Origin of the sequence: Streptomyces sp. NPDC002809 (genome assembly GCF_040295435.1) — a bacterium.
GTDB lineage: Bacteria > Actinomycetota > Actinomycetes > Streptomycetales > Streptomycetaceae > Streptomyces.
Genome location: NZ_JBEOVJ010000036.1, coordinates 1 through 55,013, shown reverse-complemented (window position 1 = coordinate 55,013; position 55,013 = coordinate 1). Strand labels below are relative to the sequence as shown.

Here is a 55,013-nt window from a genome sequence, read left to right as displayed (position 1 = left end):
CCACCTCCGGTGATTCAGCTCTTTTGTCATGGATGCGCCGGGCCTCGTGGTCCGTGAGCGGAACATTGGACAGGAGCTGGTCGGTCACCCGGAGCCCGCCGTCGTTCTGCCGCCTCCACTCGTGGACGAACCCGTGCTCCTTGAGCTGCCCCTTGGCCTTCTGGTAGGCGCGCCCTTTCAGTCCGAGCCTCTTGGCGTGCTCACCGAGCGGCCTGCCGGCCCACTTCTCGGGGAGACCCTGCACGTAGGTGATCAGAATCTTCGCGTCGCTGTTGAGCTTCGGATGCCGCACGATGTCGTGCGCGGCCTTCACGAAGCCGTAGGACGGCGAGATAGCATGGCAAAGCATTCTCGGTGGACCTCACTTGTCCATCGTGGGGTGAAGGCCCTCGGCATACGGTGTTGGTAGCACCGCCGGGGGCCGCCCCATGCGCAGAAGCGCACGGAGCGTAACGACGCGATCACCGTACAGCACGGATCTCGTCGTCGACCACCTCCCGCAGCAGCTCGAACAGCAGTTCCGCATCCACGAACGGGACTTGGGGTGTCGGCAGAGAACGCCAGTCCAGCGGGTACGTCAGCCCGTGCAAGGCGGGCACCCCGACGAAGGCCGCCCCCTCCCGCACCAACGCCTCGGCCCCGACCGGCCATCGGTACGCGCGGGCACTCCCGGGCGGCAGCAGGAAGTACATGCTCCGCTCGCCGATCCGCGAGCGGACGATGGGTCCGGCCTGAAAGTCCGTGAACTGCATGATCTCGTAAGCGACTTGCTCGCCCAGGATGCCGATGATCCGCACGGCGTCGAAGTGGATCCCGGCGTGGCGGAGCGCGTGGCCCGTCGCGGGGATCCAGGAAGGCATCAGGTCCGGTGAATTTCTCTGTTCCATACGGAAAGCGTCGGCACTCGCACGTACCGTGACCAGGGACACAAGGCGTCTGTGCACTGTTGTGCACTTGGGGGTCAGGGCTGTGCACACCAGTAACCACGGCGGCAGTAACGCCGAGATGTTCGGGGCGTTGTTGCGATTCTTCCGTGAGCGGTCGGGGCTCTCTCAGGAGGCGCTGGGCGCGAAGATCGGCTTCTCCAAGTCGCAGGTGGCGATGGTGGAGCGGGGCGCCCGTCCGCCGAAAGGGACGTTCGTCGCACGTGCGGACGAGGCGCTGGGTGCACAAGGTGCACTGATCGCGGCCGGAGCGACGCTCCGGACCAGCCATTTGGCCTCGTGGTTCGAGGAGTTCGCGGAGGTGGAGACCAGGTCCTGTGCTCGGCACGAGTACGAGACACATGCGGTGCCCGGCCTCCTCCAGACAGAGGAGCACGCGCGCGCGGTGTTCACCAATCACCACCCCTCCCTCGACGACGAACAGATCGAAGGAAGAGTGGCAGCCCGCTTGGAGCGGCAGGCGCTGCTGACGCGGAGACCTGCCCCTGACATCGGCTTCGTGCTGGAACTGCACCCCCTGGTCCGCCCCATCGGCGGCAGCCAGGTACGCAGGCGCCAACTGCTGCACATCCTCGACATCGCGCAGTTGCGGAACGTGCAGATCCAGGTCATGGCACCGGACCGCACCACCCACGCCGGACTCAACGGCCCCTTCGTCCTGTTGGAGACGGCGGACCGGAATCGCCTCGCCTACGTCGAGGGACAGAGCGGCAGCTTCTTCGTCAGCGAACAGCCCGACCTGGGTGACATGTTCGGGAAGTATGGGATTCTGCGGGCGCAGGCGCTCAGTCCTGAGGCGTCAATGAAACTGATCGAAGAGGTGGCGGAGAAGGAATGAGCACCGACCTCAACTGGTTCAAGAGCAGCTACAGCGGCGATCAGGGCGGCAACTGCGTCGAGGTGGCCACCCGCCCCCACGCCATCCACGTCCGCGACTCCAAGGACCTCACCGTCCCCGCGCTCACCCTCTCCCCCGACGCCTGGGCGGACTTTCTCAGGTACGCGGCTACCTAAGGGCTGTACGGGGCTGGGCCGTTGGGCACGGGAGATCCCCTTCTCGGCTGCCATGCGGCGATCGGGCGGCGCTGACACAGGCGTTCCTAGCGCCAGGGATCGAGGGCGAGCTTGCCCTGGGTCTCGCCCGCTTCGAGGTGCTGGAGCACCGCCGGTCCTTCGGCCAGCGGATGGACCTGCGGGTTGCCCGGCGGGTAGACGCCGTGGGCTATGAGAGCCTCGATCTCGACGAGCAACGACTGGTAGAGGGACGGGGCCGCGACCGCCAGCGCGCCGATGTGCAGGCCCTTGATCTGGACCTGATGGGTGAAGACCAGGTCGTGTGTGGTCAGAGTGGCGTCACCGGAAGCGGCGCCGAACACGACGATGCGTCCGGTGAAGGGCTTGGTGACCGAGAGGCTGGCCTCGAACGTGGCTCGGCCCACCGATTCCAGGACCAGGTCGACCCCGCCGGTCAGGCGGATGACCTCCTCAGCCAGATCGGGGCGTCGGCTGTCCAGCACTTCGTCAGCGCCGAGCTCTTTGACCACTGCGTGCTTCGCTGGTGACGCCGTTGCGATCACCCGCGCACCGTAGTGGCGGGCAAGGCGAACCGCGGCCTGCCCCACGCCGCCGGCCGCGGCATGGACGAGCACCACCTCACCCTTCTTGACCTCGCCCAACGGCTTCAGTGCCGCCAATGCGGTGGCCCAGTTCAACACCAGGCCGAGAGCCTGGGAGTCACTCCAGCCGGACGGTACGGGAAGCACACCCGCCGCCGGCATCGTCATGTACTGCGCGAAGGCGCCCGGTCCGGCTCCGACGACGTGGGTGCCGAGCGGCAGCGGATTCTCAACGTCCGGGCCGACCCCCGCGATCTCACCGGCGGCCTCGAAGCCCGCCACGTAGGGTGCCTGTGGTCCTCCGCCGTAGGTGCCACGGGTCTGCATGACATCGGCGAAGTTGACCCCGGCCGCACCGACACGGATCAAGTACTCGCCGGATCCCGGGGTGGGGCGGTGGTGATCCGTCGTGAGAGTCAAGTCCTCCGGCCCCCGGTGCGACTGCTGGACCAGGGCTCGAACGTTCCGCTCGATGGCGTTCTGCTGCTTGTCGGTCTCCATGCACCGACCGTAGGAACCTCACACTTACGTCAAGGTCAAGCGGCTGTCAGAGATCGGTACGGCGGGCCTCCCGCAGGTAGGCGTCGAGTGCCGCCTGCTGCTCGCCGAGCAGGGCGATGCGAGCAGCAAGCCGATCGCGATAGCCCTGCACCTCGTGCAGGAACTCCGAGCACACCGCCTCGGTGCCGGCGTCGGATCCGTCGGTGAGACCGGGCAGGACTTCCCTGATCAACCTCACGGGCAGCCCGGACTCCAGCAGCGAGCGGATGACGAGCACCAGGTCGATGGTGGACTGGCAGTAGTCACGGAACCCATTGCTGAATCGGCCGGGGACGATCAGGCCCACGTCCTCGTAGTGCCGCAACGATCGCGCACTCACGCCGCTGACTCTGGAAGCTTCGCCGATCTTCATACCTGTAGCCAACGTCCGGCCGCACCGCAGTCTTCCTGCACTCGCCACGAACGAGCTGACGACCTGCTCGGGCGTCAACTACCGCATGCCCCAAGGCACCTGGCGCTCCAACCGGACCGTGCGTGGCGGCCGCTTCTCCTCAGGCAGCGCTCTCACGGGTCTCCACGACGAACATCCGGGAGCGTGTCCGGTCCAGGAAGTTGGCCTCATCGGCCTCGATCGCGGCGCGGACTTCGGACTTGGCGTGCGTGGCAAGCATCTCGTCGTACCCGGACCGGTCGGCGAACCCGAATTCGGTGATCACGTCGAAGTCGGGATCGGCCGCGGTGTCGGCGCCTGCCATCGACTCGCGATCGATGTAGTTGCGCCGGTAGTCGCCGATCTGCGGGAGCAGGCTGCGGATCAGCTTCGCGTGGTTGTTCTCGTAGTGGGCAACGAACTCGGCGTGAGTGAGTCCGGGCTTGCGGGCGAGTAGCGCGATGGCCTTGAGCATGGCGGAACAGTAGGTCGTGGCCGGCCCTTCGGGAGGCGCCGGTCCCGTTCACCGGCAGGGCTTGTCGCCGCGTCACGGCCATGCGCCGCCGGGTCCTCCCGGCCGCCCGGCGTGGCCTCCGGTGCCCTCGACGCGATCACCGCTCGGGCCCTTTGTGCGATCGGCTGCCACCGCTCGGAGCCGGGCCGCCCGACCCGCAATACGGCGTCCTGCGGGGTCGTCGTGGGGTCCGGGCATCATTCGGTCACGGAGCCCCTCGCTACGTAGCATGTCCATGCTCACGCATGCGATCTTGGGGGGATTCCGCGATGACCGGTGAGATCTGGGCACCCGTTCTGTCGCTCGCCGGCGTCCTGCTCGGCGGCGGGCTGACCGCCTTTGCCCAGCGCGCCACGCAGCGGTCCGCCGAGCGTACCGAGCGGCACAGGCAGGTGACGGCTGTCGCGGAAAGCCGCCGGGCGGAACAACTCGCGGTGCTCAAGGAGTTCGTCGCGAGAGCGCAGCAGGCCGAGCAGGTCGCGTACCGCCGTCCTGACCCGTGGGGTGACGACGAGAACGGCTGGATGACCGGCGCGGGACCCGTCATGACCGCACTGTGGACCGCATCGGGCAACGTGATGCTGATGTGCGACCAGCGACTGCACGAGCCCGTCCGCGCCTACGGGCACGCGCTCAACCAGGCGGTGTGGCGGGAGATCGGCGACATCGAGGTGAACGATCACCTCGAGACGCACAAGGCCGCGTTCATGGCCGCAGCGCACAGCAGTCTGGCTTCCGGCTGAAGGGGCCGGCCGGCCACCGGCCTCGCCGAAAACCCGTTGGCGGGCCGCAGCGGCCGCTGCTAGCCTCCTGGAGGCCGTGCGAGAGAACGAGGAGGTGGTACCCGTGAACGCAGTATCGACATGGGTGCTCCCCTCTGGAGCCATGGTCGGGCGATAGGTCGTCCGGGAGCGCCCTCTGTGAGCACTCCCGAAAGGCACGACCATGCATTTCACCTCGGAACAACGCCTCGACGACAACGTCCTCGAACGCGAATTCACCCTCGGCGAGATCCCCGGCATCCTCTGGACTCCCGCGTCCGCCTCCGCATCCGCTCCGGCACCGCTGATCCTGCTCGGGCACCCTCCCCTCGGGCTGCGCAGGATGCACCCCAGGCTGGTGGGCCGGGCGCTGCACGCCGCGGCGGACGGCTTCGCCACCGCGACCATCGAGCTCCCCGGGAGCGGTGACCGGCCCCGCCGGCCCGCCGTCGAGCAGGCCCGCGCCGACATGCAGCGGGCGATGAAGGCCGACGAGCCGGTCAGCGACGAGATCATCGACGCCCTCGTCCTCCCGCTGGTCGACGAGGCGGTCCCCGAATGGCAGGCCGCCCTGGACGCCCTCCTCGCGATGCCCGGGATCGACGGCCCCGTCGGGTACTCGGGCGGTGTGATGTCCATCGGGATTCGGCTGGCGGTGGTCGAGCCGCGCATCTCGGCCGCCGTTCTGTTCGCCGGGAGCCTCGTGCCCCGCACCATGTTCGAGGAGGCCCGGCGGGTCACCATTCCGCTGCATGTCCTGCTGCAGTGGGACGACGAGGGGAACGACCGGCAGACGGCCCTGGACCTGTTCGACGCCTTCGGCTCCGAGGAGAAGACCCTGAACGCCAATATGGGTGGTCACACCGGTGTCCCGCAGTTCGCGGGGGAGGCAGCGGACCGGTTCTTCGTCCGGCATCTGAAGTGAGGCCGGGCTGCCCGGCGGGCAGCAGTCAGTAGGAGCCGCCCCGATCGCGGAGGTACCGGCCATCGGCGGTACCGGCCGGTCGGGGCGGCGCTCGGCCACCCGCGTTTCCGTCAACCGTCCCGCTCCGTGCAGATCCGGGGCTCAGGGCCCGGGACCCGGACCTGTCAGGGACTTCTCGGGGCCATACCTCCGGGCGGCGTCGGGGATCGTCCCGATAGCCCGCGAGCCGCCCGTCGGCGACCGTGGTCGTATGACCGAGACAACGCGCTCAACTCGCCTTTTCGTCATGCTCGTTCCGCTGTTCCTGCTCCTCTACGGCGTGTTCCGCCTCATCGACGGCAGGGACGGCGACCACGGTCCCGGGCTCGCCTGGAACATCGGCCACACCTTCTTCTTCGCCGCCTTCCTCCTGCTGGGCGCCCTGGTCGTGGAGCTGCGCAGCCTGGTCCCCGCCGGTACGGCGCGAAGAGGGGCGGCCGCCGGTGCGGCCATGGTCGCCGGGGTGTTCGGCGCCGCGTGCTTCCTCTGGGTCATCCTCGGCGACCTGTTCCCCCGCTTCGACGACGCCGCACCGCTGCCCGAACCGCTGGAGCTCGCGGGCCCCCTGGCCTTCCAGCTCGGCCTCCTGACCCTGCTGGCCCTGCTGGTCGCATCCCGGCCCCGGAGGCTTTCCGCATGGAGTCCCGTGCTCGTCTTCGTCGCCTTCCTCCTCATCGCCGTGAACCTCGATCTGATCCCGGTCGCCGCCCTCGTCCTCATGGCGGGCCTCGCGCCCCTGGCCCGTACCCGGAACCTGCGCGCGACCGCGAGCGCTGCCTGACGCCCCGGCCGCGCCGGGGCGAACGCCCGCCCTGAAATACCCGAGGCCCCCTTCATGGCCGCAGCGCGCAGCAGTCAGGCCTCCGGGTGAAGGCGAGCCCCCCTCAGCGGGAGGGCCCGAAATCGAAGAACACGGCGGACAGGGCTCGGGTGGGATGCCACCCGAGCCGTGCCCGCCGTGTTCTTCGGCCGTCAGGCCGCGGTTTCGGCGGCCTCGGCGCGTGCGGGCCGCCGCCGGCCGTGCAGGGCGGCGGACACGACGGCTACGACGAGTCCCGCGAAGGCCCACGCACCGAGGATCCACAGGGCGCCGGTGGTGGCGTTCCCGTCGAAGTAGACGGTGTTGCGCACCACGGTCGTGCCGGCCCCGGGCGGGAGAGCCTGTCCGATCGCGCGCCAGAACGGCGGCAGCAACGAGGCCGGGTACACCCCGCCCGAGCTGGGGTTGCCGAGAATGGTGAAGATGAGAATGGTCAGGCCCAGACCGATCGTGCCCGCCAGCGACTGAAGGGCCACACCCACGGCTCCTGAGGCGAACACCACCAGTGTGCCGATGCCGACGAGCTCCCAGAAGGCACCCGGCAGGCAGTTCAGCACGGGCCCGACGATGATCGCGCCCCCGATGCCGGACACGAAGGCGTAGGGCACCATGGCCGCCAGCCGTACGAGGACACGGCGGAGAGTGGGACGCTTGGAACCGGCCGCCATGTTCAGGGCCGATGCGGCGAGGTAACCGCCGATCGTCCAGCTGAGGACCAGGTAGAAGGACGAGAGGCCCCGCGAGTCGCCCGCCGCAGGCGGCCGGATGTCACGCACGACGATCGTGCGGCCCTGGGCGGTGTCCACCATCTGCAAGATCTTCGTGGCGGCGTCCCCCGCCGACGGCCCTCCCGCCGAGGCGACGAGCAGGGCGTCGGTGCGCCCCACCGCGGCGACGACGAGGGCGGCATCCGCCTGTCGGTCAAGGAGCCGGGCCCTCGCCTGGTCCACGTCCGCGACCGCACTGACGTGCAACGGGTCGCCCTCCAACGCGTTCAGCCGGGCCACCAGCGCCTTCTCCACCGATGCCGGCGCGACGACCACCATCGGAATCCGGTGGGCCTTCGGCGCGTGAAACGCACCCATGTAGGAAAGAGCAAATCCGAGTTGGAGCAGAAGCACACCCAGCATGACGAGCACGGCTCGCGTCGTGATCGCGTCGCGCAACTCCGCCAGGACGCCAACTCCCGGCTTTTCCGGACGACTCACTTCATGACTCATCTGTACACCGCACCCCACCGAAGTCGTCCATTTTGGTTTTCCCCGCAAACACCCCATCCTCGGCCGGAGCCCATTCCGGGCCGAAAGGCCACGCAACGCCGACACCTTCCATCCCCCGTTCGGCTCAATGCCGCCCCCGACCACCCAGGGGCACGCGATCGCCGACGGCCCGGCCGGCGGGGCACGCAATAACCGGTGGAACAGCACGGCTGCGCGCCCCTATCGTGCGGCCCGAGCCATGTCGTCCACGGAAGGGCGTTCCGTTGTACACCGCGTGAGACCTCCCCACTGCTGATCTGTCGCACGTCGCGCGCCTGCGCGACGCGCTGATTTCCGCTGCGGTCCTCTCACCTGAAATCGGTGTACCTCTGTGCTCAACAACTGGTTTGTCGCGCCCACTTGCCTGCCACTCGTCGTCCGCCGTTGCCATACGTGCGCGTCCGGGAGCTTCCGGGCGAACGGCAAGTTCCGCGTCAACGCGAACCACAAGCTGCTCGACGCCTGGCTCCTCGCGCTCTGCACCTCGTGCGGGGAGACCACCAGGCTCACGGTCCTGGAGCGGACGCATGTGCGCTCCGTGCGACCGGAGTTGCTGGACCGGATGCACGACAACGACCCCGGCCTGGCCGCCGAGCTGCTCCAGGATCCGGTCGTACGACGCCGCAACCGCATCGCCCTCGACTGGGACGGCGCCTGGCGCCTCGACACCGGCGGATCGGATCACCTGGATCGCGAGGTGATCGACATAGCGGTCCGCTTCGGGGCACAGATCCCGGTCAGGCCGGCCCGACTGATCGCTGAGGGCTGCGGGCTCTCGCGGGCCGAGGTCGAGCGGCTGATCAAGGAGGGGAAGCTCGTCTCGGCGGTACGGCTGAGCGGCAGGGTCTCCGGCGACTTCACCTTCACACTGAAGCGCTGAGCCGACCGCGGGGCGGGTGTGCCTGTCCGGGACGATCCGCCGGACAGGCACACCCGAACCTGCGGGAACTCCCCGCCCCGCCGCACCGACCCGGCGTCAGCGCCGGGCCAGCGCCAGCAGACTCAGGCCGAACATCAGTACACCCAGCGGGAGATGGACCGACGGAACGTGTGCGATCCCGAGCACGACCTGGACCGAGGCGAGGACGAGGAAGCCGGAGGCGTACCAGATGGGGCGGGGCGAACCGCCTCCCGGCTTCCACGCCAGCACCGCCGCGAGCACGTACAGCATCGAGGCCCCATACATGACGCGCGCTCCGGCGCTGTGCAGCGTCTCTCCGTACGAAGAGGTCAGCAGCAGTCCGGCGGAGACCGCCTGAAGGAAGATGGTCAGGGTCTGCAGGGCGATCGCGATCTGCAGGAATGAGAAGCGGCGCTGTGCCGCCGTTGCCTGGGTTGCCATGCCACGGTCCCCTTTTCCGCCCGGGGGGCAGTAGATCGATAGGGTCTTACCAGCCCGACGACGCGGGCCCGCGAAAGGTAAGGCGAGGGGGCGTTCGGGAGCATGGGGACGGCGGGGGCAGCAGGGGCGGGCAGCGATGAGATAGCCGGTGAGCGGCGCCAACTGCTCAATGTCGCCTATCGGTTGCTGGGTTCACTGGCCGAGGCCGAGGACGCCGTGCAGGAGGCCTACGCGCGCTGGTACGCGCTGCCGCGCAGCCGGCAGGCCGAGATCGTGTCCCCGGGCGCCTGGCTGTCGACGGTGACCGGCCGCATCTGCCTCGACGTGCTCGGCTCGGCGCGGGCCCGGCGTGAACGCTATGTCGGCGCGTGGCTGCCGGAACCGCTGCCCGACCGCACGGAGTGGCACCACGCCCGTGGCACCGACCACTCCGACCCCGCCGACCAGATGGTCCTGGACGAATCGGTGACCATGGCCTTCCTCGTCGTACTGGAGTCGATGACGCCCGCCGAGCGGGTGGCGTTCGTCCTGCACGACGTGTTCCGATACCCCTTCGCCGAGATCGCCGATGTCCTCGGCCGGACCTCCGCGGCGTGCAAGCAGCTCGCGGCCTCCGCCCGCCGACGGGTGCGCGTGGCGCATGCCCCGGTGGCGACGTCGGTTCAGGCCGAGGCGGTGCGGCATGTCAAAGAAGCGTGGGAGACCAAGAACGTCGCCGCCCTCGTCGACCTCCTCGACCCGGCCGCGGTGATGACCGCCGACGGCGGAGGCCTGGTCGGCACCGCTCTGCGCCCGATCGAGGGCGGGGCACTCATCGCCCAGTACATGGTCGCCATCGCCGACAGGGCCCCCGGGCTCGAACTCCTGGAGCGGTCGGTCAACGGTGTGCCGGGCCTGGTGGCCCAGCGGGCCGGCGCCGTCATGACCGTGGCCTCGTTCGAGATCGCCGACGGCCGCATCTCCCGGATCTGGGTGGTCCGCAATCCGGAGAAGCTGCGACCGTGGGCGGAGGAGGGCGACGAGCCGGCGGCGTGACGGCCCCCGCGCCCCTGGCAGCCGCTGCGGTCGGCCCGGCTCGGGAGCAGGTGATGGGGCAGCCCCGCAGCACGGACTGCTGGGCCGCGCGCAGAAACAGCGCGCCGTGGAGGGCCAGGCCGTATCCAGGTCCGCGCTCCGCGGTCCCGGCCGGTTCCTCCGCTGCTCCGTCCATGAACCACTTGTCAGTGACGATGTGCCCGATCCGGGTGTTGCCGTGGGACGCGGACCAGGCTCCGGACAGGTGCGGGGACCTGATGCCGAGTGGACCATCCGGTGGGGCATCCGGCACCCGCCGCCCCTTGCCCGGCCATCGTGCCGACGAGCGCACGTATCCGATCAGAAATAGAATTGGGTGCGTCCGATCAGCAAACGTTCCTTCCAGGGCACGCAGCTCTCCTCCGGTCCCTGACGGAGCCGGGGCAACGGGCAACTCGTACCGATCCGCGTCGCCGCGCCCGCCCTCCTCCCCGGCCGGCCTGGCACCCGTTACGTGAAGCGCTGCCGGACGGGCCGGAACGAATTCGATGCCCGACTCCTGCCGTACGGGCGCAGATCGGCCTCGCGGGACCCACTGCGTGCGGAGATGTCCGACGTCACACCCTCCGAGTCCGACGTCACCCTCCGAGCCCGACGTCACACCCTTCGAGAAGGCCTCGTCATGACCAACCCGCAGCAGAATCCCCGCGCTCCGGCAATTCGCCTCATCTTCGAGTACGAGGGTGATTCGGTGCGCCTCGTCTCCCAACAGCCGGTCGACATGGCCATCAGGGGCGTCGACACCGGCGTCGAGTCCCGTCCCGGCGACTTCGTGGAAACACGGGACGACGGCGGGCAGCGCCTTGCCCGCGTCCCCGCGCCCGGAGCCTTCCGGGAGAGCGCCGAGGTCTTCCCGGAGAACCACGCTGAGCCCATCACCCGGGTCGACGTGGAGGCACGCGGCGCCTTCACCGTGGTCGTTCCCGCACCGGCCGAGGCCGCCGAGGTCGCCGTGGTCCGTGTCGCGCCCCCGGGGCCCGGGGCACCGCCCGGAGGTCCCCCCGGTCCGCCTTCCGAAGCGGCGCAGGGCGTTGACGTCGCCACCTTCCGGCTCGATCGATAGGGGACCGTGATGACCACGTCCGACGGCTCCGTCCAGGGCCACACCCAGATATACGGAACAGCGCCCCGCAACCGGGCGTTCACCATCGTGCTGCTCGGCGACGGCTTCACCGCCGCTCAGCAGACGGCCTTCGACACCGCCTGCACCGACTTCGTCACCGCCCTGACCACCACCGCTCCGTACGACAGGATCGGGCGGGGCATCAACACCTGGCGGATCAACGTCACGTCCACCGACTCGGGCGCCGACGACCCGGCGGCCTCCGGCGGCACCGGCGCGACGGCCCGCACGTACTTCGACTCCAGGTTCGGCGCGAACGGCATCAGACGACTGCTGGTCTGCAACAACTCGACGGTGCTCCAGACAGCCACCGCCCGGGTTCCGGAGTTCTCCGTCGCGATCGTCGTGGTGAACTCCCCGGTCTACGGCGGGAGCGGCGGCTCCGTGGGCACGTACTCCCTCGCGGGCGGGGCGACCGAGATCGCCATTCACGAGCTCGGCCACACGGCGTACGGGCTGGCTGACGAGTACGCGTACTACGCAGGCGGCGGCGAGACCGGGCACGACCACCACCCGGCCGGTGAGCCGGCCGAGCCGAACGTCACGCTGAACACCGACCGCGCCACGCTGGAATGGGGCTGGGCGGTCGCCCCGACCACAGCCCTGCCCACGATGTCCAACCCGGACTGCGCGTCCGTGGATCTGCGGCCGAGCGTGGCTCCCGCCGGGACGGTCGGCTGCTTCGAGGGTGCGCACTACTACCACTGCCGGTCCTTCCGGCCCGAACACAATTGCAAGATGCGGGAGTTGAGCAACCCGTTCTGCCAGATATGCCGTCAGGTGATCCGGGCCCGGACGAAAGTGGCCAAGAACATCTGCGCCCTGACCCCGACCAGGGACGCCGTGTACCGGTACGACGGCTCGGGAACGTCCTGGACCAGGATCGGCGGCCCCGCAGGCCACCTCTACGCCGGCACCTGGGGACTCGTCGCCACGAACCCCGACACCGGCGACCTCTACCGCTACCTCGGCACCCCCGACAACTGGCAGCACATCGGAAGCGCCGGAGCCTCGTTCGCCGTCGCCACCGACACCGTCTACGGACTCACCCCGACCAGGGACGCCGTATACCGGTACGACAACTCGGGAACCTCCTGGACCAGGATCGGCGGCCCCGCAGGCCACCTCTACGCCGGCACCTGGGGACTCGTCGCCACGAACCCCGACACCGGCGACCTCTACCGCTACCTCGGCACCCCCGACAACTGGCAGCACATCGGAAGCGCCGGAGCCTCGTTCGCCGTCGCCACCGACACCGTCTACGGACTCACCCCGACCAGGGACGCCGTATACCGGTACGACAACTCGGGAACCTCCTGGACCAAGGTCCACGGCCCCGCGGACCGGCTCTACACCGGGGACTGGGGAAGGGGGCTCGTCGCCACGAAGCCCGGCTCCGGCGACCTGTACACCTACCTCGGCAGCCCCGACAGCTGGCGGCACACCGGAAGCGCAGGCGCCTCGTTCGCCGTCGCCACCGACACCGTCTACGGACTCACCCCGAGCAGAAACGCCGTATACCGCTACAACGGCTCCGGCCTCTCCTGGACCAAGGTCGGCGACGCCGCGGACTCCATCGTCGCCGGCGACATATGAGCGAGGCCCGCGCCCACCGGCATCAACCTCAAAGGAGAGGAAGACGCCAGAGGAGAGGGAGACGTCAGACGCCCGCGCGGTCGTCTCAGGCGTGCAGCGTGGGCCGGTAGACGAGCTCCTGGATGTGACCGTCGAGCGTCCGGTGCTCGATCAGTTCGAGGTCGAAGTCGGCCGCACCCTTGAAGATCGGGTCCACGCCGGTCTTCCCCGTGATCACGGGGAAGAGCGTGATCTGGACGCGGTCGACCAGACCTGCCGCCAGCAGCGCCCGGTTCATCGACAGGCTGCCGTGGGAGCGCAACGGCACTTCGGACTCCTCCTTGAGCCGGGCGACGACGTCGACGGCATCGCCGCCGGCGACGGTCGCGTCCGGCCAGTCGAGGGGGCCCTCCAGCGTGGTCGACACCACCGTCGCCGGGAGGTTCCTCATCCGGGTCACCCAGGGGTCGCGCACGTCGGACCCCTCGGTGCTCGCCGCCAGCATCTGCGTGAACAGCCTGTACGTGTGGGCCCCGAAGACCATCCGCTGCTCGTCCCGGTACAGGCCGAGGCGGTGGTCCAGGAGCTCGGGCCCCTGCTTGCCCCAGTAGCCGGTCCAGTCGCCGCCGGCGCCGCCGAAGCCGTCGAGGCTGGAGAAGACGTCGAAGGTGTAGGTGGCGGTCATGATGCTCTCCTCACGTGCGGCCGGTCGCGTTCCGCGGAACGCGTTCTGTACAGCGCGCCCCGCGGAACGCGCTGTACATACAGACTGGCCATCGCTTCGGAACTCATCGCCCGCCGCGCCGCCTCACCCCCGGATGCCGCGCAGGAGGTTGCCGATCAAGGCGTCGGCGAAGGCGGTGTCGAGGGACTCCTCCGGCATCATGAGCCGGTGGTAGCAGGCGCCCCAGAGCTGGTCCACGACCACCTGGGGATCGACGTCGGCGCGGATCTGGCCCGCACGCTGCGCCTGCGTGAGCCGGTCGCCCGCCAGGCGGCGGCGCGGGCGGACGTAGTGCTCCGCCAGGGCGTCGGCCAGTGCCGGGTCGGTCTGCGCCGCGCCGACGAGCTGGGCGATCACGGGACCCGCGGGCAGTCCCGTGAGCAGGCCCACGAAGGAGTGGAGCTGCGCGGTGAGGTCGCGCTCGATGTCGCCGGTGTCCGCGAACGCGAGGGTGTCCTCGACGGCCGTGAAGTAGGCCTCGAAGGCGAGTGCCCCGGGCGAGGGCCACCACTTGTAGAGCGTCATCTTGCTCGCCCCTGCGCGGGCGGCCACCTTCTCGAAGGTGATCCCGTTCAGCCCCGCCTCGAAGAGCATCGCCCCGGCGGTCTCCAGTACGGCCCGCCGCACTTCCGCGGCAGGGCGGCGGCCGCGGCCTCGTCTGCCGGGCTCCTTCGGCTCATCCATCTGTCCCCTGCCCCCTGTCGTGTGCCCTGTGTCCGGCGCCTTTCAGGCTTGCCGTATATGGACAATGAGTCTACATTTATTTTATGGACGACTCGTCCATAAAATATCCCAGGAGGCCGGCCCCATGGACGTTTCCGCAGAAACCGCACCCGCGCCCGCACCCCGTACAGCGATCGTCACCGGCGCCTCCGGTGGTATCGGCCGCGCCGTCGCCGAGCGCCTGGCGGCCGACGGCCTCGCCGTCGTGGTGCACTACGGCCGGGACAAGGCCCGCGCCGAGGAGGTCGTGGCCGCCGTCGAGGCTGCCGGCGGGGCCGCGACCGCGGCAGGCGGCGATATCGCCGACGAGCACGCGATGGCCGCTCTCTTCGCGACGGCCGAGCAGGCGTACGGCGGCGTCGACGTGGTCGTGAACACGGCCGGGATCATGCTCCTCTCGCCGATCGCCGAGCTCGACCTCGCCGACTTCGACCGCATGCACCGCACCAACGTGCGCGGCACGTTCGTCGTGTCGCAGCTCGCCGCCCGTACGCTCCGGCCCGGCGGGGCGCTGATCAACTTCTCGACCTCGGTGACCCGGCTGCAGCAGCCCACGTACGGGGCCTACGCCGCCACGAAGGGCGCCGTCGAGGCCATGACGCTGATCCTCGCCCGCGAGCTGAAGGGCCGCGACGTGACGGTGAACGCCGTCGCACCCGGCCCGACGGCCACACCCCTCTTCCTGGACGGCAAGCCGGAGGAGGTCATCGACGCGATCGCGTCCCGTACCCCGCTCGACCGCCTCGGCTCCCCCGCCGACATCGCCGAAGCCGTTGCGTTCCTCGCCGGCCCCGGCCGCTGGATCAACGGGCAGGTCCTGTACGCGAACGGCGGGATCGCCTGAACCGCTGGGGCGGATGCTGATCACCCACTGCGCTTCCAACTCCACGGTCACCCTTGGCCGTTGCGCCGGATCGGCGCCGTGGGGCATCTCGCGGTGCGGGTCCGTCGTGGTCGGTGACGTGCCGAGCCGAGGGGAGAGCGACGCGGGCCCGGTGCGGCGGCGAGCGGGGCGCCGTATCGTGTCGAGGTCGCGGGGCCCCGGCCCCCGACTCCGCGTCCGCTCCCCGAGAGGCACCCGTGAACGACCGTCCGCAACCAGCCGCAGAGTTCGGAATTCGCGCCGCCCGCACGGACGACACGGCGGAGACCGACCGGCTCTACGACATCTGCCTGCGCACCGCAGCGTCGGGCAAGGACGCCACGGACTCGTTCGAGGACCCACGCCTCCCCGGCGACATCTTCCTCGCCCCCTACCTTCGGTACGCCCCCGACCTCGCCTGGGTCCTCGCCCGCCCCGACCGGCCCGCCTCCGGGTACGTCCTCGGCGTGGCCGACACCGTCTCGTTCGAGCAGACCCTCGAACGGGAATGGTGGCCGTCGCTCCGCGCCCGGCGCAGCGGGGACCCGGTCCGCGAAGGCTCCGCCGACGCCTTCGCCCGTAGGTGGATCGACCGTCCCCCCACCGCTCCGGCCGAGGTGGCCGCCGCGTACCCCGCCCACCTGCACATCGACCTCCTGCCCGAGGCGCAGGGCGGCGGCAACGGCTCCCGCCTGATCCGCACGTTGCTCGGGGAGTTGAGCAGCCGCGGCGTCCGCGGCGTTCACCTCGGCGTGGGCAAGGCAAACGCGGACGCGGTCGGCTTCTACCGGCACATCGGATTCGAGGAACTCGTGGAGCAACCCGCCGCGTTCATCCTGGGCATGGACCTTCAGGGCACGGGCCGGGGCTGACCGCACGCACCACGGCGAGGACGGCGTGGGGGCGGCGATCCTCGTGCCGCTCACAGCCGGGTGGCGGTTCCGCACTTCTTGTCGCCTCCCTCCCCCAGGACCGGCCACTGCTGCGCGCATCCGCACACAGCCGAAGGCCCGGCCCCTTTCCTCAGCTCAGCGTGACGCGGGCGGTGACCGGAAGGTGGTCGCTGCCCGTGGCGGTCAGCGTGTGCATACGTCCGACGGTCGCCGAGCGGGCCATGACCTGATCGATCCGGGCCAGGGGGAAGGACGCGGGGAAGCTGAACGCGAAACCGCGCTCCGAAGCGTTCAGCTGCGAGGTCAGAGGGGAGAGTCCCCGGTCGTCGACCGTGCCGTTGAGGTCGCCCAGCACGATCACTCTGCCGACCGTCTCGGCTGCGACGGCCCTGCCCAGCAGGTGGGCGCTCTCGTCCCGCCAGGAGGAGGCGAACCCGCTCGCACCGACGCGGATCGAGGGCAGGTGGGCGACATAGGCGGCGACTTCGCCGTACGGGGTGTGGAGCACGGTACGCAGGCCGCGGCTCCAGCCCTCCGTGATCTCCTTGGGCTTGATGTCCACGACACGCGTGCCGGAGAGCGGATGCTTCGACCAGATCCCGACCGTGCCCCGGACCTCGTGGAACCGGAAGTCCGGGGCCAGGGCCTTCTCGTACGCCGGAAGGGCGGCCGGGACCAGTTCCTCCAGCGCGATGAGGTCCGGCCCGGCCCCGGCCAGGGTGCGGGCCGTGCCCGCCGGGTCCGTGTTCACGTCGCTCACGTTGTGCTGCACCACGACCAGGTCGCGCTCGCCGGGCTCCGGCGCGGCGAGGAACAGCCCGCCGAACGCGTACGCCCACGCCGCCACCGGCACGAGCAGGGACAGCAGTGCGGTGGCCGAGCGGCGCAGCAGGGCCAGGGCGAGCAGGGGAACGGCCGCCAGGCCGAGCCACGGCAGGAACGCCTCCAGCAGACTGCCCAGGTGGCCGGGCCGGTTGGGCAGTACCCGGGGGAACGCGATCAGGAGGGCCGTGAGCAGGGCGAACCCGGCGATCACCCGGCCTCGCGCCCAACACCCCGGACGCCCCCACGCCCACCAGGAGACGCCGGCTGCCTTCGCCGTCGTGGATACGCCGCTGTCCGTCCGCTCCGCCATGATGTTCCGTGATTCCCGTCTGCTCGGCCTTGCTGTCCAGGACGGGCTGCGGGGGTCGGGCAGTTCCGGACAGGTCCGGGTTCCGGTCCGGCGTCGCCACGTCCCGAAACCGAACCGGCAGCCGCCAGTGGAAGGAGTGACGGGGCTGTGCGGGTGACCTTGCGGCCTCGTCGTTCCCTATGGCCGACCATCACATTTACGTTCCCCGGCACGAAACGCACCGGCCTCGCCGCCGCAACCGTCTGCGTCCTGTGCCTGTCCTCCGCGGTCCACACGCATGACCGTCCCACCCCGCCGCCGGGCCACTCCGGCGGGCACCATCGTGGTGCCCGCGGGGCCACTCCGGCGGGCACCACGGTCCCGGCGACGGGCCCGGCGGCGGGCTCGCCGACACCGGTGCGTCCACGACCCTCTTCGCGGCGAGCGGAAGCCTGCTCCTGGCCGCCGCCGGCCTCTTCCTCCTGGGACGCCGCCACCGGTCGCGGCACTGACGCCCGCGGACGGACAGGCCCCGGGTCAGCGGCCCGGATCAGCGGCCCGGATCAGCGGCCCGGGAAGCGTTCCCCGCACTCGGAGCAGTACTTCGGTGCGGACTCCTGCGCCATGCGGCCGCACTCGGGGCAGACCCGGTCCAGTGCACAGGGCGCCTCGCCTCCCTCGTACGTCACCGCAGCCGCCGGCGCGCTCCTGATCGAGAGGCCCGGACGGCGGCGGTGCACCGTGAGGTAGGCGAGGCCGTCCGGGCCCGCGGCCAGGGAGCGGCGCGAGGTGCGCGGGAGCCAGGTGACCGTGGTGGGGGCGAGGACGAGGGGCTCGCCGCCGTCGCCCGGAGTGAGGCGGCCACCGCCTTCGAGAACCACGAGCAGGACGTCCAGTACGTCCTCCTGATGCTCCCCCACCTCGGCATCCGGTGGCAGGCGGATCAGGTTGGCATCCAACTCCCTGCCTTGCTCGGCCAGTTGCCAGAGAGCACCGCGGTCGTCGGGAGCTGCGGCGGCGAGCAGGTCGCCGAGAACGGCCAGTACCTCGGGAGTGGAGTTCACGATTCCCAGGCTACGCCGCGGGACGGTGCGTCATCCGGCACCCACCGGCCCCCGGAATTCCGGCAGTCGGAGAGCATGATCGCTGTACTCTCCGCGCATGACGCCCACGACGCCCCGGCCGCCCGGACCGCCGGCGACGCCGGGCACTTCCGGCCCGCACATACCCTGCTCGCCCACCGCAAGGGCGCCGCACCCTCGCCCCGCCTGGTGAGCCTGCCGCAGAACTGGGCCCGCGCGGTCGGCATCGTGAACGGCGTCGAGGTCGTGGCGATCTTCGCGGTGATCGCGGCGTCCAACGCCTCCGGGCATCCCGGGTTCATCCCGGCGGCCGTCGCCCTCGTGGTGGGCCTGCACTTCTTCCCGCTCGCGCGCTTCTACGACCAGTGGCAGTACAAGGGCACGGCCGTCCTGCTGAGCGTCGTCGGCGTCGCGGGCTTCGTGCTCCTCGCGGCCGGGCTGTCGGACGAGAGCGTGCGGGCCGCGGTGGGCCTGGCGTCCGCCGCGGTGTTGTGGGCCTCCGCGTACCACGTCGCGGTCAAGGGCTGGGCCGGGTCGGGACAGACCAGGCAGGCAGGGCAGTTCGGGGCCACAACCAAGGAGAGCCGGCACATGGAACGTCACCCCGCCGAGAAGTACCCGCCGATCGAACCGTACGAGCACGGCATGCTCGACGTGGGCGACGGCAACCTCGTGTACTGGGAGGCGTGCGGCAACCCGGCCGGCAAACCCGCCCTGGTCGTGCACGGAGGCCCCGGCTCCGGCTGCGCGCAGTGGCCCCGCCAGTACTTCGACCCCGACCGCTACCGCGTGATCCTCTTCGACCAGCGCAACTGCGGACGCTCCACCCCGCACGCGAGCGACCCGGCCGCCGACCTGCGGCACAACACGACGGACCGGCTGATCGCCGACATGGAGCGCCTGCGCGTCCGGCTGGGCATCGGCACATGGCTGCTGTACGGCTGGTCCTGGGGCTCCACACTGGCCCTCGCGTACGCCGAGCAGCACCCGGAGCGGGTGAGCGAGATGGTGATCCCGGCCGTCACCACGTCCCGTCGCTCCGAGATCGACTGGCTGTACCGCGGTGCGAGCCAGTTCTTCCCCGACGCGTGGGACGTCTTCCGGGCCGGTGTGCCGGAGGCCGCGAGCGACGCGACCCCGGACGTCCTCGCCGCGTACGCCCGGCGGACGGAGAGCCCCGACCCGGAGGTACGGGCCCGGGCCACGGCCGGCTGGTGCGCCTGGGAGGACGCGGTGCTCTCCCTGGAGGCGTACAGCGGACCGCCTCCGTTCAGCGGCCGCCCCGACCGCGCGAAGCAGGCGCTGGTACGGATCTGCGCGCACTACTTCTCCAACGCCGCCTGGCTGGAGGAGGGCCAACTGATCCGGGACGCGGGGCGGCTGACGGGCATTCCGGGTGTTCTGGTGCACGGCCGCCTCGACATGGGCGGTCCGCTGACCACCGCGTGGGAGCTGGCCAAGGCGTGGCCGGACGCGAAGCTGACGGTGATCGAGGACGCGGGGCACCTGGGCGGGAAGGCGACGAGCCGGGCGGTCCTGGCGGCGCTGGACGGGTTCGGCGGGGCGTAGGGCGCGGGGGCCGGCGCGCCCAACGCCCCCGAACCGGCACGCGGACGGGCCCGGACCCAGTGGGCCCGCACAGGGCCCGTGGGCCCATGTCCGACCGGCGTCGCCTCCCTAACATCTATGCGAGTAGACACGCTTGATGTGCCCACCTCACCATCCCGATCACGAGGTGCCCACGTCGACAACCCGTGCCCGATTCAGCGGACCTGAGGGAGCGAACATGTGCGATTCCTGCGCAGCGGCGGTCGAGGCGACGACGCATGAGGCCGAGCAGCGCGGCGGGCCGTCCCGCCGCGGACTGATCGCCGGGATGGGACTCGGACTCGGCCTTTCCGCGGCGGGCCTGCTGACCGGGGCCACGACGGCCTTCGCGGCCACGGCGAAGAACGGCAGGTGGGCCAACCCCGCTCTCGGCTACTTCCCCGCCGGCGGTCACTACGGCGCCTCCCGGGGCGGCGCCGCGCACGCCGGTCAGGACGTCTCCAACTCGACGGGTACCGGGGTGTACGCGGCGGCCGCCGGCACGGTCGTCCGCCGCTCGTGGGGAGGCGGCCTCACCGGCCGGACCGGCAACGCCCTGGTCATCTCGCACGGCAGCGGCCAGTACACCTACTACGGCCACCTCAGCGCCTACCGGGTCGCGCTCAACGCCACCGTCGCCGCCGGCCAGCGCATCGCCGACATGGGCGCCACCGGCAATGTGACGGGCCCCCACCTGCACTTCGAGACACATACGGGAGGGCTCGGCGTCACGAGCAACCCGGTCACCTTCATGACCGCCCGGGGCGTGGACCTGGGCGGCGGCTGGCCCAGGATCGACCCCGGCGCGAGCGGGCGGACGGTCGTCGTCATCCAGTACCTGATGACGCAGCGCGGCTACGGCCTGGTCGCCGACGGCCAGTACGGCTCGGTCTCCTCCGATGCCGTCAAGCGCTTCCAGAAGGCCAAGGGCCTGGTGGCCGACGGCCAGGTGGGACCGGCGACCTGGCCGCATCTCGTCCACACCCTGCGCCAAGGCGGCAGCGGCTCCCACGTCCGGGCCCTGCAGAACGCGCTGAACAAGCGCAGCGCCGGCCTGGCGGTCGACGGCACGTTCGGCACGGTCACCACGTCGGCCGTGCGCACCTACCAGGTGGTCAACCGGCTGGTCTCCGACGGCGAGGCGGGCCCGGTGACCTGGCGGGCACTGGTCGGCTGACCGCGCCCCGGGCCACCCGCGCGAAGCCGCTTGCGCGTGGGGTACCGGCCTGCGGCCCCTCACCGGCCGGTACCGAGACGTGCTGGGCCGCGTACCGTCTGTCAGGTCATCATGTACCGGGCAGACAGTACGAGTTGAGCGGGGGCAATCGATGCGTGGCGAGATTCTCGACGGACGGTACCGGCTGACGGAACCGGTGGGTTCCGGCGGCATGGGCCGGGTCTGGCTGGCCGAGGACGAACGCATCGGCCGCAAGGTCGCGGTCAAGGTCCTCCCCCGCATCGACGAGGACACCTCGGCCGCCCGGTTCACGCGCGAGGCCCGCGTCGTCGGCGGGCTGTCCAGCCCGCACATCGTCACCCTGCACGACTTCGGCGAGGCGGAGGTGGCGGGGGAGAACGTGCTCTACCTCGTCATGGAGCACCTCACGGGGCGTGATCTGGGCGCCGTACTGGAGAGCCGAAGCCCCGGACTCCCCTCGCCCGCCGAGGTGATGGGCTGGGCGGTCGACATCTGCGCGGGCCTGGAGGCGGCGCACCGCGCGGGCATCGTGCACCGGGACATCAAGCCGGCCAACATCCTGCTCACCGATGCGGGCACGATCAAGATCCTCGACTTCGGGATCGCCCGGATGCTGTCGACGGCGGCCTCGCTGACCCGCACCGACCTGACCGCCGTCGGCTTCGTCGTCGGCACCCCGCTCTACATGTCGCCGGAGCAGATCCGGACGCCCGACGCACTGGACAGCCGGAGCGACCTGTACTCCCTCGGCTGCCTCCTCCAGACGCTGCTCACGGGCGGCCCCCCGTTCAACGGTTCCGGTACGGCCGTACTGGCCCAGCACCTCGGCGACCTCCCCGAGCCGCCGAGCGCACGCCGTCCGGATCTCGCGGGCTTCGCCGGGCTCGACGCGCTGATCCTGCGGTTGCTGGCCAAGGAACCGGACGAGCGCCCGAAGGACGCCGCGGAGGTCGCGGCCCTGTTACGCACCGCGGCCGGAACCGCCGGACCGGCCGCACCCGCGCGCCCCGAGAGCACCCCCACCGCCCTGGGTTCGGTCCCGCACTCCGCCGCCCCGGCCGCACCCGCCCACCAACCGACGGTGCCGCCCACCAAGCTCTTCCCCCCGCAGATGCAGCCACAGCCCCAACCACCGATGCCGGTCCCGATGCCGGTGCCGATACCCTCGTACCCGTTCCCGCCCCCCGGGCCGCAGCCCACCGCGCCCGAGCGGCTGCGCATCTCCGGGCGGGCACCCGGCAGCAAGACCGTCTCCACCCGCACCGTGGCCGCCACCTGGCTGGCCGGAGCGGGTACGGCACTGGTGGCGGGGCTGCTGATCCTGCTCTGCACACCGGCCGAGGGACCAGGGGCGCTCGCCGGCGCCGTCCTAGCCGGTCTGGTGGGCATGGGCGCCGCCCAGGGGTTCACCAACGTGTTCGACCCGCAGGAGAAGTCACTCTTCAACCGGCTCGTCTCCGCGCTCCTGCTCGCCATCCCCCTCGGCGCGGGCGGGGCGGCCATCAACAACGCGGCCGCGGACGAGATCTCCGCGCGCTTCGTCGTCATCGCGTTCGCGGCCTGTGTCGCCGCGCTGACGGTGGGGGTACTGATCGCGGACCAGCTGATCGCCCGGCTGCGCCTCTCGCCGCGCGCGGCACTGATCCTCTCCATGAGCGGCTGGATCAACGGCCTCACCGTCTGGGGCGTGCTCGCCTACCGCTCCCCGCTGGAGGCCGTCGGCGCGCTGCCCGTCGGCTGCGCCGTCTGGCTCCTCACCGCCGCGCTGCTCGGGCAGATCCTGGCGCCCTCCGCGCGCCGGAGCGGCCGGACGGCCTGAGTGCGCACAGCACCCCGGGCCGCCCCGGCCGCCCGGCCCGCCGGGTCTACCAGGCGAAGGCCTCGGGCGACGGGCCCGGGCCCGGGAAGATCTCGTCGAGGCCGGCCAGCACCTCGCCCGAGAGCTCCAGGTCGACCGCGCGTACCGCGGACTCCAACTGCTCCAGCGTGCGCGGCCCGCTGATCGGGCCCGTGACACCGGGACGGGTCAGCAGCCAGGCCAGGCCCACCTCGCCCGGCTCCAGGCCGTGCTTGTCGAGCAGGTCCTCGTACGCCTGGATCCTCGCCCGCGCCACGGGGTCGGCGAGCACCTCGGCGGAGCGGCCGGTGGTCGAGCGGGCGGAGCCGCCCGCGCTCTCCTTGCGGATCGCGCCGCCGAGCAGTCCGCCGTGCAGCGGCGACCACGGGATGACGCCGAGGCCGTACTCCTGCGCGGCCGGGATGACCTCCATCGCCGCGCGGCGCTCCGCGAGGTTGTAGAGGCACTGCTCACTGACCAGGCCGAACGAGCCCCGGCGCTGCGCCGTCTCGTTGGTCTGGGCGATCTTCCAGCCGGCGAAGTTGGACGAGCCCGCATAAAGGATCTTGCCCTGCTGGATCAGGACGTCGACGGCCTGCCAGATCTCGTCGACCGGGGTGTCCCGGTCGATGTGGTGGAACTGGTACAGGTCGATGTGGTCCGTCTGGAGCCGCTTGAGGCTGGCGTCGACGGCACGCCGGATGTTCAGCGCGGAGAGCTTGTGGTGGTTGGGCCAGGCGTCGCCGTCGGCGGCCATGTTCCCGTACACCTTCGTGGCCAGGACCACCTTGTCCCGGCGCTCACCGCCCTTGGCGAACCAGGTGCCGAGGATCTCCTCGGTGCGGCCCTTGTCCGCCCCAGCCGTAGACGTTCGCGGTGTTCAAAGATTAATTTTGACGCCATGATCCGAACCACATATCGTCACCCCTTGTGTGCGATGCGTGACACAGGGGAGAGGGAGAACGAACATGGCGAGAGTTCTGGGTGTGATCCGTCTGTCGAGGGTGTCGGACGAGACCACATCGCCGGAGCGTCAGCGTCGGTCCATCCAGCGATGGGCCGATCAGGAGGGGCACGTCGTCGTGGGGTGGGTCGAGGACATCGACGTGTCCGGCGGGGTAGAGCCGTGGAAGCGTCCGGAGTTCGGCAAGTGGCTTCCCTCGACCATCGGGAAGGAGGTCAGCGCGATCGAGCACCGGATCGCGGTGGAGGAGTCGCGCGCCGACGAGTACGACATCATCTGCGCGCTGAAGATCGACCGTCTCTCGCGACGCGTGCTCCACGTGCACGCACTCCTGGAGTGGTGCGAGAAGAACGGCAAGGAGGTCGCCACCGTCGAGGACGGGATCAACCTCAACACGCAGATGGGGAAGCTCCTCCTCAGCCTGATCGCGTCCTTCGCGGAAGGGGAGCTCGAAGCCATCAAGGCGCGGGCCAAGTCCTCGTACAACCACCTGGTGAAGGAGGGGCGCTGGCGCGGCGGCCGCACTCCGTACGGTTACCGGGAGGAGAAACAGGAGACCGGCGACGGATGGAAGCTCGTCCCGGACGACTACGGGACCGACACGGCCGGGACGCTCCGTGAGATCGTCCGCCGTCTCATCGCGGGCGAGTCGGCGAACAGCATCGCGCAGTGGCTCAACGAGGACGTGTCGAAGACCCCGACGTCACTCGACGCCCAGATGATCCGTAACGGCAAGACCCCGAAGGGAAGCCGCTGGACCGCCGCGAACACGGCCAAGGTCGTACGTTCCCGCTGCATCCTCGGGCAGATGGAGGTGTCCGAGGAGGTGATGGTCGACAGGGAGAAGACGACACGACGCCGGGTCGTCCGGGACGCGGACGGCCAGCCCCTCCAGCGCGCGGAGCCTCTGATCACGCACGAGGAGTGGGAGCTGGCCAACAAGAAGCTGGACGAGAACACCAGCAAGCGCAACGGCAACCGCAAGGGTGGGTCGCCCTTGCTCCAGGTCGCGTTCTGCACATGTGGGGAGCCGGCGTATCTCGCCCCTGGCCGTAACTGGCCCTACTACCGCTGCGCCTCCCGTACCACGCACAAGCCGTGTCCGACCGGAAGCAAGGGCATCGCGGCGCACACGCTGGAGGACGCCGTGGGGAAAGCGTTCCTCCTCGCTGCCGGGGACGTCGAGATCGTCCGGAAGGTCTTCCGGCCGGGCGTGGACTACACGCGCGACATCGAGGAAGTGAACCGCGCCCTCTCGGACCTGAGGGAGGACCGCGAGGCGGGCCTCTACTCCAGTGAGCTGGGCAAGCAGGAGTACCGGGAGGCGTACAAGCGGTTGGACACGCGACGTGAACAGCTCATCGCGCAGCCCACGCGCCCGGACACCTGGGAGGAGATCCCGACAGGAGAGACCTACCGGGAACGGTGGAGCACGTTGTCGACCCAGCACGAAAAGGGCAGGGAGCTACGCGCCGCAGGGGTCAAGGCCGTCATCCATGCCGAGCCGATTCCCGGGATGACCGCCGCGCAGCTCATGGCTCCCGATGGCCATGACGGGATGTGGCAACACCCAGTCGGGAGGGTTCAGGTTCTGATCCCCATGGACTTCAAGCAGCGTCTGCGCAACATGGCGGCGGTCCACAGCGAAGGCTGACCGACAACTGCATGCGACGAGGAGGTCCCTGTGGTCGGGGCCCTCCTGCGCGTTTGTAGGCTGCCCGGCAGGTCGCCGCCGTCGCTCCCGACCGCAAGAGACCGAGTCCAGGCCCGATGCCCTGGGCGCCCAACCTGTGAAGCGCCGTGCCTCCCGCACGGCACCCCCCCGCGAAGAAGGGAGACACATGTCCCGCCGTCCGGCGGGGTCGCCGGCGCACCCTCGTGTGCCTCACAGGAAGGAGCCGCGAACCAGTGGCCATCAGCTTCGGTCATGACCGCCCGTGGGGCGGAGTCTCCCAGCGCGAATACCAGCGCAAGGCGCAGGACCCTCTACACCCGCCGGCCTACCGCGTCCACTTCGCCGCCATCGGATGGGCCGACCGTCACGGGCACGCAGCCTTCGCTGCTGGGAAGCCGGCCACCCTCCTCGGCAAGGACGGCAAACCCCTGTCTGACCAGAGCACGAACAACGCGATCGCACGCGCCAAGAGGCTCGACCTCGTATCGCCCCGGTCGGGAGCCGCTTGCCTTGTTCTTGGTTCTCACCTCTTCCAGAAGGGGAAGGGCGCTCCGGTGCCGTGCCGCGTCCATCAAGACCGGTGAACAACACACCGTACGTGTAGCCAGCACACGCCAGGCGTGTACCGGCATTGCCAGTGGCCTGCGGAAACGTTCGCTTCCTCTCTCTTCCTTGTCCTCACTTGAAGCTCGACCGCTTCGCCCGGTCGCTCATCGACCTTGTGACCATGGTCGACACGCTTCGGGAGCGTGGTATCGGGTTCAAGGTGCTCACGGGTGCACTGGCCAACATCGACCCCAGCACGGCCGATGGCCGTCTCATGGTCCAGGTGGTTGGGGCCATGGCGGAGTTCGAGCGCGGCCTCATCATGGAGCGCACCCGCGCCGGACTCGACGCAGCCAAGGCGCAGGGGCGTACCGGCGGACGGCCGTCCGTCGTGAACGAGGACGTGCTGACCGTGGCCCGCGCGAGGAAGGCGAAGGGAGAGAGCGTCAGTGCCATCGCCAAGGCTCTGGGCGTCTCCCGGGCCACGCTGTACCGGCACCTCGGAGACGACTCCTGACGGCGGAACCTGATGCCCTTGCCTGGAGCGGACTCGAAGCAGTTGGCTTGTGACCCATGAAGTACACCCAGCTCGGACACACCGGACTCAAGGTCAGCCGACTCGTTCTCGGCACGATGAACTTCGGTCCGCAGGCAGACGAATCAACCAGCCACGGCATCATGGACGCCGCTCTCGACGCGGGTCTGAACTTTCTGGATACGGCCAACGTCTATGGATGGGGTGAGAACAAGGGCCGCACCGAGGAGATCATCGGAACTTGGTTCGCCCAGGGTGGCGGGCGGCGCGACAAGGTCGTCCTCGCCACCAAGGTGTACGGGAACATGGCGGGCGACGGGGACGTCTGGCCCAACCACGACAAGCTCTCCGCGGTGAACATCCGACGGGCCGTCGACGCCTCCCTCAAGCGGCTGCAGACCGACTACATCGACATCTACCAGTTCCATCACATCGACCGGTCGACGCCGTTCGAGGAGATCTGGCAGGCGATCGACGTCCTGGTCCAGCAGGGCAAGATCCTCTACGCGGGGTCGTCCAACTTCCCCGGCTACAAGATCGCCCAGGCCAACGAGACCGCCGCCCGGCACGGCCGCATGGGCCTGGTCAGCGAGCAGTGCCTCTACAACCTCGCTGAGCGCCGCGCCGAGATGGAGGTCATCCCGGCCGCGCAGGACTACGGCCTCGGTGTCATCCCCTGGTCTCCGCTGCACGGAGGACTGCTCGGCGGCGTCCTCAAGAAGGGGGCCACACAGGGGCGCCGGGCGAGCGGCCGCGCTGCCGACGCGCTCAAGGACACCAAGACACGGGAGCAGATCCAGGCGTACGAGAACCTCCTCGACAAGCACGGCCTGGAGCCCGGTGAGGCGGCACTGGCCTGGCTGCTGACCCGCCCCGGCGTCACCGGCCCGATCGTCGGCCCTCGCACGCAGGAGCAGCTGGACTCGGCGCTGCGCGCCCTACAGCTGGAGCTGAGCGAGGAACTGCTGACGTCTCTGGACGAGATCTTCCCCGGTCCCGGACCGTCTCCCGAAGCCTTCGCATGGTGAGGTAGCGGGTCTGTGTCGGAGTCGTCGCCTTCTGCTTGCGTTCGAGGCGAGTGGGAGGCGGCGGCTTCGTCGTTTCCACTCGGGGTCCGCAGGAGCGGTGAGCGTCAGCGATGCGCTGCTGCGGAACCTGGAGTCAAAATTGCCGGTTGGCGGCGTGTCGAAGAAGTTGACTCCCGCGTCGAGTGCGGCGTCCATGATGGCGTGGCTGTCGGACTCGTCGGTCTGCGGACCGAAGTTCATGGTGCCGAGTACGAGGCGGCTGACTTCGAGTCCGGTGCGTCCCAGATGTGTGTACTTCATGAGGACCCAGCCAACGCCTTCGAGTCCGCTCGAAGGCGCACCCGTCCACCGGGCAGAGGCCGGCCCTCGTCGGCGCGCAGGTCAGTCCTGGAGTGCGGCAAGCGTCTCGGCCAGCCAGCCCAGCTCCGCCTCACCGGTAGCGCGGGCGATCCTCAGCAGACCCCTGCGGAACGGGTCGTCGAACGCCTCGGCGCCCAGCGGCCACTCCCCCTCGTAGAAGAAGCTGCTGGGCTCCTCCAGAAACGCGAGGCGCCGGCGCAGCACGGCCGCCTGCTCGGCCGGGTCCGTCAGGTGGCGCAGGAAGGCGAGGACGGTGAACCAGCGGTTCTCGTCGCTGATGTCCAGGTCACCGGCCTCGCGCAGCCGGCGGCGCAGCTCGTCGCGGCCCTCGTCGGTGAGGGTGAGGGTGTGCCGGGGGGCGGCCCTGCTGCCGGGTTCGGTGCGGCGGCCGAGCCAGCCGGCGCGCTCCAGCCGCTTGATCGCGGGGTACAGGGTGCCGTCGGCGATGGGGCGCACGTGGCCGGTGAGGTGGGCGACCCTCCGCTTCAGTTCGTACCCGTGCAGCGGCTGCTCGTACAGAAATCCCAGGATTGCCAGTTCCAGCATTCCCGTATCTTCCCCCATGACGTTATACATCGATGCCGATGTATAGTCTCACCGATGTTTGAGAGGGCACCGGGATCCGAGGAGGAGACATGCAGGACGCACAGGTGACGGCCGGCGGCGCGCGCATCCGGTGGGTGGAGATCGCGGGCCACGACGCCGCCGCTCCGCCCCGGCTCTATCTGCACGGACTCGGCGCCTCCAGCGGCCCCTACTTCACGGCGAGCGCCACCCACCCGCTGCTCGCCGGCGGCCGCGCCCTGCTGATGGACCTGCTCGGCTTCGGCATCAGCGACCGGCCGGAGGACTTCGGCTACACCCTGGAGGACCACGCGGACGCCGTCGCGGCCGCGCTGGAGACGGCCGGGGTCCGGGACGCGGAGGTCGTCGCGCACAGCATGGGCGGCGCGGTGGCGATCGTCCTCGCGGCCCGCCATCCACACCTGGTGGCAGGGCTGGTGCTGGTGGACGCCAATCTCGACCCGGTCGTCCCGTCGCCGGTGCCACCGGCCGGCAGCAGCGGCATCGCCGCGTACACGGAGAAGGAGTTCCTGGCCCACGGCCGGGACGAGGTGCGCGAGCGGGTGGACGCGCACTGGTGGTCGACCATGCGGCTCGCCGGGCCCGTGGCACTGCACCGCAGCGCGGTCCACCTGGCGCGCGGGACGGCGCCGACGATGCGCGCGCTCCTGCTGGACATGCCGATTCCGCGCACCTTCCTACGGCCGGAGGGCAACGGTCCGCTGCCCGGCGAGGAAACCCTCCGGGCGGGCGGGGTGCGCGTGGTCGCGGTCCCGGAGTGCGGGCACAACATCATGCTCGACAACCCCGAGGCGTTCGCGGAGGAGACGGCGCGGGGGTTCAGCTGACGGAGGCTGTCATCAGCCGACCGCGGCCGCCAGGGCGACGACGACGAACATCAGCACGAGCACGGCCGCCATGATGCGGTTTCTGGTCTTCGGGTCCACCCGACGAGCGTAACCGCCCCGCTCAGCGCCCCAGGCCCCAGGCCCGCACCACCTCGTACCGGGGCTGCTCCCCCGGCACCCCGTCCACCGGCAGACTGCTGTGTACGAGGCTGAGCTCACCGGCCTCCCAGTGCAGGCCCTCGAAGCCCTCCAGGGCCGCGGTGAACGGGGTCAGGTCCGCCGGGACCCGGCTGCGGGCGAGCGTGAGGTGCGGGGTGTAGCGGCGGTGCTCCTCCATCGGCACCCCGGCCCGGCGGGCGGCGGCGTGGGCGCGCTCGGCCAGCAGCCGCAGCGTGTCCAGCGCGCCCGCGGCCCCCGCCCACAGCGCCCGTCCGTCGAACCGGCCGCTGCCGTGTACGCGCATCCGAAACGCCTCGGTCCGGTGCGCGGCCCGCTCCATCCGGCTGTACAGGTCCGGCAGCAGCTCCTCGTCGACGTCCCCGAGGAAGGCCAGCGTGTAGTGCCAGCCCGGGGCCCCGGTCCAGCGCAGCGTGTCGGCGCCGGGCAGCGAGCGCAGCGGAACCACGGCCCGGCGCAGCTCCTCGACGGCGGGGGCCGGTGGCAGGACGGCGGCGAAGAGTCTCATACGGCGAGTCTGGCAGCCCCCGGGCGTCCCGGTCTCCGTGCGCGTCGTCGCCCTGCGCGGCTGCCCGCGCCCGTGCGGGAGCTTCGTCCTCGGCACCGGCCGGCCTCGCCGCGACCGTCGCCGGCCTCACGCCGGAGACCGGCGGCCCCCGCGCGACCAGACTCCCCCGCCCCACGCGTACGGCCCCGCCCGATTCCCCGGGCGGGGCCGTGTCGCATCCGTTTCGGCGGCTCTCAGGCCGCCGTCGCCAGCTGCTCGCGCGGGACGAACCGCACGTGCGGGCGGCCCGGGCGCAGGTCGACCTTGAGGCGCAGGCCGCCGACGCGGGCCAGCATGAAGCCGACGCCGAGCGCGGCCGCCAGGGAGAACGCTCCGCCGACCGCCATGCCGGTCCGGACGCCGTACACGTCGCTGATCCAGCCGACGATCGGGGCGCCCACCGGCGTACCCCCGGCGAAGACCATCATGTAGAGGCTCATCACCCGGCCGCGCATGGCCGGGTCGGAGGCCATCTGCACGCTGGTGTTCGCGCTGATGTTGGTCGTCAGGCCGATCATGCCGATCGGGACGAGCAGGATCGCGAAGATCCAGACGGACGGTGCCATCGACGCGATGATCTCCAGCGCGCCGAACACCGTACCGGCGGCCACCAGCATCCGCAGCCGCGAGGAGCGGCGGCGGGCGGCGAGCAGCGCCCCGACGAGGGAGCCGGCCGCCATGAGGATGTTGAAGAACGAGTACATCCCGGCGCCGCCGTGGAAGATCTCGTCCGCGAAGGCCGTCAGCCAGATCGGGAAGTTGAAGCCGAACGTGCCGACGAAGCCGACGAGGACGATCGGCCAGATCAGCTCGGGGCGCCCGGAGACGTAGCGCAGCCCCTCGCGGAGCTGCCCCTTGGCGCGCGGCACGACGACGGCCTTGTGCAGCTCGCTCGTACGCATCATCAGCAGGCCGACGAGCGGCGCGAGGAACGACAGTCCGTTGAGCATGAAGGCCCAGCCGCTGCCGACCGAGGTGATCAGCACACCCGCGACGGCGGGACCGATGAGCCGGGCGGACTGGAAGTTCGCCGAGTTCAGGCTGACCGCGTTCCGCAGCTGGGCGGGGCCGACCATCTCGGAGACGAACGCCTGGCGGGCCGGGTTGTCCACGACCGTGACCATGCCGAGCAGGAACGCGATCAGGTAGACGTGCCACACCTGGACCACGCCCGAGAGCGTGAGAACGGCGAGGGCGATCCCGCACAGGCCGAGTGCCGCCTGGCTGAAGAGAAGGAGCTTGCGCTTCGGGAGACGGTCGGCGATGACCCCGCCGTACAGGCCGAAGAGCAGCATCGGGAGGAACTGGAGTGCCGTGGTGATACCGACGGCGGCAGCGGACCCGGTGAGGCTCAGGACGAGCCAGTCCTGCGTGATGCGGGACATCCAGGTACCGGTGTTGGAGATCACGGCGCCGGTTGCGAACAGGCGGTAGTTACGGATCTTCAGCGACGAGAAGGTCCCGCCGGGCTTGCTCTCGTGGGTGGAAGTCGGTGCGGGGGCGGAGTCTGCTCCGGATCCCGTACTCAAAAGGGTTCATCTCCTCGGGCGTGGACATTGCGCTGACTGACGGGGATGCGGCGGTGGGGGCGGTGCGCCGGTGATGGTCCGGCGCGGCCCGCTCCGCTACAGGTGGGCGAGCTTCTCCAGCACGGGCGCCGCGTTGCGCAGCGTCTCCCACTCGTCCTCGTCCAGGCCTTCGGCAAGGGTGGTCAGCCAGGCGTTCCGCTTGTCGCGGCTCTCGGCGAGCATGGCCTCCGCCTGCTCGGTCTGGCTGACCATCTTCTGACGACGGTCATCGGGGTGCGGTTCCAGTCTGACCAGTCCCTTGGCTTCCAGCAGCGCGACGATGCGGGTCATCGACGGCGGCTGCACATGCTCCTTGCGGGCCAGCTCACCGGGGGTGGCCGATCCGCAACGCGCGAGTGTGCCGAGCACCGACATCTCTGTGGGGCTCAGCGACTCGTCGACGCGCTGGTGCTTGAGGCGCCGGCCGAGCAGCATGACGGCGGAACGAAGGGAGCTCACGGCGGCGGCACTGTCGCTGTCGTGGATCAGGTCAGGCATGTTTGTTAGCGTAACTCATTACCTACCCTAAAGACCACTCGGTGGTACACGCGCGAGGGCCAGATCACCAATCGATCACCCAAACGAGTGAGTCGATTCCGGAAAGTCACGCGCGTCGGGCCCGTGGGACGTAACCCTGCTCGCTATGGGATCGACAGTGCTCAGCCTGCGGATAGACGGTGAGCTGCTCGACCGGCTCAAGCAGCACGCCGCAAAACGCGGAATGAGCGTCCAGGACTATGTGGTCCGGACGCTCATTCGCGACGATTTCGACGAGCGCTTCCAGGCGGCCGTCGACGAGACGGAGAAGTTCTACGGGGCGGAGGGGGTCGCGGCCGAGGAGGTCACCTGACGGAGACCTCCCGGGCCGTGAGCCCGCTCCCGCATCCGCGCCCTTCCCGGGATCACGTGAGGCCGAGCGCCGGCATCGCGTAGTAGAAGACGAAGACCGCCGACACCACGTACATGGCCACCGGCACCTCGCGACCGCGACCGGCGGCCAGCCGCAGCACACAGAACGTGATGAAGCCGATCCCGATCCCGTTGGTGATCGAGTAGGTGAACGGCATCATCACCATGGCGAGGAACGCCGGGATCGCGAGCGTGTAGTCGCTCCAGTCGATGTCCCGTACCGAGCCCGCGATGATCAGGAAGCCGACCGCCAGCAGCGCCGGAGTGGCCGCCTGCGAGGGAACCATGGTCGCCAGCGGCGTCAGGAACAGCGCCGCCGTGAACAGCAGACCCGTCACGATGCTCGCGAAGCCGGTGCGGGCCCCCTCTCCGACGCCCGCCGTGGACTCCACGAAGCAGGTGCCCGCCGAGGCGGAGCTCGCACCGCCCGCGGCGACCGAGATGCCGTCGACGAACAGCACCTTGTTGATGCCGGGGAAGTTGCCGTCCTTGTCGGTCAGCTTGGCCTCGTCGCCGACGCCGAGGATGGTGCCCATCGCGTCGAAGAAGCAGGACAGCAGCACGGTGAAGACGAACAGGACGCCGGTGAGGACACCGACCTTGTCGAAGCCGCCGAACAGGCTGACCTCACCGATCAGCCCGAAGTCGGGCGAGGCGACCGGGTTGCCCGGCCACTGGGGCACGGTCAGGCCCCAGGCCTCGCCCGGCAGGTCGGCGACCGCGTCGATGATCAGCGCGACGACCGTCATCGCCACGATGGAGATCAGGATCGCGCCCGGCACCTTGCGGACGATCAGCGCGAGGGTGAGCAGCGCGCCGAGCACGAAGACGAGAACCGGCCAGCCGTTGAGGTGGCCGTCGTTGCCCAGCTGGAGCGGCACGGTGGTGTGCGCGAGGTCCGGGATGCGGGAGACGAAGCCCGAGTCGACCAGGCCGATCAGCAGGATGAACAGACCGATGCCGATCGCGATGCCCTTGCGGAGCGAGGTCGGTACGGCGTTCATCACGCGTTCCCGCAGCCCGGTCGCGACCAGCAGCATGACCACGATGCCCGCGAGGACGACCATGCCCATCGCGTCGGGCCAGCTCATCCGGGGGGCGAGCTGGAGGGCGACGACGGTGTTGACGCCGAGGCCCGCGGCAAGCGCGATCGGCACGTTGCCGATGACGCCCATGAGCAGGGTGGAGAACGCCGCGGTCAGCACCGTCGCGGTGACCAGCTGGCCACTGTCGAGCTGGTGACCGTACATGTCCTTCGCGCTGCCCAGGATGATCGGGTTCAGCACGATGATGTACGCCATCGCGAAGAAGGTCGCGAATCCGCCGCGGATCTCGCGCCCGATGGACGACCCCCGCTCGGAGATCTTGAAGAAACCGTCCAGACCGCCGGTGGACGGGGATGACGGAGGCGGTGTGGAGTCGACCGGAGCGGTGGCCGAGGGGGACATGTATGACCTCAGTCGTGCGTAGAGGGGGGTAAATTCGGTCAGCTTTGGACTTTCACACGAATAAATCGAGACAGTCGCAAGCAGATTCAGTATGAATACATAAGGCAAAGATCGCTATCTCCGCGCGTAGACCCTTGCGCCGACTGGCCAGGCAGCCTTTGCACACGCGCCGCATACACTGAACGCATGGCGAAGTGGACACCGAAACACGAGGCACCCGAGCCCCTGGAGGGGCCGGTCGTCGCGACCATCACCGGCGGCACGATCCTCTGGTTCGTCCTCTTCCTGGTCCAGATCCCCTTCTACGGCTGGTTCGACGACCACGGAAACCTGTGGTGGGTCTGGACCTGCCTGGCCGGCGCCGGGCTCGGGCTGATCGGCATCTGGTACGTGCGGGGCCGCGACGCGGCACTCAAGCGGGCCGCCGCGGCGGGCGACGACTCCACGGACACCCCGGGCGCCACCGCCTGAGCGCGCCGCTCCACGGGACACGTACCACCACAGGACCATTCGTCTCCTCCCCCGGTCTGATCTTCCGGACCCCCGTCGGGTGGACGTGATGTTCCGCCCGTAACGTCTGAACCATGACTCAGCGGGCACTCGACCCCTCAGGGGATGAGCCGAACAGTTCTCCCATGCCTTCCGGCACCGGCCGGCCGGTGAAGATCGACGCCGGTTCCGAACTCGACCCGGTCCACCCGGTGGACCTGCCCGCGCCGGCATCGGCCGCGCGCGGGCTCAGCGCGGCCGAGGTCGCCGAACGGATCGCCCGAGGCGAGGTCAACGACGTACCGGTGCGCTCCTCCCGGTCCGTGACCGAGATCGTCCGCGCCAACGTCTTCACCCGGTTCAACCTGATCATCGGCGTGCTCTGGCTGATCATGCTGTTCGTCGCGCCGATCCAGGACAGCCTCTTCGGCTTCGTGATCATCGCCAACACCGGCATCGGCATCGTGCAGGAGTGGCGGGCCAAGAAGACCCTGGACAGCCTCGCGGTCATCGGCGAGGCGAAACCCACGGTGCGCCGCGACGGCGTGGCGGCCGAGATCTCCACCTCCGAGATCGTCCTCGGCGACGTCGTCGAGCTCGGTCCCGGCGACAAGGTCGTCGTGGACGGCACCGTCGCCGAGGCCGACAGCCTGGAGATCGACGAGTCACTGCTCACCGGCGAGGCCGACCCGGTACTGAAACGGGCCGGCGACCCCGTCATGTCCGGCAGCTTCGTCGTCGCCGGCGGCGGAGCCTTCGCCGCCACCAAGGTCGGCCGCGAGGCCTACGCCGCGCAGCTCGCCGAGGAGGCCTCCCGCTTCACGCTCGTCCAGTCCGAGCTGCGCAGCGGCATCTCGACCATCCTCAAGTACGTCACCTGGATGATGATCCCGACCGCGATCGGCCTGATCATCAGCCAGCTCGTCGTCAAGGACAACAACTTCAAGGACTCGGTCGCCCGGACCGTCGGCGGCATCGTCCCGATGATCCCGGAGGGCCTGGTCCTGCTCACCTCGGTCGCCTTCGCGATCGGTGTCGTACGACTGGGGCGCAAGCAGTGCCTCGTCCAGGAGCTTCCCGCCATCGAGGGTCTGGCCCGGGTCGACGTCGTCTGCCTGGACAAGACCGGCACCCTCACCGAGGGCGGCATGGACGTCACCGAGGTCCGCGCGCTGAACGGGTCGGACGAGGCGTACCTGCACCGCGTCCTGGGCGCCCTCGGCGCCTCCGACCCGCGGCCCAACGCCAGCCTCCAGGCCATCATCGACGCCTACCCGTCCCCCGACGGGCAGGCGTGGCCCGTCACCCAGGCCCTGCCGTTCTCCTCGGCCCGCAAGTACAGCGGCGCCGCGTTCGACGAGGGACAGGGGGGTGAGTCGTCCTGGCTGCTCGGCGCCCCCGACGTGCTGCTGCCCGAGGGCGACCCGACGCTCACCGAGATCGAACTGCTCAACGAGCAGGGCCTGCGGGTCCTGCTGCTGGCCCGGGTGCGGGGCGAGCTCGACGCCCCGGACATCGCCGCCGGAGCCGTACCGAGCGCGCTGATCGTCCTGGAGCAGCGGCTGCGGCCCGACGCCGGGGAGACCCTCGCCTACTTCGCCGACCAGCGCGTCGCCACGAAGGTCATCTCCGGGGACAACGCCGTTTCAGTCGGTGCCGTCGCCGCGAAGCTCGGGCTGCCGGGCGCCGAGCACACGATGGACGCGCGCAAACTGCCCACGGACCCGGACGCCATGGCCACCGCCATGGAGGAGAACACGGTCTTCGGCCGCGTCACCCCGCAGCAGAAGCGGGAGATGGTCGCCGCCCTCCAGTCCCGCGGCCACACCGTCGCGATGACGGGCGACGGCGTCAACGACGTCCTCGCCCTCAAGGACGCCGACATCGGCGTCTCGATGGGTTCCGGCTCGGAGGCGACCCGGGCCGTCGCCCAGATCGTGCTGCTGAACAACAGCTTCGCGACCCTGCCGTCCGTCGTCGCCGAGGGCCGCCGCGTCATCGGCAACATCACCCGGGTCGCCACCCTGTTCCTGACGAAGACCGTCTACTCGGTGCTGCTGGCCGTCCTGGTCGTCTGCTTCCAGGTCGAGTACCCGTTCCTGCCCCGCCATCTGACACTGCTGTCGACGCTGACGATCGGCATCCCGGCGTTCTTCCTGGCCCTGGCCCCCAACAAGGAGAGGGCCCATCCGCACTTCGTGCGCCGCGTCATGCGGTACGCGATCCCGTCGGGCACCATCGCGGCGGTCGCCACCTTCACGATGTACCTGATCGCTCGGAGCCACTACTCCGGTACGGACGCGCTGGACGCGGAGACGAGCGCGGCCACGCTCACGCTGTTCCTCGTCTCGATGTGGGTCCTGGCCATCATCGCCCGCCCGTACACCTGGTGGCGGATCTGCCTGGTGGCGGCGATGGGGCTGGCGTTCCTGATCGTGCTCGTGGTGCCGTGGCTCCAGGACTTCTTCGCCCTGAAGCTGGTCGGGACGACGATGCCGTGGACGGCGGTGGGCATCGCCGTGGTGGCATCCGTCGCCCTGGAGTACGCCTGGCGCCTGGTGGGCCGCCGCTTCCCGGTGTAGCGGGGACGCGACGGCCCGGGCTCCGGGACTACTGCACGTCGACGAAGTCGCCCGTGGAGTTGACGGCCGGGGTGGAGGCCGTGCCGGCGAAGCTGTAGCGCCAGTAGCCGTCGACCGAGGCCGTGACCGTGGTCTTCAGGGTGCCGGTGCTGTTCGTCTTGAGGGTCTTCACCGTGGTGTAGGTCTTGCTGCCCTTCTTGAGGAACTGCAGCTTGACCGGCTGGTTGGTGTAGCCGTGGTACTTGAAGTCGTCCCAGTTGGCGCGCGCCAGCTTGCCGGTGACGGTGATGGCCTTGCCCTTCTTCACCGGCTCGGGGGCGGCGTTGACGGTCTGCGAAGCCGCCCGCTGGAACTTGAAGGTGCCGGACTTCTCCGCCCAGACGAAGTCGCCGTCCTTGGCGTCGACCCACGCGTCGACGTACCAGGTACCGGCGATGTCGTTGGAGTACGGCAGGTCGACCTTGGGGTCGATGGCGAACGACGCGGTGCAGGTGTTCCCGGAGCAGCGGGTGCTGTCGGCCGAGAAGGAACCGAACGAGGGACCCACCAGGTCTATCTCCATGCCCTTGATGCCGGAGTTGTCCTTGGCGGTCACCGAGACGGTGAACTTCTTGACGAGGCTGGTGCCGACCACCACGTTCTTGCCGCCGTTGACCGTCACCTTGGTGATGGCGGTGTCGCCGTAGTGGCCGTTGGCCTGGGCGGCCGGCACGGCCAGGGCCGTGAGGGCCAGAACGCCGACGGCGACGGTCACAGAGGTACGCATGCGCATATGTGTTTCCCCGTGGGAAAGGGCCCCGGTCAGCAAACGCACCGATGGGGCCGATCTGTCGATGGAGTCCGTTGACTCAACACACCAGACAGCTGATCGGTACGAACGGTTGTACGGGATCCGGAGATTCTGTGAAGATCCCCGATGCGGGGCGGTCAGCACGGGCCGAAGCCGCTGACCACCCCGCGCCGAAGGTTTCTTGCCTACTTCACGTCGACGAAGTCGCCCGTGGAGCTGGTGGCCGGGGTGGAGGCCGTACCGGCGAAGCTGTAGCGCCAGTAACCGTCGACCGAGGCCGTCACCGTGGCCTTCAGGGTGCCGAGGCTGCTCGTCGTGGCGGTCTTCACCGTCGACCAGGTCTTGCTGCCCTTCTTGAGGAACTGCAGCTTGACCGGCTGGGCGGTGTAGCCGTGGTACTGGTAGTCCTCCCAGTTGGCCCGCGACAGCTTGCCGGTGACCGTGATGGTCTTGCCCTTCTTCACCGGCTCGGGGGCGGCGTTGACCGTCACCTTCGAGGCGCGCTGGAGGCTGGAGGACCCCACCTTCTCCTGCAGGGCAAAGCCGATCTTGGTCAGGTCGGGGTCGGGGTCGGCCGGGTCCTCGCCGTTGTAGGCGACGGCGAAACCGCCCGCCGCCCACTTCGTCGCGTCGCTGTTACCGAGCAGGTCGATCCGGGGCCAGACGGAGATCTGGCCCTTGCAGGTGGCGACCGTGGCGGACGCGGCCTTGCACACGGGCGGCTCGTCGCCGTACAGCTCGTTCGTCGGGGTGTCGAACGAACCGCGGTAGAGCGAGACGTCGACCACGAAGTCCGGGGCGAAGATGTCCACGTCGGCGGCGTGCGTCAGGGTGAACGTGGTCGTCACGGTCTTCGTCAGCGTGGTGCCCACCACGATCGGCTTGCCGCCGTTGACGACGACCTTGGAGAAGGTGAGGTCGAGCTCGCCCGGTTCCGAGGCGGGCGAGACCGAGCGGGCGCCGAACTTCGCGGCGGAGTCCGTCGCGGGGGCGGACTGAGCCGCGCGCGCGACGTCGGCGACGCTCCCGGTCGAGCCCTGCGCGCCGTCGGCCTGGGCGGCCGTCGGGAGAGCGAGGGCGGAAAGGGCCAAGGCACCGCTGACAGCGGCAACGGTGGCACGAATGCGCATATGCGTTCCCCAAGTGGAGATGGAGTCCGCGGGTGATTGCCCGCTCGCGGACTCCATGTGTCTGTAGAGCCTGATGGCTCCGCACACAAGACCGTCGCCAGACGTGAACGGTTGTGCGGACTATGGAAAAGAGATTGGCTTGTTCTCCCCGCGATCCGCCCGCCGCCGTCCCGGCTGTCAGTCGAACCAGCGGTCCCGGGCCAGTTCCTCCGTACGCGACGGGTCCTCCAGCAGGGCCGCGACCTCGAAGCGGCGGGGCCACTGGCCCGCCGCCCAGGCCAGGCCCGCCGCGACGCCCTCCAGGGTCGAGGCGTGCACCACACCGTCCGGGGTGCGGCGCCAGTCCAGCTCGACGCCGCCCGCCCGCAGTTCGCCGTGCTCGACATACGTGTCCGGGGTGCCGGGGCCGAGCAGGATGCGTACCGGGTCCGGGACCTGGTGCTCCTCGCCCTCGGACGTCACCTCCGCCTCGACGCTCTCACCGAGCCGCCGCACCTGGAACAGTTCGGCCAGCTCCGCCGCGCTCGCCGGGGCGACGGGCAGGAGTGCCACGCCCTCGGCCAGCGGCAGCAGGTCCGGGGCGTCCGCGATCACCGCGTCCGCCGCGTCGACGACCCGCACCTCGCCGTCGACGACGGCCCGCAGCTCGTCCGGCAGCGTGACCTGCTCCGGGTCGAGGTCGGCGAGCGCCGTGTACAGGGAGTGCAGTTGTACGGGGCCGACCGGGCGGTCCTCGTCCGCGAGCCGGCCGAGGAGTTCCGCCGCACCGCCGGGCTCGTCCAGCAGGGCTGCGACCGAGGTCCGCACGCCGAGGGCGCGCAGCACCTGGGCGTCGTCGAAGCCGGTCGCGTCGGCGGAGTCGTACAGGCCCGCCAGCCGGGGATCGCCCCCGTGGGCGCGCAGACCGGCCGGGCGACGGCCGTCCAGGACCGGGTGGTCGCGGAGCCACCACGCGGTGTACGGGCGTACGGACTGCGTCGTGCCGTCCGGGAGCAGTACGCGCACCGGCTGGGTCAGCGCGTCACGCAGCGGCGGCCGGGCGAGGAGGGCGAGCGCCTGGGGCCAGGCGTCGTCGTCGACGAGGTCGAGATCGCGGACGGCGACGATCTCGGTGGCGACCGGCGGCACGGGAGTGTCCGGGAGCTGGTCGAGGATGTCCTCGCACCACACGTCGACGGCGTCGAGCAGCCCGGCGTCGTCGGGCTCGGCGAAGTCGCTGTCGCGGGGCTCCAGTTCGTCCGGGTCCAGGACCACGTCGGTGGCCCGGACGAGCGCGAACGTGGCGAGCACCCCGCAGGCGGTGAGCGGCTGCTCGCCCCAGCGGTCGGCCAGGTCCGCGTCGCAGAAGGCCAGTTCGCCCTCGCGCATGACGGCGGCGAACGGACTGCCGGGCAGCACCAGCTCACCGGCCGGCGCGAGCTCGCCCTCCTCGTCGGGCAGGGCGAGCGCCCCGAGCCAGGGCTCGTCGCCGGGTTCCAGACCGGCGTCCCGGACCAGGGTGAGGACGGTCTCCACGAGCTCGTCGCCGTCCAGCGCGTCCTCGTCCCAGATCTCGCCCGCGTCCAGCGAACCGGCGACGGCGGCCCGCACCTGCGGGGTCGTCAGCACGGCGCGCGGGGTGGCGGGCAGGGCGCCCAGCTTCTCCAGGAGCGGGTGCGCGGCGTCCGGGTGGGCGACCTTCAGCCCGAGCCGGCCGAGCCGGTCCAGGACCGGGCCGGTCAGCGCGTCGGGCAGCGGGAGCAGAATCTGCCGGGGTCCGATCGTCGTGCGCGGAACGGCCGGGGCCTCGGGGTCCGCGCCCTGGGACACCGTCCCGGCGAGCGGCACCGGAAGTCCGGACAGCCGGTCCGGTTCGACTCCGGCCAGGCTGTCGTACAGCCGTCGCCACCAGCCGGGGTCGCGCTCCAGGCCCGCGAGCCGGTCGATCGCCTCGGTCAGCGGGACGCGGGCCACCCCGAGCGTCCGAAGCTCGCTGCGGCGCTCAAGTCCCGCGGGAAGCAGGCACGGCAGCACCTCGGCCAGTACGGCGACCGTCTCGGCGCCGACGCCCTCCAGCACCTCGGCCTCGATGGGCCGCAGCGCGGTGGTGGCGGTGCGGGCGCTCGCCGTCCCCACGTCCCAGTCGTCCCAGCGGTCGGGTTCGGCGGCGGGGTCGCGGGGGGCGGCCGGTTCCAGGAACGCGACGCGCGGCAGCCGCTCCAGCACGGCGCCCCGCAGCGCACCGTCCAGTTCGCCCTTGCCGAGCCGGTCGGGCACCAGGCCGATGGTGGCGACGGACACCGGCTGCCAGTCGGCGAGCAGTTCCGCGTACGCATCGCCCGCGCGCTGCACCAGGAAGTCGGTGAGCGGGCCGGGAGCGGGGTGCCGGCGGGTGGTGTCCAGCGGCAGCGAGGCGATGAGCAGCGCGGGAAAGCCGAGCGGTTCGTCGGTGGGCGTCGGCGCGTGCACGACGGGGGCGGTACGGGGGCTGAGCGGGGCGCCCTCCGCGTCCACGGGGACGGCCCAGGTCACCGACCAGTGCGGGCGCAGCCGTTCCTCCAGCGGCCGGTCGGCGAGCAGCGCGGGCTCGACGGGGCCGTGGTGGGTGACGGTGCGCCAGCGGTTCGTGCCGTGCGCGGAGTCCTCGATGTACGTGTACGGACCGTGCTGCGAGCGGTGCAACGTCCGTACGGTGTCCGGGGTTTCGACGACGATCTCGTCGAGGCCTGCCAGCGTGAGGAGCAGGGCGTCGTCGACGGCGTCGAGCAGCCGGCCGACGAGGTCCTCGGCGACGCCGTCGCGCAGCGGCAGGACGACGACGGTGTCGTAGCCGTCGGGGGCGGAGCCCTCGGCGGGCAGCGGGAGGCGCAGCAGCGGTACGTGTCCGTCGCGGCGGCGGAGTTCGTCGCCGAGGCCGGGGCTGCCCACGGCCGCCTGGCGGGCGAGGTCGCGGGCCTCGGCGAGGGACCAGCGCACGCCGCCGTGCCGGCCGACGACGGCCGGCTCGTCGCTCACCGCGAGCACGGCGGCGAACCCGACGCCGAACCGCCCGACGGCCCCCGCGTGGCCCTCGCGCTTGGCGGAGGCCCGCAGGGTGGACAGCGACTCCACGCCGGTGGCGTCCAGGGGTGCGCCGGTGTTCGCGGCGGCGAGGACCGCCGGGGCGGTCGCGGTGCCCGGGTGCAGGGTCAGCCGGAGCCGGCCGGGCACCCCGGCGCGGGCTGCGGCGTCGGCGGCGTTCTGGGCCAGCTCGACGACGAGGCGGTCGCGGTAGCCGCCGAGCGCGAGGTCCTCCTCGGCGTTGGCGTCCTCACGGAAGCGGGCGGGACCCGCACCCCAGGCGTCGAGCACGCCGCGTCGCAGCCGCGCGGTTCCGAATGGGTCGGCCCCCTCGGTCGCAATGATGCTCACGCTGTGACTCCCTCTGCCGGTGACGCCTGTGCCGCCAAGTGTGCGCCCCGAAGCTACCGGGTCCTCGCGGGTGCGGCCTTGTCCTCAAGCGCCGGACGGGCTGGAAGGCACCATCTCCCCGGCCACCTGCAGCCGCACCGCCCACCACGGTCCCGGTTACGTCCTCAATCGCCGGACGGGCTGGAGATGCTGCCCGGTCCGCGAAATCCACCCGCCCCGAAGAAACCACGCCCCACCCGACGCGCGCCCACGGCCCGCCCGGCGCCCGCTCAAGCCCGTCCGGCGCCCGCTCAAGCCCGTCCGGCGATTGAGGACGGAACCGATGAGCCGGACAGCCCGCACAGAATCCAGCCCGTCCGGCGATTGAGGACGGAACCGGCCCGCCGGAGCAGCCCGCACCCCGCACCCCGCACCCCGCAGGGAACCCCGCGGCCACCGCCTCAGGAGTGGCCGAGGTCCTCCGACGGACCGTCCGTCTCCACCGGCACGGAGCCGGAATCACGCGCCGGACGCAGCGGGTACTCGTCCACCTGCATCGTGTCCAGCGCATGCGGCGCCGGCTTCGGCGGCTTCGGCATCACCGCGGCCTCCGAATGCCCACCGCACCCGTACGACAGGGACACCACGTGCCCGTCCGCCGGACCGAACTCGTTCGCGCACACCCCGAAGGCCTGCTTCAGCGAACCCGTGAGCGGCACCAGGAAGGCGCACGACACACAGGTGGCCGGGGCCGCCTGCGCCATGGGCGTCTTCGCGCCGAACTCCTCGTCCCAGCGGTCGGCCGCCGCATGGAGCCCGTACCGGGACAGCACCCGCGCACGCCTCATGCCCAGCTCGTCCGCGACCGCCGCGATCGAACCGCGGCGCGGCGGCTCCGGGCGCGTCGTCAGCTCCGCGTCCTCGGACTCGACGAGATCGGCCAGCTCACCCGAGACCGCGGCGACCGCGGAGTTCGGCGGCAGCTCGTCCTCGCCGGTGTAGCCCGGCTCCAGGCGCAGGTCGTCCGCCTCGGTGGGCAGCAGATCGCCCGGCCCCATGTCGCCCGGCCGCAGCCGCTCGCTCCACGGCACCCACTCCGGCGCGAGCAGCGCGTCGGTGCCCGGCAGCAGGACGGTCTCGTCCAGCGTGACGTTCTTCGCGCGGGAGGCCCTGGCGACCGTCACCGCCCAGCGCCAGCCCCGGTAGGCCGGGTCCTTGCACTCGAAGTAGTGAGTGACGACCCGGTCCCCCTCGGGGACCACGGCCACATGTTCACCCACCACCCCTGGCGCGGCCGCTTCCTCGGCCGCCGCGCGGGCGAGGTCTACCGCCTCGGCGCACAGACGGTCGGGAACGGGGGTACGGGCCGTACGGCTTCGCGTCGTCGCAGCACTCACAGGTCTCGCTTCTCTCCTACGCCAGTCTCACGAGCGCGCCAGCACATCCATCGATTTCGGCCATACGGTTGTGGGCGGAGCGGACCTGGGGGCCGCGTCGACGTCCACACCCGTTGTGCCTGCCTCGGGCGCACCTTCTTCAATCCATTCTGCGGGATCGCCGAGAGGCGCGCGGCCAAGAACAACCGCCGGTGGCGCGCTACGCACGCTACCCTCTCCGCCGCTCCCCGCCCACCTGCCCGTCCCAAACGACGCCGTATCCGACGCCGTGTCCCATGTGAAGAGCACACTCCGGCCATCCCGATCGGACCCCCCACACCCCCTGCGACCTGCCCGATCACTGACCCGACGGGGCGGTATGCCACGCGCCCCACTCCGATCTCGGTTCGTGATGCCGGGTACTGGGGCACTATGGCCAAGTGGCTTCTGCCAGGTCGCACGACGAATCCGGCCCGCTCCGCAGAACGGGCCGGTCGATCGGTCATGCCCTCCACACCCCGTTCACCGGAACCGCCAGAGGCATCCGGAAGGCGACACACGCCCACGGAGCCGGCGAGTCCGGTCTGGGCAAGCTGATCGAGCTGCACGCGGTGAACGGTGCGGGCGACGTGATGATCACCGTCGCGCTCGCGTCGACCGTGTTCTTCTCCGTACCGACGGACCAGGCCCGCGGCCGGGTCGCGCTCTACCTCGCCGTCACCATGGCACCGTTCATCCTCCTGGCCCCGGTCATCGGCCCGCTCCTGGACCGCCTGCCGCACGGCCGCCGCGCCGCCATGGCGGGCTCCATGCTGGCGCGGGCGCTGCTGGCGCTCACCATGTCGGGCGCGGTCGCCACGGGCGGCCTGGAGCTCTATCCGGCCGCCCTGGGCGTACTGGTCTGCTCGAAGGCGTACGGAGTGGTGCGCAGCGCCGTCGTGCCGCGTCTGCTGCCACCCCGCTTCTCGCTGGTGAAGGCGAATTCACGGGTCACCCTCGCCGGTCTCCTGGCGACCGGTGTCGCCGCGCCCATCGGGGCGGGGCTGCAGACCATCGGGCCGCCGTGGCCGCTGTACGGCGCGTGCGCGATCTTCGTCGGCGGCGCCGTCCTCGCCTTCACGCTGCCACCCAAGGTGGACTCGTCGAAGGGTGAGCGGAAGGCGCACCTGGTGCCGCCGCACGGCGAGGGCACCGTCCGGCCGGAGCCGCCGCGGAAGCCCGACGCGCCCAGGACCGGGAGCAGACCGGCCAGGTCCAGGGAGAAGAAGGAGAAGAACGGCGAGCGGCGGCCCGGACTGCGCTCCGTCGGCCCGTCCGTCCTGCACGGGCTCCAGGCCAACGCCTCGCACCGGGCGCTCTCCGGCTTCCTGATCTTCTTCCTGGCGTTCCTGCTGCGCGAGCACCCGCTGGCCGGGCAGAGCGCCGCGATCTCGCTCGGCATCGTCGGTGTGGCGGCCGGGGTGGGCAATGCGCTGGGCACCGCCGTCGGATCCTGGCTCAGGGCCCGCGGCCCCGAGATCATCATCGCCTCGGTCCTGGGCCTGGCCCTGGGCGTCGCCGTGCTGGCCGCCGTCTTCTTCAGCACGGTCATGGTCGCCGCGCTCGCGGCCATGGCGGGCTTCACGCAGGCCCTGTCGAAGCTGTCGCTGGACGCGATGATCCAGCGCGACGTGCCGGAGGAAGTGCGGACGTCCGCGTTCGCCCGCTCGGAGACGCTGCTCCAGATGGCCTGGGTGGCCGGCGGGGCGATCGGGATCGCCCTCCCCCTCAACGGAGTACTGGGCATGTCGGTCGCCGCCTGCATCCTCGCGCTCGGTGCCGCCACGTCCGTACGGGGTCTGCTGGGCGCCGCGCGGCGCGGCTCGCCGCACCCCCGCGTGGCGTGAGCCGGAGCGACCGATAGCCTTCGGCCCATGACCGTTGCGTTCTTCTCCGGTAAGGGCCGTCGAATCGGCGTCGCTCTTGGTGCCGTGTCCGCGGGACTCCTTGTCCTCTCCGCCTGCGACAAGCCGACGCCGCTCGCCACCGTGACGGTCGGCGACAACTCGGTGAGCTCCGAGGCGTCCTGCTACAACGACGGCAAGGCCCTGAAGGAGTCCGAGATCCAGGGCTGCCTCAACAAGAAGGCGGAGAAGACCGTCAAGGTCGCGATGGACGACAAGGTCCACTTCGGTGTCGACCCCGAGATCGCGGACAACGGCTGGACCATCTTCATCAACGGCCAGCAGGCCGAGCAGGAGCCGAACAAGAAGACCTACCGGACCATCCCGGGCAGCGCCTTCTTCGCCAGCCAGACCGGCGAGACCACGAACTCCACGCAGATCAGCATCGTGGAGACCAAGGGCAAGCAGCTGACCGGCATCTGGCACTTCCAGTTCAAGAAGACCGACTGACCCCCTCCTGACCTCGGAGGACTCCCCCGTGCGTGTGCTCGTCGTGACCGCTGTCCCGGTTGAACGGGACGCGGTCACGCGTGCGTCCGGGGCCGGCGGCGAGGTCGCCGTCCATACGGTGCCCGGCGCGGAGATCCACCGCGCGGGCCCCTACGACGTCCTCGCGGGCGGCGTGGGACCGGCCGCCGCGGCGGCCTCGGCCGCGTTCGCCCTGGCCTCGGACCGCTACGACCTGGTGATCTCGGCGGGCATCGGCGGCGGCTTCGCCCCGGTGGCCCCGGTCGGCTCCCTCGTCGTGGCCGGCCGCATCGGCGCGGCGGACCTGGGCGCGGAGACCCCCGCGGGCTTCGTGCCCGTCACCGGACTCGGCTTCGGCCGGGTCTGGCACTTCCCGCCCCGCTCGTTGGTGAAGGCGGTGGTCGCCGCGACCCGTGCGGTGACCGGTGACATCCTCACCGTCTCCACCGTGACCGGCGGCGCGGACCGCGCCGCCGCCCTCCTCGCCGCGCACCCCGGCGCCGTCGCCGAGGCCATGGAGGGCTTCGGGGTGGCGGAGGCGGCCGCCCTGACCGGTGTGCCCGTCCTGGAGATCAGGGCCGTGTCGAACGCCGTCGGCCCGCGCGACCGCGACGCCTGGCGCATCGGCGAGGCGCTGGCCGCGCTCACCGAGGCGTTCGGCATGCTCGAACCCGTACTGGAAGGCTGGACGCACCATGACCGACACAACTCCTGACCCGCTGCGGATCGCCTTCTCGCCGTGCCCGAACGACACGTTCGTCTTCGATGCCTGGGCCCACGGCCGGGTCCCCGACGCGCCCGCCCTCGATGTCACCTTCGCGGACATCGACATCACGAACGGCATGGCCGAGCGCGGCGAACTGGACGTGCTCAAGGTGTCGTACGCGGTGCTGCCCTGGGTCCTCGACGAGTACGCGCTGCTGCCGTGCGGCGGCGCGCTGGGACGGGGCTGCGGGCCGCTCGTCCTCACGAAGGAGCCGGGCACGGACCTGACGGGCAGGACCGTCGCCGTGCCGAGCGAGCGCTCCACCGCCTACCTGCTGTTCCGCCTCTGGGCGGCCGAGGTCGTCCCGGGCGGGGTCGGCGAGATCGTCGTCATGCCGTTCGACGAGATCATGCCGGCGGTGCGCGACGGGAAGGTCGACGCCGGTCTCGTCATCCACGAGGCGCGCTTCACGTACCAGAACTACGGCCTGCACAACCTGGCCGACATGGGACGCCACTGGGAGGACACGACCGGGCTGCCGATCCCGCTCGGCGCGATCATCGCCAAGCGGTCACTGGGCGCGGACACGCTGAAGCTCCTCGCCGAGTCGGTGCGCACATCGGTCCGGATGGCATGGGACGACCCGGAGACCTCGCGCCCGTACGTACTGGAGCACGCACAGGAGATGGACCCGTCCGTCGCCGACCAGCACATCGGTCTGTACGTGAACGAGTTCACCGCCGACCTCGGCGAGAACGGCTACGCGGCGATCCGCGGCCTGCTGACACGCGCCGCGGCCGAGGGGCTGGTTCCGCCACTCGGCCCGGACGCCCTGTCTTTCGTCTGAGCGCCCCGCGGCTCCGCGCCCCGGGGCTCCGTGTCCCACGGCCGGGCCCGTGCGGAACAGACCGCGTCGGCCTCCGGCTTCAGGTTGGGACAGTCGAGCCTCTCGACCAGTTCGACCCGGTAGCAGGCCGCCCGCACCCTTCGCGCCGGCACTCAGACGTCGAGCTGGTCCGCGACCGCACGCAGCAGACCGGCGATCTTGGCGCCGGCCGCCTTGTCGGGGTAGCGGCCGCGCTCCAGCATCGGCGTGATGTTCTCCAGCACGGTCGTCAGATCCTGGACGATCGAGGCGAGTTCGTCCGGCTTGCGGCGCTGCGCTGCCGCGACGGACGGGGTGGGGTCGAGGATCGCCACGGAAAGTGCCTGGTCACCGCGTTGTCCGGCGACCACGCCGAACTCGACGCGCTGACCGGGCTTGAGCGCGTCGACTCCGTCGGGAAGCACGGACGAGTGCACGAAGACGTCGCTGCCGTCGTCGCGGGAGAGGAAGCCGAAGCCCTTCTCACTGTTGAACCACTTGACCTTGCCAGTCGGCAAAGCACGCACCCCATCTCAACCCGTATGCCGGAACAAAGCCTCAGCAGGTCAGGTCGTCCTGTGGTCGCGCTTCCCCTGCTGGCAGAAGCCTCCACAGGTGAAGTACCCCTCGTCAAGCCTGGTCATCCGGACTCTGTCCGGAAACGGCGCCTGCCCTGCCCGGGAGCAGCCCGCCGCCCGCCAGGAACTACCCTGGCGGGGTGAGTACTCCCCCTTCCGGCGCAGGCGACCGACTGGTCCGCATCGGCGCGATCGTCTTCCTCCTCGGCGCCCTGTCGACCCTCGCCACGATGGCGCCGCTCTTCCTCGGCACCGATCCCCTTCCGTCCGTCTTCTGGTCCCTGTGCATGTTGATGGGCGTCGGCTTCCTGATCGCCGCGGCCGGCGTGGTCCGGTCGGCGCGGGCGGGGTCGGCGCAGCGGTAGGGGCCCGCGTCTCAACCCGCCGTCCCCTCCCCCGTGCCGCCCGTGTAGCGGGCCAGTTCCCACGGGTCGTGCGCGGAGAAGATCTCGACCTCGTCCCCGTGGTCGCGGAGCAGTTCGCGGAGCCGGGCCCGGGTTCCCAGGCGCAGCTCACGGTGAACCTGTGAGGTGGTCTGGACGAAGTCGAGCAGCGGATGGGTTTCCTTCAGCGGGCCGACCTCGCGGTGGTAGTAGTAGGCGTCGCCGCAGTGGAGAAGCCACCGGTCGCCGTCCTGTACGGCGATCCCCGTGTGGCCGGCGGTGTGACCGCCGAGCGGGACGAGCCTGATCTCCGGCCCCAGTCCCTTCGGCCGCAGCGCGGTGAACCCGAACCACTGCTCATCGGGCTCGGTGCCGTAGGTGATCCAGTGGGGCTCGTGCGACCAGTGGGCGGGCCGGTAGCGGAAGCTGGGCGCCTCGGAGCGTGCCGCGTCGAGTTCGGACGCGAGTACGTGGACCTGGGCATCGGGAAAGTCGGGCAGGCCGCCGCTGTGGTCCACGTCCAGGTGCGTGAGGAGGATGTGGCGCACGTCGGAGGGCGCGTATCCCAGCCGGGCGACCTGCCGCAGGGCCGTCTCCTCCTCGTCCAGCACGGGACCGGCCATCTCGACCCACTCCGTACCGAGCGTGCCTGCCGGGTCCCGGACGTCACCAAGCCCCAGTCCGGTCTCGACCAGGGCCAGGCCGTCGGCGGGGGTCTCGATCAGCAGACAGTGGTTCACCGCGGGAGCGGGCCGCGGGCCGGCGTAGGTGGGCTCGATCGTCCGGACGGAGCCGCAGTTCAGGTGATGAATCTTCATGCCGACTAGGCTGCGACTTGAACCGCGATTCAAGTCAAGGGGGCTTTCGTGGCCGAACAGTTGCTGGACATCGCCGACGTCGCACAGTGCTCCGGACTGGCGCCGTCGGCGCTGAGGTTCTACGAGAAGAAGGGCCTGATCGCCCCCGCGGGCCGCAACGGCCTGCGGCGTACGTATCACCCGGATGTGCTGGCCCGTCTGGCCCTGATCACGTGCGCGCGCGCCGCGGGGCTCTCGGTCGCCGAGATCGGACGGTTCCTGGTGGCACAGCCGTCGGATCCGGACCTGCGTACGCGCATGGCCGCCCGGGCCCGCGACCTCGACGAACAGCTCGGCCGCCTCACACGTCTGCGTGACAGCCTTCGCCACGCGGCAGTCTGCGACCACGAGCCGGTCGTCGAGTGCCCCGACTTCAAACGGGCCATCGGCGAGGTCGCGTCACCGGCAGTCGCCGCCGGCGGCCCCGGCGGGTCAGCCCTGTGACGTCGTGTACGCCGCCAGCCACGCCGGGAACTCCGTCAGCGACGTGAGGACGACGTCCGCGCCCGCCGCGCGGAGCTCCGCCGCGTCGCACGGGCCCGTCGTCACGCCCACCGAGAAGGCGTCCGCGGCCTGCGCGCCGCGTACGTCGCCGGTGTGGTCGCCTACGTACACCGACGCCCCGTGCTCCCGCAGCGCCTCCGCCTTCGCCTCGGCCCACAGGCCGCCCACGATCACGTCGGGCTGGATGCCCAGGTGGGCCAGGTGCAGCTTCGCGTTCGGTTCGTACTTGGCGGTGACGACCATCGTCCGGCCGCCCAGCGCGCGTATCGCCTCGACCGACTCCCGCGCTCCGGGCATCGCGAGCGAGGGGCCGATCGCGTAGGCGGGATAGATCTCGCGGTAGCGGTCGGCGACCGCGGCCACCTCGGCGGCCGGGAACCAGTGCGCGATCTCCTGCTCCAGCGGCGGGCCCAGCCGGCTCACCACCAGATCCGTCTCGATGGCCACCCCCGTCTCGGCGGAGAGGGCCACGAAGGCGGCCGCGATGCCGGGCCGGGAGTCGATGAGCGTCATGTCCAGGTCGAAGCCGACCGTCAGCGCGTGGGAAGCCATGCCGCCCATTGTGCCGACCCCGTACCCACCCCGGTACACCGCCGGACAGCCACGCACAGGCGCCCCATAGACTTAGCCAAGCCTTACTTCGCTTCACTTTGTCTTGCTTGTCACGCCTGTCTATGGGGTCCGATGTCAGCCGCCGCACCACGCCGTTCCAGACGCGCTCTCGCGACGGCGGCGGCCGTCGTGGCGCTGCTGATCTCCATAGTGCTCAGCCTCGCCGTCGGGGCGCGCTCCATACCCCCGTCCGAGGTGATCGACGCCCTGCTCCACGGCGGGCACTCCGACGCCGCCGAGGTCATCCGGAACATGCGGGTGCCCCGCACCCTGATCGGCCTGATGGTCGGCGCCTCGCTCGCACTCGCCGGCACGGTGCTCCAGGGCATCACCCGTAACCCCATCGCCGACCCCGGCATCCTCGGCATCAGCCAGGGCGCCTCGGTCGGTGTGGTGCTGGCCATCGCGTACGCGGGCATCCACACACTCACCGGGTACGTCTGGTTCGCCTTCGCCGGGGCGGCCATCGCCTCCGTCGCCGTGTACGCCATCGCGTCCAGCGGGCGCGGGGGCGCCACTCCGGTGAAACTCGCGCTCGGCGGCGCCGCGATCAACGCGCTGCTGGTGTCCGTGACCATGGCCGTGCTGACCACGAAGGCGTCCGCGCTGGACGAGTTCCGCTTCTGGCAGGTCGGCTCGATCGCCGGCCGCGAGGCCGAGGTGGCCCAGCAGATCTGGCCGTTCCTGCTGCTCGGGACGGTGCTCGTGCTCTGCGTGGCCCGCGGCCTCGACGCGCTCGCGCTCGGCGAGGACATGGCGAAGGGCCTCGGGCAGAAGATCGCGACCGTACGGATCGTCGGCGGCATCGGTGCCACCGTGCTCACCGGAGCCGGTGTCGCCGCCGCCGGTCCGATCGCGTTCATCGGTCTCGCCGTACCCCATATCGCCCGGGCGATCGTCGGCAGCGACCACCGCTGGGTCCTCCCGATGGCCGCCCTGATCGGACCCGTGATGCTGCTCGTCTCCGATGTCATCGGCCGGATCGTCTTCCCGCCGAGCGAGGTGCCCGCCGGGGTCATGACGGCCCTGATCGGGGTGCCGTTCCTGGTCACGCTGGTACGCCGGAAGGCGGTGCCCGCATGAGCGCCCCCACGGCCGCGGTGCGGCCCGCCGGATACAGCCTCGTACGGATCGGGGCACGCGGACGGTTCCTGCTGCACCGGCGGGCCACGGTAGCCGCCGCCGTTCTCGTCGTGCTGCTGGCCGTCGTCTGCGTCGCGTACCTCTGCGTCGGCGAGAGCTTCGTCGCACCGGGCGAGGTCCTGAAGGTGATCCTGGGCCGGCCGTCCGCCGACGAACTCGTCGTCGGCACGCTGCGGCTGCCGCGCATGGTCGTCGGGCTCCTCGTCGGCCTCGCGTTCGGGATCGCCGGCGCGCTGATCCAGACCGTGGCCCGCAACCCCCTCGCCAGCCCCGACATCATCGGCATCAGCCAGGGCGCGAGCGCGCTCACGGTCGGCGCGATGACGTTCGGCATCACCTCGTACACCGTCCTGCCCTACCTGTCGGTGATCGGCGGGGTCGCGGCCGCGGCCCTCGTCTACGCCTTCGCATGGCGCGGCGGGCTGCACGCCACCCGCTTCGTCCTCATCGGCATCGGCTTCGCGATCGCGCTGCGCTCGGTCACCACGCTGTTCCTGACCAAGGGCGACTACCTCGTCGCCCAGCAGGCCCAGATCTGGATGACCGGATCGCTCAACGGCCGCGGTTACGACGAGGCCGCGCCCATCGGCTGGACCCTGCTGATCCTGCTGCCCGCGATCCTGTGGGCCGCCCGCGCCCAGCGGTCCGTGTCCATGGACGACGACACGGCGACCGCACTCGGGGTCCGGCTGGGGCGGGTACGGCTGGGGCTCGTCGCGCTCGGCGTGATCCTGGCGTCCGTGGCCACCGGCACGGCCGGGCCCGTCGACTTCGTCGCGCTGCTCGCCCCGCAGATCGCCCGCCGCATGACCCGCACCGCGCAGATCCCGCTGCTCTGCTCCGCGCTGCTCGGCGCGGTGATCGTCGTCTTCGCGGACCTGCTGGCCCGCAGGCTCTTCTCCCCCACCGAACTGCCGGTGGGCGTCCTCACGGCGGCGGTCGGCGCCCCGTACCTGATCTGGCTGATCATCCGCGGTCACGGTGGCCGCACGGGAGGCAACGCATGACCACGACCCGGCACCAGGACACCGCGACCAGCCGGCTGACGGTGCGCGAGCTGACCCTCGCCTACGAGGACCGCACCGTCGTCCACGAGCTGGACCTCGCCGTCCCCGACGGGAAGGTGACCGTCATCGTCGGACCGAACGCCTGCGGCAAGTCGACGACGCTCCGCGCACTCGGCCGGCTCCTCAAGCCGCGCGGCGGAGCGGTGCTCCTGGACGGCACCGAGCTCTCGAAGATCCCCACGAAGAAGATCGCCCAGTCGATCGGACTGCTCCCGCAGACCCCCGTGGCCCCCGAGGCGATCACCGTCTCCGACCTCGTCGCCCGCGGCCGCCAGCCCCACCAGCACTGGTGGCAGCAGTGGTCCCAGGAGGACGAGCGGGCGGTGACCGAAGCCATGGAACGCACCGACATCACCGCGCTCGGCACCCGGTCCGTGGACGAGCTCTCCGGCGGCCAGCGCCAGCGCGTCTGGATCGCGATGGCACTGGCCCAGGACACGGACCTGCTGCTCCTCGACGAGCCGACCACGTACCTCGACATCGCCCACCAAGTGGAGGTCCTCGACCTGGTGCGCCGGCTCGCCGCCCCGGCGGCGGACGGCACCCGCGGCCGGACCGTGGTGACGGTGCTGCACGACCTCAACCAGGCCGCCCGCTACGCCGACCACCTGGTCGCCATGAAGGCGGGCCGGATCGTCGCCGAGGGCCACCCGCAGGACGTCGTCACCGCCGGACTCGTACGCGAGGTCTTCGGCCTCGAAGCCGTGATCGTCCCGGACCCGGTGACGGGCTCGCCGCTCGTCGTGCCGGGCGCGCCCTGGCAGCCCGCACCGTCCTCCTGAACCCGCACACCACCCACGAAAGGCACTCCATGTCCACCGCCCTCCGCCGTCGCGGAATCGCCCTCGGCGCCCTCGCCCTGACCGGCGCGCTCGCGCTCTCCGCCTGCGGTTCGTCCGACTCGGAATCCGACGACAGCGCCAGGACGGACGCCGCCGCGACCCACACCGTCCGGACGGCCATGGGCGACGTGAAGGTCCCCGTGGAGCCCAAGCGCGTCGTGGTCCTCGACACCGGCGAGCTGGACTCCGCCCTCACCCTGGGCGTGCAGCCCGTCGGCGCGACGCACTCGGCGACGGAGGACGGCTTCCCCGCATACCTGCCGGCGGAGAAGACGAAGAAGCTCACGGAGGTCGGCGAGATCGCCAACCCCAGCATGGAGACGGTCGCCTCCCTGAAGCCGGACCTGATCCTCACCAGCAAGGTGCGCGACGGCGACCGTTACGAGCAGCTCAGCGCCATCGCCCCCACCGTGATGACGGAGTCCACCGGCACCGCCTGGAAGGAGAACTTCCAGGTCCACGCCGACGCGCTCGGCAAGCAGGACGAGGCGAAGAAGATCGTCGCCGCGTACGACGCCCATGTCGCCGAGGTGACCGAGGCCATCGGCGGCAAGGCGAAGGCGGCCGCCACGGACGTCAACTTCGTCCGCTTCGTCGAGGGCGCCGACATCCGCATCTACGGCAAGCAGAACTACATCGGCTCGATCCTCGCCGACCTCGGCACGGGCCGCCCCGCCATCACCGACAAGGCCAAGGACGGCTTCTCCTACGACGTCTCCCCCGAGAAGATCGACCTCGCGGACGCGGACGTCGTCTTCACGTCCACGTACGGCGACCCGGACAAGGCGGGGACGACGAAGACGATGAAGAGCGGCCTGTGGAAGGGGCTGACCGCCTCCGAGAACGGCAAGGTCTTCAAGGTCGACGACCGCCTGTGGATCGCCGGCATCGGCTACACGGCGGCGGACCAGATCCTCGACGAGTTCCAGACGAAGATGACCGGCTGACGGGCCCTTGGGCGGGCGGCTGCGTGTTGGTTGCCCGTTTCCGTGGTGCGGGGTTCCGTGGTGCGGGGTTCCGTGGTGCGGGGTTCCGTCCTCAAGCGCCGGACGGGCTGGGTTTGTGCGGGTGCCCCCGTGGGGCGCGGGGTTCGCCATGTGCTGTGGGTGGGGTCCGGGGCCCCTCCGGGGCGTCTCCTCAAACGACGAACGTTCCGCCGGTACGTGATGTGGTCCGGGTATGTGTTCGTCGTCCTGC

55 protein-coding genes and 3 pseudogenes (1 of these 58 running past the window's edge) are annotated in these 55,013 nt (G+C 70.7%); 33 read left to right on the top strand and 25 right to left on the bottom strand.

What is annotated here, in order from left to right:
- Both ABT025_RS21855 and ABT025_RS21850 read right to left on the bottom strand, forming a co-directional pair.
- Window positions 1-349, bottom strand: the 5' end (the start) of a protein-coding gene (locus ABT025_RS21855; protein WP_350996860.1) for a hypothetical protein. The gene continues 656 nt to the left of window position 1, outside the view; only the first 349 of its 1,005 coding nucleotides appear in the window; it begins with the start codon at window positions 347-349; the stop codon falls past the left edge of the window.
- A 112-nt stretch (window positions 350-461) separates the two neighbouring features.
- Window positions 462-887, bottom strand: coding sequence for a hypothetical protein (locus tag ABT025_RS21850; RefSeq protein ID WP_350996857.1), 426 nt, complete (start codon window positions 885-887; stop codon window positions 462-464).
- Window positions 888-969: 82 nt separating this feature from the next.
- Here ABT025_RS21850 and ABT025_RS21845 point away from each other — a divergent pair, with 82 nt between their 5' ends.
- Window positions 970-1,782: a helix-turn-helix domain-containing protein gene (locus ABT025_RS21845; RefSeq protein WP_350996854.1), complete on the top strand. Its 813-nt coding sequence runs from the start codon at window positions 970-972 to the stop codon at window positions 1,780-1,782.
- The gene (locus ABT025_RS21840) at window positions 1,779-1,958 is read left to right on the top strand and encodes a DUF397 domain-containing protein (protein WP_350996851.1); all 180 of its coding nucleotides are present in this window, start codon (window positions 1,779-1,781) and stop codon (window positions 1,956-1,958) included. Before ABT025_RS21845 ends, ABT025_RS21840 begins: the two co-directional genes overlap by 4 nt.
- An 86-nt stretch (window positions 1,959-2,044) precedes the next feature.
- Here the strand turns inward: ABT025_RS21840 and ABT025_RS21835 are convergent, their stop codons facing one another.
- The 3 genes from ABT025_RS21835 to ABT025_RS21825 form a co-directional block, all read right to left on the bottom strand.
- Window positions 2,045-3,061 (bottom strand): NADPH:quinone oxidoreductase family protein, encoded by a 1,017-nt coding sequence (locus tag ABT025_RS21835; protein ID WP_350996848.1) that lies wholly within the window; start codon window positions 3,059-3,061, stop codon window positions 2,045-2,047.
- A gap of 46 nt (window positions 3,062-3,107) precedes the next feature.
- The gene (locus ABT025_RS21830; RefSeq protein WP_350996845.1) at window positions 3,108-3,473 is read right to left on the bottom strand and encodes a MerR family transcriptional regulator; all 366 of its coding nucleotides are present in this window, start codon (window positions 3,471-3,473) and stop codon (window positions 3,108-3,110) included.
- 139 nt (window positions 3,474-3,612) lie between these two features.
- Window positions 3,613-3,966, bottom strand: a complete 354-nt coding sequence (locus ABT025_RS21825; RefSeq protein ID WP_350996843.1) for an EthD domain-containing protein — start codon at window positions 3,964-3,966, stop codon at window positions 3,613-3,615.
- Between the two features lie 308 nt (window positions 3,967-4,274).
- Between ABT025_RS21825 and ABT025_RS21820 the strand changes: the two genes are divergently transcribed.
- The 3 genes from ABT025_RS21820 (at window position 4,275) to ABT025_RS21810 (ending at window position 6,511) form a co-directional block, all read left to right on the top strand.
- On the top strand, window positions 4,275-4,748 hold the full coding sequence (locus ABT025_RS21820) for a hypothetical protein (protein WP_350996841.1): 474 nt from the start codon (window positions 4,275-4,277) through the stop codon (window positions 4,746-4,748).
- Window positions 4,749-4,950: 202 nt separating this feature from the next.
- Window positions 4,951-5,691 carry a dienelactone hydrolase family protein gene (locus tag ABT025_RS21815; RefSeq protein ID WP_350996838.1) on the top strand — a complete coding sequence of 247 codons (741 nt, stop codon included), beginning with the start codon at window positions 4,951-4,953 and terminating at the stop codon, window positions 5,689-5,691.
- Between the two features lie 250 nt (window positions 5,692-5,941).
- Window positions 5,942-6,511: a hypothetical protein gene (locus ABT025_RS21810; protein WP_350996835.1), complete on the top strand. Its 570-nt coding sequence runs from the start codon at window positions 5,942-5,944 to the stop codon at window positions 6,509-6,511.
- 191 nt (window positions 6,512-6,702) lie between these two features.
- On the opposite strand, the gene ABT025_RS21805 is transcribed toward ABT025_RS21810, so the two are convergent.
- Window positions 6,703-7,716 carry a DUF3533 domain-containing protein gene (locus ABT025_RS21805; RefSeq protein WP_502971997.1) on the bottom strand — a complete coding sequence of 338 codons (1,014 nt, stop codon included), beginning with the start codon at window positions 7,714-7,716 and terminating at the stop codon, window positions 6,703-6,705.
- Between the two features lie 424 nt (window positions 7,717-8,140).
- Between ABT025_RS21805 and ABT025_RS21800 the strand changes: the two genes are divergently transcribed.
- Entirely contained in the window at window positions 8,141-8,689 is a 549-nt protein-coding gene (locus ABT025_RS21800; protein WP_350996829.1) for a DUF1062 domain-containing protein, read from the top strand.
- A 96-nt stretch (window positions 8,690-8,785) separates the two neighbouring features.
- On the opposite strand, the gene ABT025_RS21795 is transcribed toward ABT025_RS21800, so the two are convergent.
- Entirely contained in the window at window positions 8,786-9,151 is a 366-nt protein-coding gene (locus ABT025_RS21795; RefSeq protein WP_350996826.1) for a hypothetical protein, read from the bottom strand.
- A 102-nt stretch (window positions 9,152-9,253) separates the two neighbouring features.
- Here ABT025_RS21795 and sigJ point away from each other — a divergent pair, with 102 nt between their 5' ends.
- From sigJ to ABT025_RS21780, 3 genes are all read left to right on the top strand, one after another.
- Complete coding sequence (sigJ, locus tag ABT025_RS21790; protein ID WP_350996824.1) at window positions 9,254-10,186, top strand: RNA polymerase sigma factor SigJ; 933 nt, start codon at window positions 9,254-9,256, stop codon at window positions 10,184-10,186.
- Between the two features lie 661 nt (window positions 10,187-10,847).
- Window positions 10,848-11,288, top strand: coding sequence for a hypothetical protein (locus ABT025_RS21785; protein WP_350996822.1), 441 nt, complete (start codon window positions 10,848-10,850; stop codon window positions 11,286-11,288).
- Window positions 11,289-11,297: 9 nt separating this feature from the next.
- Window positions 11,298-12,944: a M64 family metallopeptidase gene (locus tag ABT025_RS21780; RefSeq protein ID WP_350996820.1), complete on the top strand. Its 1,647-nt coding sequence runs from the start codon at window positions 11,298-11,300 to the stop codon at window positions 12,942-12,944.
- An 85-nt stretch (window positions 12,945-13,029) separates the two neighbouring features.
- Here ABT025_RS21780 and ABT025_RS21775 read toward each other — a convergent pair whose 3' ends face one another.
- Complete coding sequence (locus ABT025_RS21775) at window positions 13,030-13,608, bottom strand: dihydrofolate reductase family protein (protein ID WP_350996818.1); 579 nt, start codon at window positions 13,606-13,608, stop codon at window positions 13,030-13,032.
- 123 nt (window positions 13,609-13,731) lie between these two features.
- Entirely contained in the window at window positions 13,732-14,331 is a 600-nt protein-coding gene (locus tag ABT025_RS21770; protein WP_350996816.1) for a TetR/AcrR family transcriptional regulator, read from the bottom strand.
- 124 nt (window positions 14,332-14,455) lie between these two features.
- Between ABT025_RS21770 and ABT025_RS21765 the strand changes: the two genes are divergently transcribed.
- Window positions 14,456-15,214, top strand: a complete 759-nt coding sequence (locus ABT025_RS21765) for an SDR family oxidoreductase (RefSeq protein WP_350996814.1) — start codon at window positions 14,456-14,458, stop codon at window positions 15,212-15,214.
- A gap of 236 nt (window positions 15,215-15,450) precedes the next feature.
- Complete coding sequence (locus ABT025_RS21760) at window positions 15,451-16,104, top strand: GNAT family N-acetyltransferase (protein WP_350996811.1); 654 nt, start codon at window positions 15,451-15,453, stop codon at window positions 16,102-16,104.
- 151 nt (window positions 16,105-16,255) lie between these two features.
- Here ABT025_RS21760 and ABT025_RS21755 read toward each other — a convergent pair whose 3' ends face one another.
- Entirely contained in the window at window positions 16,256-17,260 is a 1,005-nt protein-coding gene (locus tag ABT025_RS21755) for an endonuclease/exonuclease/phosphatase family protein (RefSeq protein WP_350996808.1), read from the bottom strand.
- Window positions 17,261-17,655: 395 nt separating this feature from the next.
- Here ABT025_RS21755 and ABT025_RS21750 point away from each other — a divergent pair.
- Window positions 17,656-17,751 (top strand): annotated as a pseudogene (locus ABT025_RS21750) (LPXTG cell wall anchor domain-containing protein); the annotation flags it as partial.
- A gap of 51 nt (window positions 17,752-17,802) precedes the next feature.
- Here the strand turns inward: ABT025_RS21750 and ABT025_RS21745 are convergent.
- Window positions 17,803-18,303 carry a hypothetical protein gene (locus ABT025_RS21745; RefSeq protein ID WP_350996805.1) on the bottom strand — a complete coding sequence of 167 codons (501 nt, stop codon included), beginning with the start codon at window positions 18,301-18,303 and terminating at the stop codon, window positions 17,803-17,805.
- 609 nt (window positions 18,304-18,912) lie between these two features.
- On the opposite strand from ABT025_RS21745, the gene pip reads away from it, so the two are divergent.
- The 3 genes from pip to ABT025_RS21730 all read left to right on the top strand — a co-directional run bounded on the left by pip (window position 18,913) and on the right by ABT025_RS21730 (window position 22,925).
- Complete coding sequence (gene pip, locus ABT025_RS21740) at window positions 18,913-19,890, top strand: prolyl aminopeptidase (protein ID WP_350996914.1); 978 nt, start codon at window positions 18,913-18,915, stop codon at window positions 19,888-19,890.
- A 217-nt stretch (window positions 19,891-20,107) separates the two neighbouring features.
- On the top strand, window positions 20,108-21,085 hold the full coding sequence (locus ABT025_RS21735; RefSeq protein WP_350996802.1) for a peptidoglycan-binding protein: 978 nt from the start codon (window positions 20,108-20,110) through the stop codon (window positions 21,083-21,085).
- Window positions 21,086-21,236: 151 nt separating this feature from the next.
- A complete protein-coding gene (locus ABT025_RS21730) occupies window positions 21,237-22,925 on the top strand; it encodes a serine/threonine-protein kinase (RefSeq protein WP_350996799.1) in 1,689 nt (562 codons plus the stop codon).
- Between the two features lie 46 nt (window positions 22,926-22,971).
- Here the strand turns inward: ABT025_RS21730 and ABT025_RS21725 are convergent.
- Window positions 22,972-23,827, bottom strand: a pseudogene (locus ABT025_RS21725) (aldo/keto reductase).
- An 84-nt stretch (window positions 23,828-23,911) separates the two neighbouring features.
- Here ABT025_RS21725 and ABT025_RS21720 point away from each other — a divergent pair.
- The 4 genes from ABT025_RS21720 to ABT025_RS21705 all read left to right on the top strand — a co-directional run bounded on the left by ABT025_RS21720 (window position 23,912) and on the right by ABT025_RS21705 (window position 27,691).
- Window positions 23,912-25,561, top strand: coding sequence for a recombinase family protein (locus ABT025_RS21720; protein ID WP_350996796.1), 1,650 nt, complete (start codon window positions 23,912-23,914; stop codon window positions 25,559-25,561).
- 254 nt (window positions 25,562-25,815) lie between these two features.
- A complete protein-coding gene (locus tag ABT025_RS21715) occupies window positions 25,816-26,166 on the top strand; it encodes a hypothetical protein (RefSeq protein ID WP_350996793.1) in 351 nt (116 codons plus the stop codon).
- Between the two features lie 98 nt (window positions 26,167-26,264).
- Entirely contained in the window at window positions 26,265-26,645 is a 381-nt protein-coding gene (locus ABT025_RS21710) for a recombinase family protein (RefSeq protein WP_350996790.1), read from the top strand.
- Between the two features lie 56 nt (window positions 26,646-26,701).
- Window positions 26,702-27,691: an aldo/keto reductase gene (locus tag ABT025_RS21705; protein ID WP_350996788.1), complete on the top strand. Its 990-nt coding sequence runs from the start codon at window positions 26,702-26,704 to the stop codon at window positions 27,689-27,691.
- Window positions 27,692-27,844: 153 nt separating this feature from the next.
- Here the strand turns inward: ABT025_RS21705 and ABT025_RS21700 are convergent.
- Both ABT025_RS21700 and ABT025_RS21695 read right to left on the bottom strand, forming a co-directional pair.
- Window positions 27,845-27,991, bottom strand: a pseudogene (locus ABT025_RS21700) (aldo/keto reductase); the annotation flags it as partial.
- 81 nt (window positions 27,992-28,072) lie between these two features.
- A complete protein-coding gene (locus ABT025_RS21695; protein ID WP_350996785.1) occupies window positions 28,073-28,597 on the bottom strand; it encodes a PadR family transcriptional regulator in 525 nt (174 codons plus the stop codon).
- Between the two features lie 89 nt (window positions 28,598-28,686).
- Here ABT025_RS21695 and ABT025_RS21690 point away from each other — a divergent pair, with 89 nt between their 5' ends.
- On the top strand, window positions 28,687-29,463 hold the full coding sequence (locus ABT025_RS21690) for an alpha/beta fold hydrolase (RefSeq protein WP_350996782.1): 777 nt from the start codon (window positions 28,687-28,689) through the stop codon (window positions 29,461-29,463).
- 121 nt (window positions 29,464-29,584) lie between these two features.
- On the opposite strand, the gene thpR is transcribed toward ABT025_RS21690, so the two are convergent.
- The 3 genes from thpR to ABT025_RS21675 all read right to left on the bottom strand — a co-directional run bounded on the left by thpR (window position 29,585) and on the right by ABT025_RS21675 (window position 32,253).
- Entirely contained in the window at window positions 29,585-30,148 is a 564-nt protein-coding gene (gene thpR, locus ABT025_RS21685; protein WP_350996779.1) for an RNA 2',3'-cyclic phosphodiesterase, read from the bottom strand.
- Window positions 30,149-30,381: 233 nt separating this feature from the next.
- The gene (locus ABT025_RS21680; RefSeq protein ID WP_350996777.1) at window positions 30,382-31,716 is read right to left on the bottom strand and encodes an MFS transporter; all 1,335 of its coding nucleotides are present in this window, start codon (window positions 31,714-31,716) and stop codon (window positions 30,382-30,384) included.
- 96 nt (window positions 31,717-31,812) lie between these two features.
- Window positions 31,813-32,253, bottom strand: a complete 441-nt coding sequence (locus tag ABT025_RS21675) for a MarR family winged helix-turn-helix transcriptional regulator (RefSeq protein WP_350996774.1) — start codon at window positions 32,251-32,253, stop codon at window positions 31,813-31,815.
- Between the two features lie 145 nt (window positions 32,254-32,398).
- Here ABT025_RS21675 and ABT025_RS21670 point away from each other — a divergent pair, with 145 nt between their 5' ends.
- Complete coding sequence (locus ABT025_RS21670; RefSeq protein ID WP_326737854.1) at window positions 32,399-32,605, top strand: ribbon-helix-helix protein, CopG family; 207 nt, start codon at window positions 32,399-32,401, stop codon at window positions 32,603-32,605.
- Between the two features lie 52 nt (window positions 32,606-32,657).
- Here ABT025_RS21670 and ABT025_RS21665 read toward each other — a convergent pair whose 3' ends face one another.
- Complete coding sequence (locus ABT025_RS21665; RefSeq protein WP_350996771.1) at window positions 32,658-34,112, bottom strand: NCS2 family permease; 1,455 nt, start codon at window positions 34,110-34,112, stop codon at window positions 32,658-32,660.
- Window positions 34,113-34,298: 186 nt separating this feature from the next.
- Between ABT025_RS21665 and ABT025_RS21660 the strand changes: the two genes are divergently transcribed.
- Both ABT025_RS21660 and ABT025_RS21655 read left to right on the top strand, forming a co-directional pair.
- Window positions 34,299-34,583 (top strand): DUF2530 domain-containing protein, encoded by a 285-nt coding sequence (locus ABT025_RS21660; protein ID WP_350996768.1) that lies wholly within the window; start codon window positions 34,299-34,301, stop codon window positions 34,581-34,583.
- Window positions 34,584-34,696: 113 nt separating this feature from the next.
- Entirely contained in the window at window positions 34,697-37,183 is a 2,487-nt protein-coding gene (locus tag ABT025_RS21655) for an HAD-IC family P-type ATPase (protein WP_350996765.1), read from the top strand.
- Window positions 37,184-37,211: 28 nt separating this feature from the next.
- Here ABT025_RS21655 and ABT025_RS21650 read toward each other — a convergent pair whose 3' ends face one another.
- From ABT025_RS21650 to ABT025_RS21635, 4 genes are all read right to left on the bottom strand, one after another.
- Window positions 37,212-37,955: a calcium-binding protein gene (locus ABT025_RS21650; protein WP_350996763.1), complete on the bottom strand. Its 744-nt coding sequence runs from the start codon at window positions 37,953-37,955 to the stop codon at window positions 37,212-37,214.
- A 203-nt stretch (window positions 37,956-38,158) separates the two neighbouring features.
- The gene (locus tag ABT025_RS21645) at window positions 38,159-39,103 is read right to left on the bottom strand and encodes a hypothetical protein (RefSeq protein WP_350996761.1); all 945 of its coding nucleotides are present in this window, start codon (window positions 39,101-39,103) and stop codon (window positions 38,159-38,161) included.
- Window positions 39,104-39,280: 177 nt separating this feature from the next.
- Complete coding sequence (locus ABT025_RS21640) at window positions 39,281-42,493, bottom strand: sacsin N-terminal ATP-binding-like domain-containing protein (protein WP_350996758.1); 3,213 nt, start codon at window positions 42,491-42,493, stop codon at window positions 39,281-39,283.
- Between the two features lie 440 nt (window positions 42,494-42,933).
- Window positions 42,934-43,869 carry a DUF3027 domain-containing protein gene (locus ABT025_RS21635; protein ID WP_350996755.1) on the bottom strand — a complete coding sequence of 312 codons (936 nt, stop codon included), beginning with the start codon at window positions 43,867-43,869 and terminating at the stop codon, window positions 42,934-42,936.
- A gap of 419 nt (window positions 43,870-44,288) precedes the next feature.
- On the opposite strand from ABT025_RS21635, the gene ABT025_RS21630 reads away from it, so the two are divergent.
- Genes ABT025_RS21630 through ABT025_RS21615 form a run of 4 tightly spaced genes read left to right on the top strand, consistent with a single transcriptional unit; the run spans window position 44,289 to window position 47,812 of the window.
- A complete protein-coding gene (locus ABT025_RS21630; RefSeq protein ID WP_350996752.1) occupies window positions 44,289-45,734 on the top strand; it encodes an MFS transporter in 1,446 nt (481 codons plus the stop codon).
- A 27-nt stretch (window positions 45,735-45,761) separates the two neighbouring features.
- Complete coding sequence (locus ABT025_RS21625) at window positions 45,762-46,241, top strand: DUF2771 domain-containing protein (RefSeq protein WP_350996746.1); 480 nt, start codon at window positions 45,762-45,764, stop codon at window positions 46,239-46,241.
- A 28-nt stretch (window positions 46,242-46,269) separates the two neighbouring features.
- Window positions 46,270-46,974: a futalosine hydrolase gene (locus tag ABT025_RS21620; RefSeq protein ID WP_350996743.1), complete on the top strand. Its 705-nt coding sequence runs from the start codon at window positions 46,270-46,272 to the stop codon at window positions 46,972-46,974.
- Window positions 46,955-47,812, top strand: a complete 858-nt coding sequence (locus tag ABT025_RS21615) for a 1,4-dihydroxy-6-naphtoate synthase (protein WP_350996741.1) — start codon at window positions 46,955-46,957, stop codon at window positions 47,810-47,812. Before ABT025_RS21620 ends, ABT025_RS21615 begins: the two co-directional genes overlap by 20 nt.
- Window positions 47,813-47,964: 152 nt before the next feature.
- Here ABT025_RS21615 and ABT025_RS21610 read toward each other — a convergent pair whose 3' ends face one another.
- Window positions 47,965-48,348: a cold-shock protein gene (locus tag ABT025_RS21610; protein WP_285574602.1), complete on the bottom strand. Its 384-nt coding sequence runs from the start codon at window positions 48,346-48,348 to the stop codon at window positions 47,965-47,967.
- Window positions 48,349-48,548: 200 nt separating this feature from the next.
- Here ABT025_RS21610 and ABT025_RS21605 point away from each other — a divergent pair, with 200 nt between their 5' ends.
- Window positions 48,549-48,773 (top strand): hypothetical protein, encoded by a 225-nt coding sequence (locus ABT025_RS21605; RefSeq protein ID WP_148019348.1) that lies wholly within the window; start codon window positions 48,549-48,551, stop codon window positions 48,771-48,773.
- A gap of 11 nt (window positions 48,774-48,784) precedes the next feature.
- Here ABT025_RS21605 and ABT025_RS21600 read toward each other — a convergent pair whose 3' ends face one another.
- Complete coding sequence (locus ABT025_RS21600) at window positions 48,785-49,609, bottom strand: MBL fold metallo-hydrolase (RefSeq protein WP_350996736.1); 825 nt, start codon at window positions 49,607-49,609, stop codon at window positions 48,785-48,787.
- Between the two features lie 48 nt (window positions 49,610-49,657).
- Between ABT025_RS21600 and ABT025_RS21595 the strand changes: the two genes are divergently transcribed.
- Complete coding sequence (locus ABT025_RS21595; RefSeq protein ID WP_350996733.1) at window positions 49,658-50,092, top strand: MerR family transcriptional regulator; 435 nt, start codon at window positions 49,658-49,660, stop codon at window positions 50,090-50,092.
- On the opposite strand, the gene ABT025_RS21590 is transcribed toward ABT025_RS21595, so the two are convergent.
- Window positions 50,081-50,713 (bottom strand): HAD family hydrolase, encoded by a 633-nt coding sequence (locus tag ABT025_RS21590; RefSeq protein ID WP_350996731.1) that lies wholly within the window; start codon window positions 50,711-50,713, stop codon window positions 50,081-50,083. The two genes, ABT025_RS21595 and ABT025_RS21590, sit on opposite strands and share 12 nt — an antisense overlap.
- Before the next feature lie 123 nt (window positions 50,714-50,836).
- Between ABT025_RS21590 and ABT025_RS21585 the strand changes: the two genes are divergently transcribed.
- Genes ABT025_RS21585 through ABT025_RS21570 form a run of 4 tightly spaced genes read left to right on the top strand, consistent with a single transcriptional unit; the run spans window position 50,837 to window position 54,763 of the window.
- Window positions 50,837-51,847 (top strand): FecCD family ABC transporter permease, encoded by a 1,011-nt coding sequence (locus ABT025_RS21585; protein ID WP_350996729.1) that lies wholly within the window; start codon window positions 50,837-50,839, stop codon window positions 51,845-51,847.
- Complete coding sequence (locus tag ABT025_RS21580; RefSeq protein ID WP_350996726.1) at window positions 51,844-52,914, top strand: FecCD family ABC transporter permease; 1,071 nt, start codon at window positions 51,844-51,846, stop codon at window positions 52,912-52,914. Before ABT025_RS21585 ends, ABT025_RS21580 begins: the two co-directional genes overlap by 4 nt.
- Window positions 52,911-53,756 (top strand): ABC transporter ATP-binding protein, encoded by an 846-nt coding sequence (locus ABT025_RS21575; RefSeq protein WP_350996723.1) that lies wholly within the window; start codon window positions 52,911-52,913, stop codon window positions 53,754-53,756. Before ABT025_RS21580 ends, ABT025_RS21575 begins: the two co-directional genes overlap by 4 nt.
- A gap of 29 nt (window positions 53,757-53,785) precedes the next feature.
- A complete protein-coding gene (locus ABT025_RS21570; RefSeq protein WP_350996717.1) occupies window positions 53,786-54,763 on the top strand; it encodes an ABC transporter substrate-binding protein in 978 nt (325 codons plus the stop codon).
- The last annotated feature ends 250 nt before the right edge of the window (window positions 54,764-55,013 follow it).

Coding starts and splice junctions, on each gene's coding strand:
- ABT025_RS21850 (WP_350996857.1), bottom strand. CDS start 887: ATGGAACAGAGAAATTCACCGGACCTGATGCCTTCCTGGATCCCCGCG.
- ABT025_RS21840 (WP_350996851.1), top strand. CDS start 1,779: ATGAGCACCGACCTCAACTGGTTCAAGAGCAGCTACAGCGGCGATCAG.
- ABT025_RS21835 (WP_350996848.1), bottom strand. CDS start 3,061: ATGGAGACCGACAAGCAGCAGAACGCCATCGAGCGGAACGTTCGAGCC.
- ABT025_RS21830 (WP_350996845.1), bottom strand. CDS start 3,473: ATGAAGATCGGCGAAGCTTCCAGAGTCAGCGGCGTGAGTGCGCGATCG.
- ABT025_RS21825 (WP_350996843.1), bottom strand. CDS start 3,966: ATGCTCAAGGCCATCGCGCTACTCGCCCGCAAGCCCGGACTCACTCAC.
- ABT025_RS21820 (WP_350996841.1), top strand. CDS start 4,275: ATGACCGGTGAGATCTGGGCACCCGTTCTGTCGCTCGCCGGCGTCCTG.
- ABT025_RS21815 (WP_350996838.1), top strand. CDS start 4,951: ATGCATTTCACCTCGGAACAACGCCTCGACGACAACGTCCTCGAACGC.
- ABT025_RS21810 (WP_350996835.1), top strand. CDS start 5,942: ATGACCGAGACAACGCGCTCAACTCGCCTTTTCGTCATGCTCGTTCCG.
- ABT025_RS21795 (WP_350996826.1), bottom strand. CDS start 9,151: ATGGCAACCCAGGCAACGGCGGCACAGCGCCGCTTCTCATTCCTGCAG.
- sigJ (WP_350996824.1), top strand. CDS start 9,254: ATGGGGACGGCGGGGGCAGCAGGGGCGGGCAGCGATGAGATAGCCGGT.
- ABT025_RS21785 (WP_350996822.1), top strand. CDS start 10,848: ATGACCAACCCGCAGCAGAATCCCCGCGCTCCGGCAATTCGCCTCATC.
- ABT025_RS21780 (WP_350996820.1), top strand. CDS start 11,298: ATGACCACGTCCGACGGCTCCGTCCAGGGCCACACCCAGATATACGGA.
- ABT025_RS21775 (WP_350996818.1), bottom strand. CDS start 13,608: ATGACCGCCACCTACACCTTCGACGTCTTCTCCAGCCTCGACGGCTTC.
- ABT025_RS21770 (WP_350996816.1), bottom strand. CDS start 14,331: ATGGATGAGCCGAAGGAGCCCGGCAGACGAGGCCGCGGCCGCCGCCCT.
- ABT025_RS21765 (WP_350996814.1), top strand. CDS start 14,456: ATGGACGTTTCCGCAGAAACCGCACCCGCGCCCGCACCCCGTACAGCG.
- ABT025_RS21755 (WP_350996808.1), bottom strand. CDS start 17,260: ATGGCGGAGCGGACGGACAGCGGCGTATCCACGACGGCGAAGGCAGCC.
- pip (WP_350996914.1), top strand. CDS start 18,913: ATGGAACGTCACCCCGCCGAGAAGTACCCGCCGATCGAACCGTACGAG.
- ABT025_RS21735 (WP_350996802.1), top strand. CDS start 20,108: ATGTGCGATTCCTGCGCAGCGGCGGTCGAGGCGACGACGCATGAGGCC.
- ABT025_RS21730 (WP_350996799.1), top strand. CDS start 21,237: ATGCGTGGCGAGATTCTCGACGGACGGTACCGGCTGACGGAACCGGTG.
- ABT025_RS21720 (WP_350996796.1), top strand. CDS start 23,912: ATGGCGAGAGTTCTGGGTGTGATCCGTCTGTCGAGGGTGTCGGACGAG.
- ABT025_RS21705 (WP_350996788.1), top strand. CDS start 26,702: ATGAAGTACACCCAGCTCGGACACACCGGACTCAAGGTCAGCCGACTC.
- ABT025_RS21695 (WP_350996785.1), bottom strand. CDS start 28,597: ATGCTGGAACTGGCAATCCTGGGATTTCTGTACGAGCAGCCGCTGCAC.
- ABT025_RS21690 (WP_350996782.1), top strand. CDS start 28,687: ATGCAGGACGCACAGGTGACGGCCGGCGGCGCGCGCATCCGGTGGGTG.
- thpR (WP_350996779.1), bottom strand. CDS start 30,148: ATGAGACTCTTCGCCGCCGTCCTGCCACCGGCCCCCGCCGTCGAGGAG.
- ABT025_RS21675 (WP_350996774.1), bottom strand. CDS start 32,253: ATGCCTGACCTGATCCACGACAGCGACAGTGCCGCCGCCGTGAGCTCC.
- ABT025_RS21670 (WP_326737854.1), top strand. CDS start 32,399: ATGGGATCGACAGTGCTCAGCCTGCGGATAGACGGTGAGCTGCTCGAC.
- ABT025_RS21665 (WP_350996771.1), bottom strand. CDS start 34,112: ATGTCCCCCTCGGCCACCGCTCCGGTCGACTCCACACCGCCTCCGTCA.
- ABT025_RS21660 (WP_350996768.1), top strand. CDS start 34,299: ATGGCGAAGTGGACACCGAAACACGAGGCACCCGAGCCCCTGGAGGGG.
- ABT025_RS21655 (WP_350996765.1), top strand. CDS start 34,697: ATGACTCAGCGGGCACTCGACCCCTCAGGGGATGAGCCGAACAGTTCT.
- ABT025_RS21650 (WP_350996763.1), bottom strand. CDS start 37,955: ATGCGCATGCGTACCTCTGTGACCGTCGCCGTCGGCGTTCTGGCCCTC.
- ABT025_RS21645 (WP_350996761.1), bottom strand. CDS start 39,103: ATGCGCATTCGTGCCACCGTTGCCGCTGTCAGCGGTGCCTTGGCCCTT.
- ABT025_RS21625 (WP_350996746.1), top strand. CDS start 45,762: ATGACCGTTGCGTTCTTCTCCGGTAAGGGCCGTCGAATCGGCGTCGCT.
- ABT025_RS21615 (WP_350996741.1), top strand. CDS start 46,955: ATGACCGACACAACTCCTGACCCGCTGCGGATCGCCTTCTCGCCGTGC.
- ABT025_RS21600 (WP_350996736.1), bottom strand. CDS start 49,609: ATGAAGATTCATCACCTGAACTGCGGCTCCGTCCGGACGATCGAGCCC.
- ABT025_RS21590 (WP_350996731.1), bottom strand. CDS start 50,713: ATGGGCGGCATGGCTTCCCACGCGCTGACGGTCGGCTTCGACCTGGAC.
- ABT025_RS21585 (WP_350996729.1), top strand. CDS start 50,837: ATGTCAGCCGCCGCACCACGCCGTTCCAGACGCGCTCTCGCGACGGCG.
- ABT025_RS21580 (WP_350996726.1), top strand. CDS start 51,844: ATGAGCGCCCCCACGGCCGCGGTGCGGCCCGCCGGATACAGCCTCGTA.
- ABT025_RS21575 (WP_350996723.1), top strand. CDS start 52,911: ATGACCACGACCCGGCACCAGGACACCGCGACCAGCCGGCTGACGGTG.
- ABT025_RS21570 (WP_350996717.1), top strand. CDS start 53,786: ATGTCCACCGCCCTCCGCCGTCGCGGAATCGCCCTCGGCGCCCTCGCC.